Annotated in this window: 35 protein-coding genes; 12 read left to right on the top strand and 23 right to left on the bottom strand. The window is 40.1% G+C overall.

Translation table 11 applies throughout. From position 1 onward, the window contains the following. On the bottom strand, window positions 1–649 hold a 649-nt coding region (locus HY841_03320; protein MBI4929767.1), incomplete at its 3' end, for a phage integrase SAM-like domain-containing protein. Window positions 650–1000: 351 nt separating this feature from the next. On the opposite strand from HY841_03320, the gene HY841_03315 reads away from it, so the two are divergent. After that, on the top strand, window positions 1001–1207 hold the full coding sequence (locus tag HY841_03315; GenBank protein ID MBI4929766.1) for a hypothetical protein: 207 nt from the start codon (window positions 1001–1003) through the stop codon (window positions 1205–1207). A gap of 20 nt (window positions 1208–1227) precedes the next feature. On the opposite strand, the gene HY841_03310 is transcribed toward HY841_03315, so the two are convergent. From HY841_03310 to HY841_03295, 4 genes are read right to left on the bottom strand one after another with little or no spacing between them, the layout of a single operon-like run. Beyond that, a complete protein-coding gene (locus HY841_03310) occupies window positions 1228–2052 on the bottom strand; it encodes a YhfC family intramembrane metalloprotease (protein MBI4929765.1) in 825 nt (274 codons plus the stop codon). 56 nt (window positions 2053–2108) lie between these two features. After that, window positions 2109–2774, bottom strand: a complete 666-nt coding sequence (locus HY841_03305) for a PorT family protein (protein MBI4929764.1) — start codon at window positions 2772–2774, stop codon at window positions 2109–2111. Between the two features lie 50 nt (window positions 2775–2824). Further along, complete coding sequence (locus tag HY841_03300) at window positions 2825–3517, bottom strand: aspartate/glutamate racemase family protein (GenBank protein ID MBI4929763.1); 693 nt, start codon at window positions 3515–3517, stop codon at window positions 2825–2827. Continuing rightward, window positions 3514–3885: a DHCW motif cupin fold protein gene (locus tag HY841_03295; protein MBI4929762.1), complete on the bottom strand. Its 372-nt coding sequence runs from the start codon at window positions 3883–3885 to the stop codon at window positions 3514–3516. The genes HY841_03300 and HY841_03295 overlap by 4 nt, the downstream gene beginning before the upstream one ends. Window positions 3886–4110: 225 nt before the next feature. Here HY841_03295 and HY841_03290 point away from each other — a divergent pair, with 225 nt between their 5' ends. Then, window positions 4111–5784 carry a peptide MFS transporter gene (locus tag HY841_03290; protein MBI4929761.1) on the top strand — a complete coding sequence of 558 codons (1674 nt, stop codon included), beginning with the start codon at window positions 4111–4113 and terminating at the stop codon, window positions 5782–5784. A gap of 51 nt (window positions 5785–5835) precedes the next feature. After that, window positions 5836–6207 carry a four helix bundle protein gene (locus HY841_03285; protein MBI4929760.1) on the top strand — a complete coding sequence of 124 codons (372 nt, stop codon included), beginning with the start codon at window positions 5836–5838 and terminating at the stop codon, window positions 6205–6207. Window positions 6208–6255: 48 nt separating this feature from the next. Here HY841_03285 and HY841_03280 read toward each other — a convergent pair whose 3' ends face one another. The 4 genes from HY841_03280 to bamD all read right to left on the bottom strand — a co-directional run bounded on the left by HY841_03280 (window position 6256) and on the right by bamD (window position 9691). Further along, window positions 6256–7200, bottom strand: coding sequence for a DUF4835 family protein (locus HY841_03280; GenBank protein ID MBI4929759.1), 945 nt, complete (start codon window positions 7198–7200; stop codon window positions 6256–6258). Further along, the gene (gene coaBC / locus HY841_03275; protein MBI4929758.1) at window positions 7200–8441 is read right to left on the bottom strand and encodes a bifunctional phosphopantothenoylcysteine decarboxylase/phosphopantothenate--cysteine ligase CoaBC; all 1242 of its coding nucleotides are present in this window, start codon (window positions 8439–8441) and stop codon (window positions 7200–7202) included. Before coaBC ends, HY841_03280 begins: the two co-directional genes overlap by 1 nt. 70 nt (window positions 8442–8511) lie before the next feature. Further along, a complete protein-coding gene (locus tag HY841_03270) occupies window positions 8512–8844 on the bottom strand; it encodes a DNA-directed RNA polymerase subunit omega (GenBank protein MBI4929757.1) in 333 nt (110 codons plus the stop codon). Between the two features lie 16 nt (window positions 8845–8860). After that, window positions 8861–9691 (bottom strand): outer membrane protein assembly factor BamD, encoded by an 831-nt coding sequence (bamD, locus tag HY841_03265; protein MBI4929756.1) that lies wholly within the window; start codon window positions 9689–9691, stop codon window positions 8861–8863. Window positions 9692–9796: 105 nt separating this feature from the next. On the opposite strand from bamD, the gene HY841_03260 reads away from it, so the two are divergent. The 3 genes from HY841_03260 (at window position 9797) to HY841_03250 (ending at window position 12654) form a co-directional block, all read left to right on the top strand. Further along, entirely contained in the window at window positions 9797–11044 is a 1248-nt protein-coding gene (locus HY841_03260) for an aminotransferase class I/II-fold pyridoxal phosphate-dependent enzyme (protein MBI4929755.1), read from the top strand. A 27-nt stretch (window positions 11045–11071) separates the two neighbouring features. Then, entirely contained in the window at window positions 11072–11254 is a 183-nt protein-coding gene (locus HY841_03255) for a histone H1 (GenBank protein MBI4929754.1), read from the top strand. Window positions 11255–11361: 107 nt separating this feature from the next. Then, window positions 11362–12654, top strand: coding sequence for an adenylosuccinate synthase (locus HY841_03250; GenBank protein ID MBI4929753.1), 1293 nt, complete (start codon window positions 11362–11364; stop codon window positions 12652–12654). 19 nt (window positions 12655–12673) lie between these two features. Here HY841_03250 and HY841_03245 read toward each other — a convergent pair whose 3' ends face one another. Together HY841_03245 and HY841_03240 are read right to left on the bottom strand one after the other, a co-directional pair. After that, window positions 12674–14785 carry a T9SS type A sorting domain-containing protein gene (locus tag HY841_03245; protein ID MBI4929752.1) on the bottom strand — a complete coding sequence of 704 codons (2112 nt, stop codon included), beginning with the start codon at window positions 14783–14785 and terminating at the stop codon, window positions 12674–12676. Window positions 14786–15229: 444 nt separating this feature from the next. Continuing rightward, window positions 15230–15388, bottom strand: coding sequence for a hypothetical protein (locus HY841_03240; protein ID MBI4929751.1), 159 nt, complete (start codon window positions 15386–15388; stop codon window positions 15230–15232). A 32-nt stretch (window positions 15389–15420) separates the two neighbouring features. Between HY841_03240 and HY841_03235 the strand changes: the two genes are divergently transcribed. Further along, window positions 15421–16914 carry a sodium:solute symporter gene (locus HY841_03235; GenBank protein MBI4929750.1) on the top strand — a complete coding sequence of 498 codons (1494 nt, stop codon included), beginning with the start codon at window positions 15421–15423 and terminating at the stop codon, window positions 16912–16914. Here the strand turns inward: HY841_03235 and HY841_03230 are convergent. Both HY841_03230 and HY841_03225 read right to left on the bottom strand, forming a co-directional pair. Then, on the bottom strand, window positions 16911–18284 hold the full coding sequence (locus tag HY841_03230) for a M20/M25/M40 family metallo-hydrolase (protein MBI4929749.1): 1374 nt from the start codon (window positions 18282–18284) through the stop codon (window positions 16911–16913). The genes HY841_03235 and HY841_03230 overlap by 4 nt on opposite strands. Before the next feature lie 42 nt (window positions 18285–18326). Next, window positions 18327–20879 carry an LPS-assembly protein LptD gene (locus HY841_03225; protein ID MBI4929748.1) on the bottom strand — a complete coding sequence of 851 codons (2553 nt, stop codon included), beginning with the start codon at window positions 20877–20879 and terminating at the stop codon, window positions 18327–18329. Window positions 20880–20998: 119 nt separating this feature from the next. Between HY841_03225 and HY841_03220 the strand changes: the two genes are divergently transcribed. Then, window positions 20999–22399, top strand: coding sequence for an N-acetylmuramoyl-L-alanine amidase (locus HY841_03220; protein MBI4929747.1), 1401 nt, complete (start codon window positions 20999–21001; stop codon window positions 22397–22399). 87 nt (window positions 22400–22486) lie between these two features. Here the strand turns inward: HY841_03220 and HY841_03215 are convergent, their stop codons facing one another. The 5 genes from HY841_03215 to HY841_03195 all read right to left on the bottom strand — a co-directional run bounded on the left by HY841_03215 (window position 22487) and on the right by HY841_03195 (window position 27623). Then, entirely contained in the window at window positions 22487–23542 is a 1056-nt protein-coding gene (locus HY841_03215; GenBank protein MBI4929746.1) for a tetratricopeptide repeat protein, read from the bottom strand. Between the two features lie 2 nt (window positions 23543–23544). After that, window positions 23545–24624: a recombinase RecA gene (gene recA, locus HY841_03210; GenBank protein MBI4929745.1), complete on the bottom strand. Its 1080-nt coding sequence runs from the start codon at window positions 24622–24624 to the stop codon at window positions 23545–23547. 24 nt (window positions 24625–24648) lie between these two features. Further along, window positions 24649–25137 (bottom strand): thioredoxin-dependent thiol peroxidase, encoded by a 489-nt coding sequence (gene bcp, locus HY841_03205; protein ID MBI4929744.1) that lies wholly within the window; start codon window positions 25135–25137, stop codon window positions 24649–24651. 93 nt (window positions 25138–25230) lie between these two features. Then, window positions 25231–25881: an endonuclease III gene (gene nth, locus HY841_03200; protein MBI4929743.1), complete on the bottom strand. Its 651-nt coding sequence runs from the start codon at window positions 25879–25881 to the stop codon at window positions 25231–25233. Then, complete coding sequence (locus tag HY841_03195; GenBank protein MBI4929742.1) at window positions 25878–27623, bottom strand: glycosyltransferase family 39 protein; 1746 nt, start codon at window positions 27621–27623, stop codon at window positions 25878–25880. The genes nth and HY841_03195 overlap by 4 nt, the downstream gene beginning before the upstream one ends. Window positions 27624–27668: 45 nt before the next feature. On the opposite strand from HY841_03195, the gene HY841_03190 reads away from it, so the two are divergent. Beyond that, complete coding sequence (locus HY841_03190; GenBank protein MBI4929741.1) at window positions 27669–28772, top strand: acyloxyacyl hydrolase; 1104 nt, start codon at window positions 27669–27671, stop codon at window positions 28770–28772. Window positions 28773–28780: 8 nt separating this feature from the next. Here the strand turns inward: HY841_03190 and HY841_03185 are convergent, their stop codons facing one another. Together HY841_03185 and HY841_03180 are read right to left on the bottom strand one after the other, a co-directional pair. Further along, on the bottom strand, window positions 28781–30514 hold the full coding sequence (locus HY841_03185) for a glycosyltransferase family 39 protein (protein MBI4929740.1): 1734 nt from the start codon (window positions 30512–30514) through the stop codon (window positions 28781–28783). Between the two features lie 6 nt (window positions 30515–30520). Beyond that, on the bottom strand, window positions 30521–32668 hold the full coding sequence (locus tag HY841_03180) for a tetratricopeptide repeat protein (protein ID MBI4929739.1): 2148 nt from the start codon (window positions 32666–32668) through the stop codon (window positions 30521–30523). A 157-nt stretch (window positions 32669–32825) separates the two neighbouring features. On the opposite strand from HY841_03180, the gene HY841_03175 reads away from it, so the two are divergent. Genes HY841_03175 through HY841_03165 form a run of 3 tightly spaced genes read left to right on the top strand, consistent with a single transcriptional unit; the run spans window position 32826 to window position 35528 of the window. After that, complete coding sequence (locus tag HY841_03175) at window positions 32826–33482, top strand: DUF2807 domain-containing protein (protein ID MBI4929738.1); 657 nt, start codon at window positions 32826–32828, stop codon at window positions 33480–33482. Next, window positions 33482–34192, top strand: coding sequence for a hypothetical protein (locus HY841_03170; GenBank protein ID MBI4929737.1), 711 nt, complete (start codon window positions 33482–33484; stop codon window positions 34190–34192). The genes HY841_03175 and HY841_03170 overlap by 1 nt, the downstream gene beginning before the upstream one ends. A gap of 13 nt (window positions 34193–34205) precedes the next feature. Continuing rightward, a complete protein-coding gene (locus HY841_03165) occupies window positions 34206–35528 on the top strand; it encodes a DUF5103 domain-containing protein (GenBank protein MBI4929736.1) in 1323 nt (440 codons plus the stop codon). Between the two features lie 35 nt (window positions 35529–35563). Here the strand turns inward: HY841_03165 and HY841_03160 are convergent, their stop codons facing one another. The 3 genes from HY841_03160 to HY841_03150 form a co-directional block, all read right to left on the bottom strand. Then, on the bottom strand, window positions 35564–36973 hold the full coding sequence (locus HY841_03160) for a T9SS type A sorting domain-containing protein (protein MBI4929735.1): 1410 nt from the start codon (window positions 36971–36973) through the stop codon (window positions 35564–35566). Next, window positions 36973–40020 (bottom strand): T9SS type A sorting domain-containing protein, encoded by a 3048-nt coding sequence (locus HY841_03155; protein MBI4929734.1) that lies wholly within the window; start codon window positions 40018–40020, stop codon window positions 36973–36975. The genes HY841_03160 and HY841_03155 overlap by 1 nt, the downstream gene beginning before the upstream one ends. Before the next feature lie 72 nt (window positions 40021–40092). Then, complete coding sequence (locus HY841_03150; GenBank protein ID MBI4929733.1) at window positions 40093–40755, bottom strand: hypothetical protein; 663 nt, start codon at window positions 40753–40755, stop codon at window positions 40093–40095. Window positions 40756–40923 lie beyond the last annotated feature (168 nt).

Here is a 40923-nt window from a genome sequence, read left to right as displayed (position 1 = left end):
ATCTTAATCCGGTAAAGCAACTGAATAAATAGGCTTGCTTGATTTGTGGATGAATCTTGCAGGGTGTATCGGAAAGAATTTGAAGTTGCTCCAATGTGAACGCTTGTCTGAAAACATTCTGCTGACGGATTCTTTCATGCTTTTCAATTTTGCGGAAAGGATTGAATGGAATAATATCTTGCCGAACTGCATCTTCCAATGCTGTAAACATATCCATCAAATAGCAACGTGCAGTATTATTGCTCATTTTTTTCAAAAGATAATTTGTAAACTCTTTTATCCATTGCGGATTTAATGCGGTAAAAGGAAGCGGACGACTTCCCATATAATTTTTCAGATGCGCGAGCGATGATGACCTGTGCGTGTTCGTTCTCGGTTTCGCGTTTATATAGTTTTCATACCACGCTACAAAGTTTGCTTTCTTCTTGCTCTTATCAATAAGTCCGTTGTCCTGAACGATTAATTCATTCTCGCGCTTCGCTCGGATTTCCTGCGCGAGCCGTTTTTTTTCTTTGTCCTGCGCGGATGGATGATTTTTGTTGGTACGGATTTCTAAGAATTCATACCAACGGGATTTGTTGTAGTAAATATCCAAGTAGTAGGATACCTGACCGCCTCCCAATTTTTTTTCTCTTAAATAGACTCCCATTGTTTTTAGGTTTTAAAGGGTTTGACATTGCCCTTCAGTCCGCAATTATAGGCGAACCGAAAGGCTTTCACTTGGTTCTTGAACCTTCGTGAACCCTTGAAAAAAACCGAGTAACATGGGGGTAACAAAATCCCTCAAAACCGACCTGTTTGGAACTATACCCACCTAATCGGATTCCTATTTATCTATTTGAGAGTGCGGGTGTTATTCCCTTTGGTTATCTTTGCATCAATTTTGCGAATTCGTAATTCGTAAGTTCGTAGGTTTTCTTCGTACTTCGGTGGCGTACTTCGATGGAATAATGAAAGAAGAAGAAAGGCGCTGAGTAGTTACGAATGAAAAAAATAAATAATGAGCTGGAATAATTTCATCAATGGGCTTTTCGACTGGTGCGTGCACATTCTCTTAAAAGGCGCGCACCTTTTCGGAATCAGTTATAATGAAATCAACATATGGGTATTCTGCATCATTGAGCCGCTGGTGTTTATCGGAATGCTTTACATTATTATAAGGCAGATGCAAAAGATAAGGAAGCTGAAAAAGGCGATTGCAAAATAACGTGCTTCCCGGCAGAGTCCCTAAGCGGAGGGACTGTCCTGACTAAATTGATTCTTTTCCGCTTCTCTCATTTTTTTCACAAATCCGCGCGCCAGAAGCAAAGCAATAATTACAAACACAATCAGAATTATTTCCACCATCCAGGCAGGACTGATTATTCCCTTCTGCGCGAGTGCCGCAAAAAAATCCATGGATGCATGAAGGGCAAGCGCAAGAAAATAAAATTTAATTTTCCCGCTGAACACAGAATAAAAAACGATCACGCTCATTCCTATCTGCAGCAGCATGGCTAAAATACGCTCGCCAATTCCCATCAGTACATTGGATGCGCCAACACTCGTAATGCCCTCTTTAATTGTACTGGCTTGTTCCGCAGAAACTCCTTTCAGGTGAATCATTGCGTCAAAGGTTCCGTTCCTGATCATGTAAGCGATGACGAGCGAACTCACTGCGCCCAGCCCGCCAATAATCATGAATTCAATTCCTCCGTGCCCGAAACCAAAAGCAATTCCGTCAGCAGGCTTTCTGAAACGCTTAAGAACCGATTTGAATGCGATCAGCCTTCCTGTTTCTTCATAGAGCGCAGCCGACAAGCATCCGTAAACTGCATAGCGCCAGGGGTTGGAAAAAAACTGCATCGTAGTTGCATTGTATTTCAAAATAAAAAAATGCTGAAGTTGCTCCAGCACCATAGCGAATAAAAAGAAAACAACTGCCCCCGTCAGCACGGGCATAAAGCGCAGGCGCTGGATTTTAAAATGATAGAAAAGAAAAAATAATACAGGCAGAAGAAACCCGCATAAAACGAATACCCATATTACGATAAGTTGGTTTTGTGTTATCATGCGATTGGATATTTATTATGAAATGCGATGTTAATGGCATTTATTTCTTTTCTATTTCACTTGTCTTTCAATGTGTACCGCAACCCAATTGCCATTTGTCTAACTGTCCAGTTATAGTTACTGTTTTTATAAATGTTGTTTAGACCGTAGTAGTATGTTGTCTCAATTGCCCAGTTGTCATTTAAATTGAAAAGTAGTCCACCATTTATACCAAAGTCGTAATTATCTATGTTCAATTTGTCAAATGTCACGGAGTGTGGTGGTGAATAATTGTGTATAGACACGGTATACCTTTCGTTTCGTTCCTTATTAGCAAAAGCAGATGAAACTTGTCCTCCGATGCGTAAAGTGAATTTTTTAAGTTTTAGTCCGTACTGTATTGGTAGTCCTATATAAGAAATGTGTCTGTAAAATTCATCGTAAGATGTCATAACTAAGGTTCCTGTGGGGTCGTAGGTATCCTTGATATGATTTTCTTTTCCTGCAATTTGCATGAATAAAAATCCTGTCTCAATGGAAGACTTATTATTGAAATGATAATCATAAAATAGTCCGGCATTCCCCGAGAATCTCAAGTCATTAGTTACTCTTTGATCTTTTGAGGAAAAATCTGTATGTATTTTACTCAGTCCTCCATTTTCAGAAATTCCGATATCATACTGTCCGAAAGCAGTCAGGGCAATTGTCAGCGTTGTCAGTGTCGCAAGAAGTTGTCGCGTCATTTTGTAATTGCCATTAATGTTTTGTGGCTTGGTTACCATTCGATTGGAGATTATGAAAATATAAAATCTACCGCTGCTTTTGCGTGAATTAATGTAGTGTCAAAAGTTTTTATTGCGCAATCTTCCGGTTTGATAAGCATGGGAATTTCAGTGCATCCGAGAATGACTCCCTCTGCCCCACCCGACTGAAGTTTAGAAATTATCTCCATGTATTTTTTCTTCGTTTCTTCTTTAAAGATTCCTTTTCCCAATTCAGAAAAAATAGTGGTGTGAATAAATTCCCTGTCAGTTTCAGCAGCGGGAATTAACGTTTTAATTCCGTATCTCAAAAGGCGTGTCTTGAAAAATACATGCTCCATGGTAATCTTTGTTCCGAGAAGCCCGACTGTTTTTATTCTGTGCCTTACAATTTCTTTCGCGGTTTCATCCGCAATGTGAAGGAGGGGTATTTTAATGTTCTGCTGAACAATATCCGCAGCTATGTGAGGCGTGTTGGCGCAGATAACTATTGCTTCGGCTCCAGCGGTTTCTAATTTCTTTGCCACATCAGAAAGAAAACCTGCCAGCCCTTTCCAGTCGTTGGCGCTGCCGAATTTCAGAAGCACTTCCATATCCAGCGAATAAAGAAAAAGTTTTGCGGAACTCACTCCGCCTAATTTTTCATTCACCATCTGATTGATGTATCGGTAATAATCAATGGTGGATACCCAGCTGGTTCCTCCTATGAGTCCTAACGTTTTCACAAGTTATCTTTTAGTTTCTCCGAAGGAGTCCTCTCGGACAAAAAATCCCCATCCACAATAAAAAGTTTAACGCCATTAACAGAACGGGTGCGGTGAGAACTTAATTCATCCGACACCTGATAGGTCATTCCTTTGGATAATTTAATTATTCTTCCATCAGAAAGTTCCGTATCCATTTCTCCTTCTATGCAATAAATGATATGCCCTTTCTCGCACCAGTGGTCTGCTTTGTAGTTCTTTGAATACTCCACCATTCGTATTCTCAATCCTCCGAACTGAAGCGTCTTCCAGTACGCAACTCCGGTTTCTCCTTTGTATTCTGCAGCAGGAATGTTTTCCCAGTCTGTAAGCTGAAAAGGAATGTGCATAGTATAATTTTTAACTCTGATTCAATTGCAAATGTATAATGTTATATATGCAACTGCTTCAACTATCCGCAATGATGGTCTAAAAGGTATTTTCCTATATTCGCCCGTGATTAGTTAATTGGGTAAATGGTTGATTGAGTTAATTAAGTTCAAAATCTAAATCAGTCTATTCACCTCAGTTAACTTAATCAACTCAATTACCTAATCAACTTAATTGACTAAATTATGACTGAAGTAAAACAAGGACACCCCAAAGGACTTTTTGTTCTGTTCGCCACAGAGATGTGGGAGCGTTTCAATTTTTACGGAATGCGTGCAGTGCTCACGCTTTTCATCGTAAGCGCGCTCATGATGAGCAAGGAACAATCTTCAATTATATATGGAGGATTTTTAGGTTTGTGTTATCTCACTCCCATGCTGGGCGGATTTATTTCCGACAGGTTTCTCGGAAACCGCTATTGCATAATGCTTGGCGGTTCTTTAATGGCAATTGGTCAGTTACTGCTGTTTACCAGTGCCTCTATTTTTGGCGGTAATCTGGAACTTGCCAGAACCTTGCTCTATATTGCCTTGGGTATAATTATTTTGGGTAACGGAATGTTTAAACCTAACATCTCGAGCATGGTGGGCAGTCTTTATCCGAAACAGGAAAAGAGTAAACTGGATTCAGCTTTCACCATTTTCTATATGGGCATCAATTTGGGTGCTTTGTTAGGACAATTTATTTGTCCTATGGTAGGCGATCATGTGGATGCTGCCGGAGTGAGAGATGTTTATGTATTCAAATGGGGATTTCTTGCCGCAGGATGCGCCATGATTTTAGGAACGATTACTTTTTTCTTTCTTAAAGATAAATATGTTGTCTCCCCTGAAGGAAGACCGCTTGGTGACCTGCCATCAAAGAGTATTTCTTCTGATTTTGAAGAAGGTGAATCACAGAAGGCAAAATTCTCTGTTACAGCTCAGGTGATTGCAGCACTCGCATTTATCGGATTGGGATGTACAATTCATTTTGTATTCGGTCAGAATTATATTTACTCCCTTATCTATGCCAGTGGTCTTACACTTGCCGGATTAATTATTTCTGATAGTTCACTGACCAAAATTGAGCGCGACCGGATTCTGGTCATTTATACAATATCCTTTTTCATTATTTTCTTCTGGGCGGCATTCGAACAAGCAGGTTCTTCATTAACCTTTATTGCAGATAATCAAACAGACAGAACATTTTTATTTGGCTGGCAAATGCCCGCATCAATGATTCAAATATTCAACGGGATATTTGTGGTTATGCTCGCAGTGCCTTTCAGCATTCTGTGGGACAAACTCAGAGCAAAGGGAAGAGAACCACTCTCTCCGGTCAAGCAGTCCATCGGATTGTTTATGATCGCATTGAGTTATCTCATTATAGCGTTCAATGTAAAAGACCTTGGCACAAGCGGCATGCTTGCTATCAAGTGGCTCATACTTCTTTATTTGATCCAAACATTAGGCGAATTGTGCTTATCTCCTATAGGATTGTCATTAGTAGGCAAACTTGCGCCTAAACGGTTTGCTTCTTTGTTGTACGGGGTATTCTTTTTGTCAAACGCATCGGGTTATGCATTAGCCGGAACACTCGGTTCAATATTACCAGCGACTGGCGAACAGTTTGTAAAAGCAAAAGACTTGGGTATTGATTTGCAGGCGGTGTTGGACAAAACGGTCACGCTCAGCGCTGACCAATTAGCAAAAATGTCTGAAAGCAAGATCAGTATCAACTATCCAGTATTTGCCGGATTCACCATTCACAATCTTTTCGAATTCTTTTTGGTATTCGTAATCTTATGCGGTGTTGCAGGGTCACTGCTTTTTGCACTGACACCTATGCTGAAGAAGATGATGCATGGAGTGAGGTAATGTGATGTAAAATGTAAGAGGGCAAAGGGCAGAGGGGAAAGGCGATTTAACATGAATCCAAAAACACAGGAACTCTTAGATAGAACTTTTCGCTTCGGAGTAAGAATTTTGAAATTTCTAAAAACGCTTCCCGATGATTACATCTATCGGATTCCAAAAGGTCAATTAGCAAGAGCCGGGCTATCCATTGGCTCGAATTACGAAGAAGCACAGGGAGCTATTTCAAAAAGAGATTTCGCAAACAAAATTTCCATCTGCTATCGTGAATCCAGAGAAAGTGTTTATTGGCTAAGAGTATTGAAAGAATTATATCCTGAAGAAAAATATATAAAAGATTTTGTAGAATTCATTAATGAAGGTATAGAGTTAAAGAAAATATTTGGCTCGATTAAAAAATCCTCAACAGAAAATCCAAATCGTTAATATAAATTCTGCCATTTGCCATCTGCCCTCTTACATCTTACATGAAAATCACTCCTTGCTCTGATTAATCTTGTTGTACTTGGTGTTGTTGGCGGGATCAATTTCATTTACCAGTGCAAGTAGTTTTGTTTTCTCGGCTGGCTCCGCAAGCGTGAAAAGGTTTACAATTTCATCGGCTTTGGCAAGAAAGAACAGCGTTAAACTGTAGGAGTTGGGTTTTGAATCGTAAACCTTTTTCAGAAGTTCAAGCGAAGAAAGCACAGTGGCTCTCCCTGTTATCAAATCCTCCGCCATCGCATCAAAGCCCGTACGGTGATATTTATACATGCACTCGCGAAGCGGCTTGAAAGTAGAGTTCAGAATATTTTCTACAATCCAATAGCGGTTATGGTCGTCTTCATTAAACTTCCATCCTTTTTCAGAGGCGCTCTGCGCATTCGAAACAATGGCCTGGGCTTTCTGATAGTAGGGCGTTCCGCCTTCCAAAGAAAAACTGTCGTAATCAGCTCCGATTATTACGTTGGCATAATAGGCGAGAACGGAGGTGAGATTGGCTGTAAAAGTATTTTCTACAAATTCCAGCGGCTGGTACTCCACATACCTGAAAGAAAGATTTTTATCCAGCACGTTTAACAAAAGAGAATTGTACGAGGATTTGTAAACAGGCCTGCGCGCCTGCACTTGTATGCTTCCATCAAACACATCAGATGATTTTGCTGTAATGGTAATCACCACGCTGCACTCAATCCGCTCATCCTGCTGAAAAACATCGTTCGTCCATTTGCGGTTATTCATGAATTCAAAAATGGACTGCTGAAGCGTTTGGAGTATTTTTTTGTCAGCAGAGTTATTCAACTGCGGAGAAATTACCTGCACGGAACAATTGAGTTCCTGGGCGAAACAAAAGCCCATCCCCTTCCCTTCCCAAAGGGAAGGGAGAAAAAACAATGCGATACTATTGCAAAATAAAAATATCTTCTTTCTGGTTGACATTATTTTAGATGATTAATAATTTCATTTACAATAATATTTGCACATTCTACTTTAGTCATTAATTCAAATCTTTTAACAATTATTTCTTTTTTGCCTTTTGCTCTCTTCCCTTGGGGAAGAGTTGGAGATGGGCTTCCGATGATAGTTATTTTGTTTGTATCGTGCGTAAACCCTGTTGTGTCTGATGGCGAGTTGAGAACGATGAAGTCGAGGTTTTTATTGTGTAGTTTCTTTTTAGCGTTTTGAATTTCATTTTCGGTTTCCAGCGCAAATCCAACCAGCAGACTTCCGTTCTTTCTTTTCCCGAGATCAGCAAGAATATCTTTAGTAGGAAATAATTCAATTGAGTTAAATTTCCCCTCTTCTTTCTTAACCTTAACCGTAACCGTAACCTTTGGTTTAAAATCTGCCACGGCTGCTGACATCACAATAATATCTGAATGTTTTGAACTCTTCATGCACTGTTGATGCATTTCATCTGCTGAAGTAATATCAATTCTTTTAATGGAATTATTTTTTGATGAGAGAGCATTTGGTCCGCACACTAACGTTACCTCTGCCCCACTCTTCGCCAGTTGCTCGGCAATTTCAAAGCCCATTTTCCCGGATGAATGATTTCCGATGAAACGTACAGGGTCAATGGCTTCGTAAGTAGGTCCGGCTGTAACGAGCGCTTTTTTACCGCTTAGCGGGGACTTTTTTTTTATATGTTCAGAAAGAAACTGAACGATCGCTTCGGGTTCTGCCATTCTGCCTTCGCCTTCCAGTCCGCTGGCAAGTTCGCCTGTGTCGGCAGGAATAATAATATTTCCGAATGTTTTTAGTTTCTTAAGATTCTCTTTCGTTGTCGGATGCTGATACATATCCAAATCCATAGCAGGTGCAATTACAACAGGAGATTTAGCTGAAAGATAAACAGCCAGCAAAAGATTATCGCAAATGCCGTTTGCCATTTTCGCCATTGTATTTGCAGTAGCAGGAGCAATCAGAATATAATCTGCCCACATCGCAAGATCAACATGATTGTTCCACTCTCCCTGTTGGTTGGAAATAAATTCTGAGTAAACAGGATTTTTTGAAAGCGTGGAAAGAGTGAGTGGCGTTATAAAATCTTTAGAAGCGGGAGTCACCACCACTTTCACCTTGGCGCCTGCTTTGACTAACAGCCTTATGAGAAATGCACTCTTGTAGGCGGCAATGCTGCCTGTAACTCCGAGAAGAATATTTTTTCCTGCAAGCATGAAATTGTTAATCGTTAATAGTTAACCGTAACATTCCCGAATAACAACTAACGATTAACCATTAACTTCTTTAGAAACTCTTAGAGCCCTTCGAAGGATTCCTGTAATAGATTTTATCATCCATGAATTCCTGAATAGCAATGGCGTGTGGCTTAGGCAAACGCTCGTAGTATTTGGATACTTCAATTTGCTCGCGGTTCTCAAAAATTTCTTCAAGGTTATCAGTATGCGAAGCAAACTCAGCAAGTTTGTTGGTGAGTTCTTCTTTCACTTCCTGGTTAATTTGGTTAGCGCGTTTTGCAACCACCACAGTTGATTCATACAAATTGCCTGTTTTTGCTTCGAAAGCGCGAAGATCACGAGTAACGGTGTTTGTTTCAGCGAGTGATTTTTTGTAATCCATGATAGAGTTTATTTATTTATTGTTTAGGAAAATTTTCAAGTTGTTTTTTGGCATTGAGAAAGTATCCTTCTGTCTCCTTTTCGTATTTGCTGTTATCAGGATAATAGCTTGTAAATTTATTATACGCGGTCACAGTTGATTTCAATCTCTCCGCTTTTTTGCTTTCTATGCTTTTAGAGGCATACGCATAATTTGCTTTCACAATCAGGTACATAATTTCTTCTCTGTATTTAGTGTCCGGATAATCTTTCAGAACATTTTCAAAAGAAACAATTGATGCTTTGTAATCATCAATAAAAAAATACTTTTTTGAAATTTCGTAATATTTTTGTTCGAGCTTTGCCCTGAGTTTTGTAATCAGTTCATTGCATTCGTCTTTTCTTTTGCTATCGGGATATTTATTGATAAAGAATTGCAATTCCTTTATGGCATTTTTTGTATCGGTCTGATCTAAACTATACTTTGGAGATTCCAGATAATAACAGTAAGCATACATAAAGGCGCACTCTTCTGCTTTATCGCTCGTAGAAAATGTTTTTACAAAATTATTAAAATGATATCCTGCTAAAAGATAGTCGCCAGTTGAATAGGTTGCGTAGGCATAGTCGTACATGATTTTTTCCGCTTTGTTTGTTCCGCGGTAAACACTCACTAATTCTTCAAGCAAAGCAAGGGCTTTTGTGTATTCTTTATTTTCATAATATTTTATTGCAGCATCATATTTTTTGTTGTAGTCAGTGCTCTTGAGCAAGCGGTTATAATCACTGCACGATGAAAGCAAAAGAAAGCAACTTGCGAAAAACAAGCTGTAAAAAGAAAATCGGTATTTTAATCCTGTTAATCTCATTTCAAAGTTTTCAACAAAATGGACGCAAAGATAGATTTTTAGTTGATATATTGGAATATGCTATTATTGTAAAAATTTGTAGTTTTACAGCATCATAACTGAAATATGAAAGATTTATTTGATAAAATAAAAGAAAATCGAGGTTCAATCGGACAATACGCAAAAGAAGCGCATGGTTATTTTGCTTTCCCAAAACTTGAAGGAGAAATAGGCAGCCATATGATTTTTCGTGGAAAAGAAAAACTTGTATGGAGTTTGAATAATTATCTTGGACTAGCCAATCATCCTGAAGTTAGAAAAACAGATAAGGAAGCATCTGAAAAATACGGACTTGCCCTTCCCATGGGCGCCCGAATGATGTCAGGAAACTCAAATTTTCATGAACAATTAGAAAACGAACTTTCTGATTTTGTAAAAAAGCAGGATTCTATTCTTGTAAATTATGGCTATCAGGCAATGGTTTCTGCCATTGATGCATTGGTTGACAGGCGCGATGTAATTGTTTATGATGCAGAGTCACATGCCTGCATTGTAGACGGAGCCCGCCTTCATCTCGGAAAAAGATTTGCATTCACGCACAACGATATTCCAAATCTTGAAAAGCAATTGGAGCGCGCAACAAAAATAGCGGAAGAAACAGGCGGTGCCATTCTCGTTATTACTGAAGGCGTTTTCGGAATGCGCGGTGATCAGGGAAAACTAAAAGAGATTGTTGATTTGAAAAAGAAATACAAATTTCGTTTGTTTGTTGATGATGCTCACGGCATTGGAGTAATGGGGAAAAATGGTGGCGGAACAGGAGAAGATCAAGGATGTCAGGATGGAATTGATATTTACTTCGGAACTTTTGCAAAAGCATTTGCTTTGATAGGCGGTTTCATTGCAACGGATGAAAATATTGTAGAATATTTACGCTATAACATGCGCTCGCAGATTTACGCGAAATCCTTACCCATGCCCATGGTAGTTGGAGCATTGAAACGGCTTGAACTGATGCGAAACCACCCTGAATACAGAGAAAAACTCTGGACGATTACAAGCGCATTGCAAAACGGATTAAGGAAAGCAGGATTTGATATTGGCGATACAAACTCCTGCGTAACTCCTGTTTATATGAAAGGTTCGGTCCCTGAAGCAACTAATCTTGTAGTTGAACTCAGGGAAAAATATAACATCTTCTGTTCTATTGTTGTGTATCCGGTAATTCCGAAAGGAATGATGATATTACGAATTATTCCAACGGCTGCTCATTCTCTTGAAGACGTACGTTACACAATAGAATGTTTTTCGAAAATGAAGCTTAAGCTTGAAAAGGGAGAATTCCAATCAGAAAAAATCGCTGCAATAATCTAATAACAACAACCAATAACAATTAACACTATGCAAAAGTACGAAACACTCAAAGCGCTGGTCGCTGGAATGGAGACCGACACTCTGAAATTTTACAACGGCAACAACGCAGCCGGAACACGCGTTCGCAAACACCTTCAGGATGTGAAAAAAGCCTGTCAGGATATGCGCAACGAAGTGCAGGAAATCCGCGCTACCCGCAAGGACGCGTAAGAGAAATAAGTAGGCAGTAAACAGTAGGCAGTAAACAAACAACAGCCAATATTGTCTGTTGTTTATTGTCTATTGTTTATTGTTTACTGATTACTGTTTACTGAAAAATGAAAGCAGATGTTTTATTGGGTCTTCAATGGGGAGACGAAGGCAAAGGAAAAATTGTTGATGTCATTGCTCCCAAGTATGATATTGTAGCTCGTTTTCAGGGCGGACCCAATGCAGGCCACACGCTTGAGTTTAACGGAATGAAGCACGTGCTTCATCTGATTCCATCAGGAATTTTTCATGAACGCATTGTAAACATTATCGGTAACGGGGTAGTGATTGACCCCATGGTTTTCAAAAAAGAAATTCTTGCGCTGGAAAATCTTAACGTACAGCCACGAAAAAATCTTTTCATTTCAAAGCGCGCTCATCTCATTCTTCCCACCCATCGTTTGCTTGATGCTGCCAGTGAAGCGGCAAAGGGTAAAGAAAAAATCGGTTCAACTCTTCGCGGAATTGGTCCGGCTTACATGGACAAAACAGGGAGAAACGGTTTGCGCATCGGAGATATTTTTTCTCCCGGCTTCAAAAAGAAATATGATTTTCTTGTAGAGAAACACAAGCAGCTTCTTGGATTGTATGATTTTAAATACGATTTGAAAGAACATGAACCCGCCTGGTTTGACGGAATAGAAACCATCAAGCAATTCAAATGCATTGAAAGCGAAAAATATCTGCACGATGCCTTCGAAGAAAAAAAATCTGTTCTCGCAGAAGGCGCGCAAGGTTCATTGCTCGATATTGATTTCGGTTCTTATCCTTTTGTTACTTCATCCAACACCGTTTGTGCCGGTGCCTGCACGGGCTTAGGAATCGCTCCGAATAGAATCGGAAAAGTGCTTGGCATCTTCAAAGCGTATTCCACACGGGTGGGAAGCGGCCCCTTTCCTACTGAACTGGATGATGCAATAGGTGAAGCGCTCCGCAAAGCAGGAAATGAATTTGGTTCCACAACAGGCAGGCCAAGAAGATGCGGATGGCTTGATCTGCCCGCGTTGAGATATGCTGTAGCCATCAGCGGAGTTACAGAATTAATTATGATGAAAGCAGATGTGCTTGCCGATTTAGATATAATAAAAGTGTGCACGCATTATTCCCTCCCCCCTTCGGGGGGAGATGGAGGGGGGCTAATAGATTTTCTTCCTTACGATTTAACCTCTCACCCTCTCTCTCCTATCTATAAAGATTTTAAAGGATGGAAATCTGATTGCCGTGATGTGGGAAATAATATTCCAACGCAGTTAGAAGATTACATCAACTTTATAGAGAAAGAAATTAAAGTGCCCATCACCATGATTTCTGTTGGACCTGACCGAAAGCAGATTATTCAGAGGAAGGGAGTGCCGGCTTAAGACATCACTAAGACATAACTCAGTTATCCGTAATTATTAATTTGTCTGCTACAATTACTTTGCTGTCTTCTGTCAGCCGAACGAAATACAGTCCGCTTGCGAGATTGTCACGGGAGAGAGTGACCATCTGCCCATTAATGTTTTTCAGTTGCTTTACCATCTGCCCGAAACAATTGTAAACTGTGAGGGTTGCGTTGTGTAAAGAATTGTCTGTTTGCAAAGTTGTCGAGGAATAAAAGGGATTTGGATAAATAAGAAAAATGTTATTAATGGAATTTGTCTGAATTCCCAAAAGATTAGTTATGTCCCCTTTCCAAACCCCAGAATTGGTTGATGAGATAAATAAAGTATTGCCAATTTTTAAAAATCTGCTTGAAATACCTTGAAAGTTACCTGTTATATTAGTCCATGTTACGCCTGTATCATTTGAGAAATAAATTTTACCACTGTCGGTGCCTAAAAAAATAAACTTCGAATCAGCAATATAGATATCGGTTATTGCTGATTGCACAAAAGTTGAATCAATATTCCATGTAATCCCATTATCAAAAGATTTCACTAAGTATGCATATTGATTAGCTGCAATAATCATAGAATCTAATTTTTCAATATCAACGAACTCGTACGATGAATTAACCGTAGAAAAGGATGCTCCGTAATTGACCGACCTTTTAATTTCAGTTGTAAAGTATGGTGGAATAATTGGATAACAAGCATTTTCACATATTATTAAACTATCGTCAACAAGCAGAACTGGCACCATGCAACTTGGGCCGCTCGTGATTTTATTCCAGGTAGTTGCCGAATCAATGGAATAATAAATTCCACTTACAGTGCCAGCATATAATTTTCCTTGGCTATAAGTAAAATGCAATATTTCATTAGTTAGGCCACTGGAATTTTGAATCCATGAATTTCCATTATTGTTTGAATAGTAAACCCCATTGTCAGTACCAGCAATTAACCTGCTTCCTAAATAAATCATATCTTGAATTAATCTAAAATGATTATAATTTTCAAGACCGTTACTTTTTCTAAGCCAAGTATTGCCACCATCTATCGATGAGAAAATACCTTGCATCATCGTGCCAGCAAAGAGTTGATTATTACCCGTACATATGTTGTAGGTATTACAGGCAATAAGTCCATTATTAAAATCGTTCCAAGTAGTACCCGAATTGTTTGTATTAAAAACTCCAAGAGCAGTTGAAAGGACTATGCTATGAAGATTGCTTTTTAAGAAACGTCTAGATTCTATTTTTTGCAATGGTAAACCAATAAAAGATTGCTGATATGAGTTTCCTGAATCAACTGAAAAATATGTTCCCGAAAAAACAGTTGCTAAAAGAACGGTATCTGAAGAAACATAAATATCATTAAAACTTCCGGTAATCCCTGATGGAGTTATATTCGTCCAATTTACCCCATTATCCTGAGAAAGATAAATATAGTTTTGTCCGAACGCATATATATTATTCCCGAATATTCTGAAGCCTGTCCACATCCCATAAAGCGCGCTTGATGGAATACTTGTGGCGGGTGTTTGCCAAGTTTGCCCCATGTCATCGGTGAAATAAATTGTGTTTCCATTGGCTATAGAGGAACTTAAAGTAAACAGTCTTGTTCCTTGCATGATAATATCAATAATGTAATTTGCAGTATCTGGAATGCTTGGTGGTATTTGAGTAAAAGTTGCACCAAAGTTATTTGACTTATAAGCTTTTGCATATTTTGTAACTAATATTAAACTGTCGTTAGAAAAGAGATTATCAGTATGAGACGAATAAAAAAAAGTTGAAGTATCTACCGTAATCTTGTTCCATGTATTACCATCGTTATTGGACTTGAAAAGTCCATCGTAAAGTGAAGAAACAAAAACTACTGAATCCAGTACGGCTACTTCACTTATTCTTGCGTGGGGTAATACATTTAGTAGATTCTCCCAGTGTCCAACAGAGTTTTTATACCTAAATAAGCCACTTGCATTTGAACCTGCGAAAATTGTATTTGTTACATTGTTTTGCGACAAGCACGTTATATCCCCTCCCAAAGGACCGTTACATTGTATCCACTGAGCAAAAACTTCGCAGTGAATAATCAAAATCAATAAAAATGATAAAATATTTTTCATCTTGATTTTGAAGCGTTATGAGAAATGTTCCACATATACGTAATTGTCCAAAGATACGAAATGTATTTTATCTTTTGTTGTTTGTCCTGCTTGGGCGCACAAGACTCAATCATCAAGCGAAAAACTGTCCCAAAAAGATGTCTTTTGCTCCTTGTGGTTAACTTTCAGATTGTACCAGTTAATTTGTGAAAGGTAATTCATAACATGAATTTGCAACTGTTTTTAACAAACTTTTAGACGAGTTATTGAATTCCATCGTCCAAACTCAAAAATGCTTGGGTGAACATTTGCTTTTGCTTATCCAACATTAAATGTTGTTCATTCATCATTTACTTTTGCTTACACAACATTAACTATTGCTTCTATGACATTAACAATCGTTTATAGAATAATAACTGTTGTTTACACAACATTAACTTTCGTTCATGCGATTTTAACTTTCGCTTATCCATCAGTTGCTTTTGCTTGAACAATACGAACTGTTGCATATATGTTTTTTCCTATTGAAACTACTATGTAAAAAGGTGTCTTTGGTTCAATTCCCATCCCGAGCACTTCTCCTCTGTCAACAACTCTGTTCAAAGAAGGCGAGTCATTAGTCATTAGTCATTAGTCATTAGTTTTTCCTTTGCAGCATGAGCCCTGTATTGATTCTCACTTGTGTTGGAATTTACACTGTGGTATTATTCGCTATAACATATTTCACTGCGAAAAATGCCGATAACAAAAGTTTTTTCATAGGCAACCGTTCCAGCAAGTGGTTTATCGTTGCTTACGGAATGATAGGCGCTTCGCTGAGCGGAGTCACCTTTATGAGCGTGCCCGGTGATGTGAGCAAAGGAGCATTCTCTTATTTTCAGATGGTGCTTGGATATCTGCTTGGGTATTTTGTGATTGCTTTTGTCCTGCTTCCGCTTTATTACAGGTTAAATCTCACTTCTATTTATTCTTATCTCAAAAATCGTTTGGGAACTTATTCGTATAAAACAGGTGCATTCTTTTTTATTTTATCAAGAACCATCGGTGCTTCCTTCCGGTTGTTCATTGTGGTAAACGTATTGCAGATTTTTGTTTTTGATGCGTGGGGTGTTCCGTTCGCTGTCACCACCGGCATTTTCATTATGCTGATTCTTGCTTACACATTCAAAGGCGGAGTAAAAACAATTGTGTGGACAGATTCTCTGCAAACCACTTTCATGCTTCTCTCTCTCGTGCTTTCTGTTATTTTGATTTGCCGGCAATTAGATTTTGGTTTTGGAGATATGGTAACTGCCATCAAAGATTCAGTTTACTCGAAAATCGTAGTGAGCGACTGGCAGGCGAAAACATTTTTCCCGAAACATTTCTTTGGAGGAATGTTCATCGCCATTGCCATGACGGGCTTGGACCAGGAAATGATGCAGAAAAATATTTCCTGCAAAAACATTGGCGAAGCAAAAAAAAATATGCTCACGTTCAGTTTCATTCTTGTATTGGTGAATTTTATTTTTCTCTGCCTTGGCGCGCTCCTTTATCTCTTCATTACCACAAAAGGCATTTCCGTTCCCGAGCGAACCACCGATGATTTGTTCCCCATCATCGCGCTTCAGCATCTCGGAACACTGTCTGCACTGTTTTTCATTATCGGATTAATTTCTGCCGCCTACCCCAGCGCTGATGGCGCCCTCACCGCACTCACCGCATCCTTCTGCATTGATTTTTTGAACTTCGAACGCCCTCACCCCAACCCTCTCCCCGTGGGAGAGGGAGAAAGGGAGAGGGCAGAAGCTCGCAAAGTTTTTATCCGAAAGATCGTCCACATCTGCTTTGCCATTCTTCTTCTGCTTGTGATTGTAATTTTCAGAATGATAAATGATGAAGCGGTAATCCGCCAGCTTTTCAAAGTAGCCAACTACACCTACGGACCCTTGCTCGGATTATTTTTCTTCGGAATACTTACCAAAAGAAATGTGCAGGATAAATTGGTTCCGGTAATCTGTTTGCTCTCCCCTGTTCTCTGCTATCTGCTTGATGCAAATTCAAAAACGCTTTTCAACGGCTACCTCTTCGGCAATGAACTGCTGATTGTGAACGGAGTGCTTACGTTTGCAGGATTATACGCAATAGGAAAAAAAGAAATTAAATCCTAAAGCCCGTACTCGCTCACCAGATATACCATCATCGTCATCACAATAGCGCCCAGTTCAAGTTCGCGTTTGTTCACCTGTTCAAACGTATCGCGTGCCGTGTGGTGAATAATAAAGTAGCGCTGGTTATCGGGGCTTAATCCCATCAGCGGGCAGTTTTGTTTTCCAAGCGGACCAATATCTGAACCTCCGCCTTTGTGCGAAAAATCATAAGCGCCATAGGGCAGAAAATAATCTTTCCACTTCTGCACCGCTGCTTTTTTTTCATCGGTCATGCTGAGCGTAATTCCCCGCGGAGTAAATCCGCCTGCATCTGATTCAAGCGCGCAAATATGTTTTTCCTTTTTTAACAGCGCCTGCTTTGCATATTCTTCTCCTCCCTTGCCTCCATTCTCTTCATTCATGAACATCACCGCGCGAATGGTGTGCTTGGGCTTTATACCGATTTGTTTTAACACGCGTACTGCTTCCAAACTCTGCATCACACCCGTTCCGTCATCGCTGGCTCCTTCTGCCAAATCCCATGAATCGAGATGCCCTCCCACAGTGATTATTTCTTCAGGATGTTCGCTGCCCCGCATTTCTCCAATCACATTATACGATTTCACATCAGGCAGCGTTTGGCAATTCATCTTCATGAAAAATTTTGCCTTGCCATCTTTCTTTAACTCTTGCGAAAGCCATTCTGCATCCAGTGTGCTGATGGCGCATGCCGGAATTTTCAAAAGTGAATCGTTGTAACCCATTGCGCCTGTATGCGGATAATCGTCAATATAATTTGTCATGGAGCGAACCACACTGCCAACCGCTCCGTACCTTGCCGCTTCTGAAGCTCCAATAAAACGATATTTCCCCGCTTCGCCATACATCTGGAAAGGAATAATCATCTTCACATCAAACGGATGATTATAGAAAACAATTTTCCCTTTCACTCCTTTCTCACCCAACTTTTTGAGTTCGTCAAAATCTTTTACTTCAACAATTTCTGCTGTTAATCCCTCTTTGGGCGTTGCAATGCTTCCACCTAAAGCAACTATGTCTACCTCTGTCTCCGCTTTTGAATTTTGACTTACCACTTTTGCCTTTTCTTTCTCTCCTCTCACCCAATGCGGAACCATCACTTCCTGAAGATAGACTGTATCAAAACCATAACTCTTCATTTTTTCAAAAGTCCATTGAACTGCTTTTTCTGCGCCAGATGAACCCGAAAGACGAGAGCCGATTTTTTTGGATAAATATTCCACATTCCTGTAGCACTCTCCGCTCACAAAAATTTCATCGGATATTTTTTTAATCACAACGCTGTCGGGCGTTTGTGAGAAAGTGAGAAAGTAAGAGAGTGAGAAAGTGACAAAGAGAGTAATTTGTTTCATAGGTGTATTTAACTTTTGACTTGTGACTTAAAAACTTTTGATTTAATTATAATCATACCACTCCCGTTTTCTGCTGAGTTTCAAATCCTGCAGCACGCTTGCTTTCACCGCCACGCTCAGCATGTAACTCTTTCTCAATCCGAAAGGAACCCAGTCAAAATGCATTTCCCAGCAGTGCATATCTCGGTAAATGTTCAGCGATGTAAAAGTAAAATCTTTTTTCACTATGTCGAATCCTGACTGAAAGCCGATCTTCCACTTTTCTGTTACACTTAAATCTCCATTAAAAGTAAATGACTGCGTGATGGTTTTAAGTGTATCGGGTTTTGTGTAAATGACATTGTAGTTAAAAGAAAGATTCCATGGCACAGAGAAGTCAACATAATAATCAGGATGAGACATAATATAATTGAGTTCGTCTTCATTTTGTTTAATTCCCTTTGTATTTGTCTTCTTATTTTTATCTTCTGTATTTTTCTTCATTAAACTTCTCAAACTAGTGCTGAGTGAAAATGCAGCTGATGTGAGGCGTGCCATGTTTCCCGTTTCACGAAATTCAAATCGCTCTACTCTTCTATTGAGCGTTGAATCATACGCATAAGGGTCAAGAATTCCACTTAGTGTGATGTTAACTATTTTAAAAAGCCTTGTACTGCCTGTCACATTGATATCTGACCAGTTGTAATGTTCGGCAGCAAGGTTGTAAGATGAAGCAATACTTAAGTTCTCAATAAGCATAATTTTTTTGTCTTGCGTGGAAGTATCTTTTTTTGACGGGCGAACTTTCATTTCTAAATTATTATTCAGAGAGAAATTAACAAATCCGGATTTTCCCTGATCAGGCGATTCATAAATTCCATTCTGAAAGATGGAATACAAAACCGAATCTCCTGCAATACTGGTCTGCACATAGTGATAATAATTATACTGCTCCTGGCTGAAATCAGGTCTGTAACTCAAAGACGCGTTGGGTGTGATTACATGCCGAATCGCTTTCACTCTTCCTCTTTTAAATAAATACATTCCGTAAAGTTTTGTGCTCATGGCAAGCGCTGCATTCCAATCATACACACCGGCAAATCTGTGCAGCGTATCTGTCACTAAACTGCTGTCACTGACATCAAAATGCTTTCTGATTGTCTGAAAATATCCCCGCCCGGATAGATTAACTGAAGGAGTAAAAATCAGCGGACCAAGATTTTGCGAAGTACTGATGGGAACAGTTGCTCTCAATCCATTGCGAAATTTTTGAAGAGAAGATTCCTTGAATAAATCTTTTTCAGGAGAACTGATTTGATTTCTCGCATTCAATGAGAAACTGGTTCCTATCTTCTCAAGCACATTGGGTTTTCCAATCTGCTCTTTCCGCTTAAACGGATATTGGCGCGCCACTGAAAAAGCCGCTTCGGGCAAAGTTACATCCACTGTTTTTTGAAGAGTATTCTGGCTGTGCGACATGTTCATGGAAAGAGCATAGGGTTTTCCCTGCCATGATTTATTCCACGCAATATTTGACTGAAACGTGTTGGTAAGATATTCATTTGCAGTATTGGAATTAAAAGTTTGATACGTGCTGCTTCCCGCGTTCACATTTGCCGAAAATCTTGAAGTAGGATTTTTTTTAGCGTCCTGCGCATGCTGCCACTTCACAAAAAAATCCTGCGTGTTCCTGTAATCCGGAAATTCTTTTTCACTGATTTGAATATCCGAAAAACTTATTCCCAGATTTCCACTATACTTATATCGTCTTTCATAATTCGTGTGCGCCTTTACTCCATAACTTCCTTTCGAATAAAAATCACCTCTCAAAGCCAAATCAAAATAATCGCTGATCCCAAAATAGTAACCTCCCTCTTTTAAAAAATATCCAAGGTTGGATTCTCCATAAAACGGAATCAGAATTCCTGACTTCCTTCCAGTTTTATTTGGAAACACTCCAAACGGAAGAGCAAGAGGAGTTGGCATATCAGCAATCACCAGATAAGCGGGACCAGAAATTATTTTATCGTCAGGAATGATTTTAAGTTTTGTTGATTTGATATAAAAGTGCGGGTCCACTAAATCACAGGTAGTGTATCTTCCATTTTTGATGTAGTAAACATCCCCTGTATCTTTTTTCGCATCTTTCGCGTGAATGAACGCTTCTCCTTCCTGCGTGGTCACTTCCCTGATTTTTCCTTTTTTAGTTTCAAAGTTGTACGTGATTTCTTTTGCGTCAAAACTTTTTTCTCCGTCAGAAAATACCGGGTCGCCAACAGGCATTCCAGCGCTGTCAGCAATCGCTTTTCCTGCACTGTCTCTTCCACCTCTGGCAAATGCAATATTATCAGCCATGTCAAACTCAATGTAATCAGCATGCAATTCCATATCTTCATACTTTACATCTGCATCACCAAACAGGAACACTTTTTGATTCTTTACATCAAAACGCACTGAATCACGCGAATTATAAACTACTTTTGATTTTATGCCTGAATTAGGAGAAGGTTTAGAAATTGAATCCTGAGCAAACGATGCTTCAGAAAGAAATAAAACAAATACAATGGAAATTAACATTGCTATGGTGAAAAAAACAGATGTGCCGGTTTTAAGCATCCTTCTTCTAACGTAAATTTGTTCTTTAGGTAAAACTAAATAAAAAAGTCAGTTGATAGTTACTCGTTGCCCGTTGCATTTTAACAACCGGCTACTGACAACTGACCACTAACAATTACATGAACAAACGCTTCTCCATATTTCTTATTGTATTTACTTCATTGATAGGCGTGTCTTCTACACCAAAAGTTACGCCAGAAAGCAACTCTTTAACAAATTTTAACAAAACAATTTCTTTTGCAGCAGGCGCCTATCTCTTCGGAATAAAAACAGTGGTGATTGATGCCGGTCACGGAGGAAAAGATCCGGGATGCCTTGGCATCACCACGTCACAGGAAAAAGACATCGCGCTTGGCATTGCGCTTAAACTTGGAAAATATATTCAGGAAAAAATTCCTGATGTAAAAGTTGTGTATACACGAAGCACAGATGTATTTATAGAACTGGATGAGCGAGCCGCCATCGCTAATAAAAACAAAGCTGACTTATTCATCTGCATTCATTGTAATACTGCCTGTTCGTATATCAAAAAAACAAAACAAAAAATCTGCAACGAGGAAATATTCGGAACCGAAACGTATGTGATGGGCTTGCATAAAACAAATGCCAACCTGAATGTGGCAAAGCGTGAGAACGAATCAATACTCTTGGAAAAAAATTATCAGAAACGCTATGACGGATTTGATCCGAACAGCGAAACAGGCTACATACTTTTAACTATGCAGCAGAATGCCTATCTGAAACAGAGTTTAAACTTTGCGTCAAAGATTCAGAAGAATGTGAAAGAAAAAGCAGGGCGAATTGACAAAGGAGTTCAGCAAGCCGGTTTTCTTGTGCTTTGGAGAACAACTATGCCAAGCGTGCTCATTGAAACAGAATTTCTTTCAAACACACAGTCAGAAAATTTTGCAAGTTCAGAAAAAGGACAGGATAACATGGCACGCGCCATCTTCAGTGCATTCCGCCAATACAAGGATGAAGTGGAAGGAAAACTTGTGAAGTATGAAGATGACATTGAAACCGCTCCGCCTTTTATTCCGCAGAAAGACAGTTCAAAAATAAAAGAACCAGAAGGCAAAGGGCAAGGAATAACAGAACCAAAGAAAGATTCTGTTCAGATTAGAAAAGAACCGATAATTGAGAATGAAATTGAAATTGCTCCTAAAGATACTTTTCCAAAAAACAAAATGCTACCACCTGTTAAAATAGATTCAGCTAAGAAGTCAGAAGTGATTATTAAAAAAGATTCGGCAAACAACGGGCAACTAACAACTGGCAACGAACAAATCATTTACAAAGTTCAGTTCATGTCAGCCGGCACCCGCGTTCCCCTGCTATCTGATAAATTCAAAGGACTGAAAGATGTAGGCGAGTATCAGGATGGCGCTTTTTACAAATACACCGCGGGCGAATTCAAAACAATTGAGCAGGCAATGAAGTATCGCAGCGAAATGCAATCAAAGGGTTTTAAGGATTGTTTTGTGGTGAAGTTTAAGGATGGGAAAAGAATGAAAAACTAACTTACTCCAAAAGACTTTATTAAACTTTAAAGAAAAACAGGTTTGAAAAATCACAAAAGACCGGACAGGTTTTGCAGAGAAATATTTTTACATTTTCTTCCCTGCTTTTCTACCAATAACATCTAATTGAATGGCGGCTAAATCATAATCAGGTTTGAGCGCGAGGCAATATTTATAATCATCCATCGCTTTTTGTTTTTCTCCTTTTGCTTCATAACACCTGCCTCTCCCGTAATATCCGCGATAAAAATTTGCATCCCGCTTGATTATTAAATCAAACTTTTGCATAGCCTCGTCATATTTTTTCTGTTCATACAAAATAGCTCCAATATTAAAAGTAGCGTCCTGATGTTCAGGAGAAATCACAAGCAGTGAATCATATTCCTGAATGGCTTTGTCGTATTCTTTTATATCCTGCATAAATTTTGCTTTGCCATATAACGCTTCTGTGCTTTTTGGCTTAATCAGCAACGCGTTATTAAAATATCCAAGCGCCAATGAATTCTGTTTCAGAGAGAATAAAATCCCCAACTGCATATATGCATCATAGTATTTCTGATCAAACACAATGGCATTCTGAAAGTTTAAAATCGCATTTGCCGTATCTCCCCATTCTTTCAGAATCATTCCTTTTTGAAAATAAGCAACCGGATTTGAGTTGTTGAAATGAATGCTCCTGTTAATGAAAATGGTGGCTGTGTCATATTTTCGAAGCAGATAAAATAACTGACTGTACTTCATCAGCGCTCCGGCATTTGTTGAATCTACAGCTACTGCTTTTCTCAGCGCATCGCGCGTATCACGTGTTTTGTTTTGCGTGAAATATAAATCTGAAATAAAAATATAGTAATCGGGTTTTGTGCTGTCAATTTTCAAAACAATGTTCATGTCGCTGATAGCGTGTTCCATATCCTTGTGAGAAAAGTACGCTTTCGCCCGCTGAAAATACAAATCAGCATTGTTTCGGTCGCTGTTTATTTTCTGATTGATGGCGGCTACATCAGCAGGAAGTGAGTCGTTTGCTACTGTGGGAAGTTGTCCTTCATTGCCATTTCCGCAGGAAGAAAAAAAAACAGTAAACAGCAAACAGTAAACAGTAAACAGTAAAAAAAGATTGCTTCGCTTCGCTCGCAATGACGACATACTTATGCTTCTTTAATAAGCACTTCTTTAATTTTCTTTTCTATCTCGTCTGCAAGTTCCGGATTATCATCAAACACCTGCTTCACAGCATCGCGTCCTTGTCCGAGTTTTGTTCCTTCATAAGAAAACCATGAACCGCTTTTCTGAATGATGTTATGCAGAACACCGATGTCAATGATCTCGCCCACTTTGGAAATTCCTTTTCCGAAAAGAATATCAAATTCAGCAAGCCGGAACGGAGGAGCAACTTTGTTTTTTGCCACTTTAACTTTCGCGCGGTTGCCAATCACTTCATCGCCTTCTTTTATCTGTCCGATTCTGCGAATGTCTAAACGTACTGAAGCGTAGAACTTCAACGCGTTTCCGCCTGTAGTTGTTTCAGGATTGCCGAACATCACTCCTATTTTTTCACGAAGCTGGTTAATAAAAATCACGCAGCATTTTGTTTTGCTGATAGTGCCGGTAAGTTTTCTCATCGCCTGCGACATCAACCTTGCGTGCAATCCCATTTTTGAATCTCCCATCTCTCCTTCAATTTCCGCTTTTGGTGTGAGTGCCGCAACCGAATCAATTACGATAATATCAATCGCACCCGAACGAATCAGGTTTTCAGTAATCTCCAGCGCCTGTTCTCCGTTATCGGGTTGTGAAATAAGAAGGTCTTCCAGATTCACTCCGAGTTTTTTCGCATACGTTCTGTCAAATGCATGTTCAGCATCCACAAACGCTGCAATGCCTCCTAACTTCTGCGCTTCTGCAATCGCGTGGAGCGAGAGCGTAGTTTTTCCTGATGATTCAGGACCATAGATTTCAATGACTCTTCCGCGGGGCAAACCACCCACACCAAGCGCTACATCCAATCCGAGCGAACCGGTTGGTATCGCATCTACTTTTTGTATCACTTCATCTACTCCCATTTTCATAATGGTGCCTTTGCCATAAGCTTTCTCCAGTTTGTCAATGGTGAGCTGGAGCGCTTTCAATTTTTCTTTGTTCACTTCCGGTTTGATCTCTTTATGAGATTCTTTTTCTTTTATCCCGTTGGACGTTCGTCCTACGGGATTTACTGCTTCTTTTGCCATGATAAAATTTATTGAATTGTTGAGTTATTGAGTTACTGAATTAGTTTCTGAGATTTGCTCCGTATGATTTTTAGTATCTACTTTCCGAATTATTTTTTCGATCTTTCCTTTTTCATCAATCACAAATGTAGTGCGGATGATTCCGTCAAAAGTTTTTCCCATGAAAGTTTTCTTTCCCCATACATCGTAGTCCTTAATGATTTCCTTGCCGGTATCAGGGATCAAAGCAAAGGGAAGTTTAAATTTCTTAATGAACTTGCCGTGAGACTTTTCATCGTCTTTGCTTACTCCAATCACTTCGTATCCTTTTCTTTTCAGCGAAGAATAATTATCGCGAAGGTTGCATGATTCAGCCGTACAGCCGGGAGTATCGTCTTTCGGATAGAAATAAAGAATTACTTTTTTCCCTTTCAGATCTTTCAGCGAAACGGTTGCGCCATCAGAATTCACAAATGAAAAATCAGGGGCTTTGTCTCCTTCTTTTAATCGTGTGGAATGCGTGTTCTTAACCATGTTCTTAAATAGCTTTAGCATTTAGGGAGGCTCCGAAGGAGTCCCTTCGGGGCAAACCTAATTAAAAAAGGTATAAGGCATAAGGTATAAGGGTCAGTTGTTGAAAGATTTTTTGTTCCCATAAAATTTGCAAAACTCTTTTATTCCGCACTCAGCGCACTTAGGATTTCTTGCCACACACACATACCTTCCGTGCAGAATCAGCCAGTGATGCGCTATGGCAACTTTATTCTCTGGAATGTATTTCACCAATTGCATTTCGGTTTGAAAAGGATTTTTTGCGTTCACCGTTAATCCTATTCTTGCAGAAACCCTGAACACATGCGTATCAACTGCCATGGTGGGTTTGTGGTAAACAACAGAAGCGACAACATTAGCGGTTTTTCTTCCCACACCGGGAAGTCTCACTAATTCATTTACATCAGAAGGAACCACACCGCCAAAATCTTTCACCAGCAGTTTAGCCATGCCTACCAGATGCCTTGATTTGTTGTTGGGATAAGAAATACTTTTGATAAAAGGAAAAACCTTTTCAGGAGATGATTTAGAAAGAGATTGAACAGTAGGGAATTTTTTAAACAGCGCGGGCGTGGTCATGTTCACGCGCTTATCGGTGCACTGGGCAGAAAGAATGGTAGAAACAATAAGCTCATAAGGATTGGTGTATTCCAACTCAGTTGCAGCAGCAGGCATGTGTGTGCTGAAGTAATCAATTATATTTTCAAAGCGTTGTTTGCGAATCATTGTGTGATTTTCTCCTTCCTCTTAAACACCCAAACAGAGTTCTTGTTCTTTGGCTGGCGCTGCGCATCTGCGTTCCAGTAATAACTGCTGGGTCCCTGGTCGGGAATATCCACTAACCCGACAATGTTATAATTCTCTGTTGCGTATTTATTATACCATTCAAATATTTTCATGGGTGAATTTGGTTTGCTCAACCATGAGAACGGAACATTGCAAAACACAAGGAACAGGGGTTTTGCTTTTTCAATTTCAGCGATCATTTCTTCCTGCATCTTTAAATTGTACTCGTGAATCTCCATCAAGCCATAGGTATAAATATGTCCGGTGGCTGATTTCCGGTTCGCGTAAAAAGGAATCTGCGGCTCAGAACCCAGCACGGCAATCTTATCTGTATCGGAAGAATTGGCTTTTATATAGTTTGCAATCTCTACCGATTCAACAAACGGGTTTGTTCCATAAATGGCTTTGCAAAGCGCCACAGGGTCTTCATCTGCGTAAAAGAATTTTGATTTTGTAACGATGTTGTTGTACAGGAATGCAAAAACAATCAGCGGAAATAAAATACCAATCAGTTTGATCTTTATTTTTTCAGCAGTCCATCTTCCTGCATAATCAAGAGCGATGGAAGCCAGCAGCGCAGCGGCAGGAAGCGCAACAATAAAATAATGCTGGCGGAAATAAAATCCGGGAGTGGTTGCCAATGCCGCAAACACGGCAAATGCGATTGCCAGTATTTTTTGTTTCATGGAGAAAGCAGGAAGCAAAACGACAACACATCCTGCAATTGCCAGTATCCATATCCATTTGAACTCAGTCCAGATAGGCGCAAAGGTCATGTCGAGCAGATCTTTTCCCTGCGACCAGGGAAGACCGGAAGCATACTTGCTTGCATATTGAACTGTCCAGAACCAGAACTTATCAAAAGTACCCGATGCAAGCATGATAAGCACCACCAGCAGATAAGGAACAAACACTCCAAGAGAAAAAAGGACAGCCCCCCTAACCCCCCGAAGGGTGGATTTAAAAAAAGATTTTAGTCCTCCTGCATTAATAACTTCAAAAGAAACAAAAACAATTCCACCGAACAGTATAAAATATACTGCCTGCTGTTTCATAAGAAACGCAAAGCCAAGTGAAATACCAAAAAGAAAAATCCGAATGTTCCTGCTGGACTGCTGTTTTCCCCCTTCGGGGGAATTAAAGGGGGCTAAGAACAAACTCAGCGCAACATAAAACACAGCAAAGTGTGTGGCGTGCGCTGCAAAACCCAAAACGTTAAATGTTATAGCCATCAATCCATAGAATCCAGCTGTGATGAGTCCGGTCATAGGATTAAAAAACCGTTTGAATGCGCTGAACAAAAGAAGCATGGTTCCTGCATTCATGATTAAAAGCCCGATGTGAATGCCTTTAAATGATTCTCCGAAAACTGCCATGATGAGGGCATACATGTAATAAATGCCCGGAAGTTTCATGTTGTATGCTTCGCTATAGGGAGGAATGCCTTTCAAAATCAAATGCCCGAAATAAGCGTACTCGCCTTCATCCCGTTCCAGAGGCATTCCGGCTAATCTCCAGCGGATACTTGAAACAAGCAATACAAGAACGGCAAGAAGCAGAAAATAAAAATTGTTACTCGCAATGAATTGTGAAAATGCCGAAGTAGTTTCTGTTCTTTTCTTTGCGGAAGAAGGCGATGGAAGAACGGACGAATGTTTCTTTTTCTTTATATCCTTTTTCATTCGTGCAAACATAGAGATATTTTTAGTTTTGCATAAATCCCTCAAGTGAAAAGAATCATTACCATATTCTTTATTTTAATTTCTTATGCTTTATTCTGCCAGGATACACTTCCCGGGAAAAAACTTTATGTCAATCTGAACGCGCACTATGGCTTCATCATTCCGCATCACCGCAATATGGAATATCTCATCAAGAGCCACGTTCCGGCAGGAGAATTGAACTTTATTCTGCAAACAAACGGAGCAAAGCGATGGGAACAGGTTTATAAAAATCCGGAAAAGGGTTTAGGTCTTTATTTTGCCGATCTGGGAAATGCCGAACAACTCGGACAGGCAATTGGAATTTTTCCATTTGTAAATTTTCCGCTCAATCCCGATAGAAAGTTCAAGCTTTATATTCGGGCAAGCGATGGAATCGGCCTCATTACAAAGCCCTATAACCGCATTGACAATCACAAAAATAATATCAACGGTTCGCTTCTCAATGCTTTTATCAATCTTAAGTTGAATTCTGTTTTTTATCCTGCAAAAAACATGAGAATGGAAACGGGTATCGGGCTTTCTCACCTGTCGAATGGAGCGTGGACGATGCCGAATCTGGGAATAAACATTGCCACGGTGAATGTGGGAATCAGTTTTAAGAAATCAGAAAACAAAAATCAGCAATCAGCGATAATACAAGCTGTGAAACCTGATACCCTGAAGCAGAAATATTTTTTTACAATCATTGCCGCGGCAGGACAGAATGAAGCAAGTGCGCCCGATGGAAAAAAATATGCGGCTTATTCTGTCTATGCAACTGAATGGAAAACTGTTTCAGAAAAATCGCGCTTCTGCATGGGAGCAGATGCCTTTTACGAAATGAAAAACCTTGCCACAGCGGAACGCGATACTCTTTTTGATACAAGCAATAAACTTAATAACCTGCAGTTGGGTTTACGCTTTGGCTACGAACTTGTGGTTGGAAAGTTTTCTCTCCCGCTTGAAATGGGAGCGTATGTTTTTTCAAAGACAACTGTAAAGGGACCTCTTTACCACCGGATCGGAATCCGCTATCAGGCAACCCAACACTTCATCATCAATTACACGCTGAAAACTCACTGGGCAACTGCTGAAAATGTTGAGTTCGGAATTGGATATAAGTTTTGAGGATTTTATTACCGGCTCGTTAAACGGGTTACTTTCATCTTTTTTATTTCTCCCTCCAGTTCGCATGGGGAATAAATGGATAATCTGAATATGCTTTGCCTGAAATATTCAGGCACCTTCACATAAAATCCGTATTCGTTATCCTTACCCGGACTACTTATTGCATTTTGCAGTCTTACCTTATCGTGCTTGATTGAATCGCCCGTCTGAAGTTCTGAATTTATAAAACATCCCCACGTGCCTTTGCGGATAGTAATAGTCGCTTCAATTTTAATCCAGTCTTCGTGATTATTATTTTTCGTTTCGGCAGTTGAGATTTTTGTTTCGAATAAAGAGGAAGACGCATAGGGTTCGAGAGCAATGTTGCTTATACTGTCTGCATTCGCTAAAATGATTTTCTGGTAATTGCTTTCATCAGTAAGCATTTCATCCGTATCAAGCAAACTCATATCAAAAGGCGAAGGATGCATATTCAAATAAATGCCTGAATAATATTTCCGGTTCATGTCATTGTAATGAAGAAGGGTGCTGTTATATTGCACAATCTGAAACAGGTTGACAAAAATCAAATAACATCCAACTGCATAAAAGGCATATTTCCACCTTGAAAAATTAATTTTCTGAATAAACGTACCCAGCGCGAGTGCAAATACCGGATAGCTTTCAACTAAAGCGCGGCAGGAATAGCTGGCTCCATACCGCCAATCGTGCCATGCAGTTATTACCCATATATTCAATAAACAAAAAGTGATTACAGATTTACGGAAAGGAAATTTTTTCATAAAAAATAATCCCGCTACAAATAAAACCGTTACAGGCGTGTAAATAAACCAACCTTTTTCCCAGCCGAATAAAACCCTGAAATGCGGAGACAGAAAATCCCACTTGCTTCCCACATCATAAATGAATGAGCCGGATGTGATCTTCCAGTATATCATTTGAGGAAGCACACCTATAAACCCGCATAATGCTGCATAAACGATATGGCTCTTATTTGCCTTCACTGAATCCCATTTTTGCTTTGATGATTCTTTAGTCTGCAAACCCCACAATAGCGGAATGAACAGGATAATTAATTCAGTAGGACGGGAGATGGTGGCTAACCCGATTATGAATCCGGTTATACAAGCCCAGCGAACTGCAGGTTTTTCATGCCACTTCATGGCAGCATAAAGTACCAGCACATACATGGAAAAAATATAACTGTGGCTCATGGCTCCATCTATTGAAACGTATTGAACAAAATTGCTTGCAAGCAACAAGAGCAATAATGTTACAGCGGTGGTTGCGTCATCAAAATAATTCAGCAGTATTTTTCTGAGAAGGAAAATTCCTAACACGCAATAAATAATTGCACTGAAAGCAATGGCGTATTGATAGGGAGGAGAAAATCCGTCACGGGCATATCCTGCAATGCCTGCAACTGCATGAGCCGTTAAAAAAAACGGAGCTTGAAGAATGGCAACGCCACTCAGATAATTAAAAACATAATTTCCGTTCTTTGATTTTCCTGCCTGATACAACTGTCCGCCCGATACAGAATAGGCGCTGTCAATTTTCGAAAACCATTTTAATTCAGAAGCATCGTGGTAAATAAATGCCGATGGCAGATAAAAATAATATCCTAAGGCATCCCATGTTGTTACAACGAATGGTTCCTTAGAATCAAGTTTCATGTATGAAATTCTGTAGGTCAGCAATACAAGAACCGCCAGCCAGCAAGCAATCAGGGAACGTTTCATTGGATTTTATTTATCAAATATTTTTTCAAGCTCAGCACTCAGCTTAATTCCTCTCTGTGCAAACTGCTCTTTTGTGATTCCTCTTTTCTTCAGCACATTCACATACACAAGCGCATTATCATCTCTGCCGTTGCGGGCATAAAAGTTAGCTAGGTTGAAATACCCGTCAGCATAATCAGGGTTGGAAGAAACTAATTTCTTCAAAACAATTTCAGCTTCAGAATTCTTTCCCTGCTGGGCAAGGCAGATAGCAAGGTTATTATATGCATCGGTGTAGGTAGAATCTATATGAACAGCTTTTCTCCAAACATTTTCCGCATCGGGCAATCGCTTGGAAGAATAATAAATGAGTCCGAGATTGAACAGAACGACTTTGTTCAACGAGTCAGTAGAAAGTTCTTTCAGGAAAACTTTTTCAGCTTCCTGAAGCTTGCCTTGTTGCATTAATTGCCTTCCGAGCGAAGCAGCATCTGTTGGAATCGCTTGATTGGGAACTGTAAGATTATTTTGAGAATTTTGTGTTCCCTGTTGCGCGTTCTGAAGCATGGAAACAATTTTTTCAAACTCCTGCTTCCTTCCCGTTTTTTTATAAAGAAGCGCTAACTGCTGATACGTGCTGGCGGCAGGATGCAATTCAATCGCCTTCTTAAAATATATTTCTGCTTTTTCATTTTCATTTCTTTCAGCGCAAATCACTCCCATATTGTGCCACGCCTGACTGTTGGCAGGGTTCGATTTTGTTTCTGCCAGATATTCCTTCTCTGCCAAATCCTTTTTGCCCCATGTGTCATAAATCACGCCAAGGTTGTTATGCAAATCATTTTCATTAGGATTTAATCCCAATGACTTTTTGTACTCCTCAGCGGCATTTTCTAAAAAAGATTTTTCTTTATGCCCGGTTTTGTCATCCATATCCTGAAAATAAATTCCCATGTTTCGGTGAGCAAGAGAGGAATTGGGTGCAGTGGCAATTGCATTATCAAGAAATAATTTGGTATCGCTGAAGGTTTTCTCGTGCCTGAACGTGAGCATGAAAAAGAAAAGCAAAATAGCCGGAGCAGAGATTCTACAGATTGTCTTTTCAGAAGAGAAGTTTTTAATCCAGTCAACCTGTGTGGCAAGAAGTAAAAACCCAACCATCGGCAAATACATACGGTGCTCATAAAACTGATGAACGCGGAATTCACTGGTTCGGATAAATGTAGGCAAAAGAAAAATCACGAACCAGATAACAGAAAACAAAATCCAGTTTGATTTTCTTTCTTTTGAAATAAAGACTACTCCGATGATAATTGCCAATGCAATGATTCCGAAAATAAAAGTATTGTCTTTCATCACAGGCATTACAGAAAGATTGAAGGGCAAAAGAATCTTTCCGATATACAGAATAAAGCCCGTGAGGTTTTCTGCAACGGACGAAATCATTGAACTTACTCCTTTGCCTTGCTGGCTCTGCAAAGCAGCATCGCGCATCATAAACCATACGGCAGATACAACCAGCCAGCCGGCAAGAAAAACTTTCTTATTGTATGAAACTAATTTTTCTTTTTCAATGAAATGAAGATAAAAGAGACAGACCACAATTATTCCTATGGAAATCTCCTTTGTATAAAGAGCCAAAGCAAAAAACAAAATGTGCAATACAAAATGTTTTCTCTTCCGGGATTTAATGAAATTTAAAAAGAAAAGAAAAGCGCTGACAGAAAAAACCGTTGTCAGAATATCCACCACTCCCGGCACCCAAACAACCGCCTGCGTAAGCACGGGGTGAACCAAAAATATCAGAGAAAGAAAAAGAGAAACTTCTTCTGAATTATTAAATCGCCTGAGTAAAAGAAAAACAAAATACACTGCAAGAAAATGAAGAAGCAAAGCCGAAAGATGATAGACGAAAAGATTGGTTCCGCCAAATTGGGCGTTGAGCATGAACCAGACCGTTTCCACAGGGCGGTAAAAAACATCTGAGCCGGTAATGAAAACTGTTTTTCTGAACGCATCGGCAAGATTTGAAATGTCTGAAATATAATTCTGGTTATCCTGAATGAGAGAATTGTCGTCAAAGTTGGTGTAATCAAATGAAAGCGAACGGGCGTAGAGGAGAAAACCAATTCCCACAATAAGGATAAGCGGATGCGGGAGTTTTATTTTTTTCATCTTTACCTGTCAAATGTAGTGAGAAATAAGAATTGTGGATTTATGTGAATGTTTTTACCTTCGCCTCCTTCTTATGATGAAAGCATATTTCAGAATCATTTTCTGTTTTATTTTCTTATTATTGTTCTTTTCCTGCAAGAAAGAAAACAGGTGGGATATGCTTAAGCGCACCGGTGAAAAAACTTCTGTGATACGCGAACTGCCTCCTTTTACAAAAATTTATCTTAAAGACAATGTGAACGTATTTATAACGCAGGGAAATTTACAGGAAGTAAAAGTGGAAGGCGGGGAAAATTTAATTCCGCTGGTAAAAACGGAAGTTATAAACGGTGAACTTCATATTGATAATGACAACAAATGCAATTGGTCCCGCAGCTATAAAAAAGGAACTCTTACTGTCTATGTAACCATTCCTTCGCTGCGATATATTTCACATCACGGCAGCGGAAAGATAAGCAGCAATGGAATTATTTCATGCGACACGCTTGATATTCTTACCAACGAATCCGGTGATGTTGAACTTTGGCTGAACGCCCATGTTGTTTTCAATCATCTGGGCACTACTTCAGATGTAACTCTTCACGGAACATCTTCTTTGATGGGGATTTATCATACCGGAGAAGGATATTTGCACTGCGAAGATCTGGAAACCGACTTCACCTGGTCTTATTCAAAAGCATCGGGCAATGAATACCTCAACGCGAAACAATCTCTTGCCCTAACGATTGACTGGGAAGGTGATGTTTATTATTCAGGAAACCCTGCTGCCAGCGTGAAAGGAACAGGAAACGGAAAATTAATCCGGCTGAACTGATGCTCAGAAGTCTGATATATTTTGCTAAGCTCGCACTGTACTGGCTTGTTTTTTTTACGCTGTACAGAATTATTTTCCTTATCAGTTATCCGAGCAAAATCCCTGACGGAAAATTTTCTGAGGCATTAATGGTTTTTGTTTATTCTTTTCGGATGGATGCAGCCACCATTGCCTACTTGATTGCCATCCCGCTAATCCTGTGGGCAATTCAGCAGTTTGTGAAAAAAAATTTTATAAACCGCACCAATCATTTTTACAACATCGCTCTTATTTCAGCCATTACGATAGTATGCATTTCAAACATCGCCATGTACGGAGAATGGAACGCGCTGATCAACTATAACACCTTCCATTATCTTCTCTCTCCTGCAAAAATATTTCCTTACCTCAATACATTTGAACTTATTGCAACAGGACTTGGCGTAATGGCGGGTATTGCTGCTTTTGTTCTGCTTTTCCGCGTAATGATACTGATGGTGATACCCTACTCCACCGGTAAAATGATGTATAAGCTGATCATCCCTCCCATTATTTTCCCCATCGTGTTTTTCACCATGAGAGGAGGAACTCAACAAATGCCCATCAACGAAACGTCCGCCTGCTTTTCTGAAACAAAATTCTTAGACCATGTGAGCGTTAACCCCGTATGGCATCTTGGACACATGGCGTTTCTGGGAGTGGAAGAAATAGAAAAAGAACCCCTGCCCTAAAGGGAGAAAAAAAATGAAAGCAAAAAATATTTGGTTAATAGTTTTGTATTTACATCTGCCATTTGCCATTTTACATTTTACATGTTTTGCACAGGATACTTCTCAATATTACAATTCGGATTTCATTCGCTACGATAATTTCGTTTACAAGAAAAACATACGCACCGTTCAGTTGCAGAAAGATGACTGGGAGTTCACAGCGCCTGTCATCAAACTCGGCTCCACCGATAAACTCAGACTTTCGTTTGACGATTTGGATGCAGAATCAAAAAACTACCACTTCACCATCATTCATTGTGATGCGAGCTGGAATCCGAGCGACCGCCTTTTGCAGACAGAATACATCAGCGGTTTTTTTGACGACAACATCAACGATTACCAGTATTCCAGAAACACTATTCAGAAATACGTGCATTACGAATTACTTTTCCCTACAGAAAATCTCAAGCCATCCAAATCAGGAAATTACCTTCTGAAAGTTTTTAAGGATTACGACCAGAACGATCTTATTATCACAAGAAGATTCATGGTGCTGGATGAGCGCGTGAACATCATTCCTGACATTCATCACGCCACTATTGTGAATGATTACAACTATAAACAGGAAATTGATTTCTCCATTCAGACTCCCGGCTATCAAATCGCCAGTCCGTATCAGGATTTAAAAGTGGTGCTGATGCAGAACGACCGATGGGACAATGCCATCACCAAACTAAAGCCGCTCTTTGTAAAAGACAATGAACTTACGTATGATTATGATAACGACAATGTTTTTCCGGGAGGAAACGAGTTCAGGAACTTTGACATCAAAAGCTTACGGTGGAATTCTGAGTATGTAAAATATATTGCCAGCGATTCGCTGAACTATCATGTGTATCTTTTTCCGGGCAAGCGCAGAAACTTTTTTCAATACCTATCGGATAAGGACATTGACGGAAAATATAAAATCACGCGGCAGGAAAGTTCTCCCTCCGCCAGCGAAACCGAAGCCGAGTATGTGTATGTGCATTTTACGCTGCCGATGGATAAACCTGTTGAAGAGGGAAGCATTTATGTTTTTGGCGGGCTCACTGACTGGAAATATTCCAACGAATACAAAATGCATTACAATAAAATTTTATCTCAGTACGAAGCAACGCTTTACGTGAAGCAGGGTTATTACAACTACGAATACGTTTATCTGAAAGACAACGAAAAATCAGGCGATGAAGCTTTTATTGAAGGCACGCATTACGAAACCGAAAATGATTATGTGATTTATGTTTACCATAAACCCATCAGCAGCAATTACGACCAGTTGATTGGCATGAAAAGGTTTAACTCGTGGAGGTATTGATTTACCCCGTTGGATAACTTTGTATCCTACGGGGTTTACCTCGCCACCACCACCTTCTTGCTCACTATGCCTTGCGCTGTTTCAATCTTTACAAAATAAATTCCTTCGGGCGCTTCGCTTAAGTCAATGTGCGGATGTGCGGATGTGCTGATATGCTGATGAATACATTCTCCAAATACATTATAAACTTCTATGCTGTTCATCTGCACACCCGCCTGCGGAACGGGCAGGTTGGCTAATTTACTCATCTGCACATTAAACAGCCCGCTCGTGGGATTTGGATAAACCTGTATTTCTCCTGCCTCCTCCTGCCACTGCTGCTCCTCCACCCCCACCACCGAGCATAAACTTGTTATCTGAACAGGCGTGTGCTGCTCGGTCATATTTCCTATACCTAATTGCCCATAACTGTTTTGCCCGCATGCCCAAACCGTGCCATCGTTTTTAACAAAAAGAGAAAAAGCATTTCCTCCTGTGGCAGCAATGATATTTGCAAGCCCGCTTGCCTGCACAGGAGTGGTTACATCAGTTGTATTTCCATTTCCAAGCTGCCCATAGCTGTTCGCACCGCTTCCCCAAACGGTGCCATCATTTTTTACAAAAAGAGAATAACCACCAGTTCCTGCGCCTATTGCGATAACACCTGTAATCAGCGATTGCACCGGCACGGGACTGCTATTAATATTTCCATCTCCATATGTGCCATTGTTAGATCCGGAAGCCCACACCGTGCCGTCACTTTTTAGAAAAAGGGAATGATAATATCCCGTTGTAATTGCGATAATACCAGTAAGCCCACTTACCTGCACTGGTGTGGTTCTGGTTATACCTGTTCCATCCCCAATCTGCCATTGGGTATTATTTCCACAAGCCCATACAGTACCATCACTTTTCAGGAAAATAGAATGGTCACCTCCCGCTGCAATAGCGATAATACCAGTAAGCCCGCTCACCTGCACAGGGGTTGATTTATCTACGGTTGTTCCATCACCTAATACCCCCGAAGCATTAAACCCGCAAGCCCAAACCGTGCTGTCACTTTTTAAAAAAAGAGAATGATTCTCTTTGTTAGCTATGGCAGTTATACCTGTAAGCCCACTTACCTGTACGGGAGAATTTCGTTGAGTATTTGTGCCATCTCCTAACTGGCCATAATTATTATATCCGCAAGCCCAGACAGTGCCATCATTCTTTAAAAATAAAGAGTGATTTTTACCCCCACTAACAGCCATAATATTAGCAGTAAATCCGCTAACCTGCACAGGAGATAATTTGTTTGCGGTAGTTCCATCCCCTAACTGCCCAGTGAGATTAAGCCCAGCACTTTTTGCACTACCTATGTTGCAAGTAAAAAGTGAATGAAATCTCCCTGAAGAAACCACCTGTGAAAAAACAGATGAACAAAGAAAAATACCACAAACTATGCTATATAGATTTTTTTTCATCAACGAGCAATTACGAGTTTACCTGTTTTATAATTTTCACCGTTTATTTTTATTTTATAGAAATAAATCCCTTTATTAATTTCAGTAAAAGAAATTGTTTTTGAGTCACTATCATGAAATAGTTGAACGGGGAGGATTTTATTCCCAATCATATCATAGAACTCCACTGATGCGCTTTCCTTTTCGCCAATCTGCACTATAATATTTATAAAATCAGCAGCAGGGTTAGGGAATATTTCTATTTTATTTTCAATCGCATTTGAAACGGATGTTGTTGTATCCCAATGCCCCATTCTGCAGGCGGCAAAAGTCACTGCCAGGTCATCCCAATTTAAACAACCGGTGCTTGGGTCTGTTACTGTAACAGTCATTGTTACATTATATGTACCATAGGGTCCCGGATTATAATAACTCAAAAAAGGGTCAGGATCTGTAGCCCCCGGGTTCAGATAATTCAGTGCAGTCGGGTCAGAGGCAGTCCATAAATAAGTATTGCTGCCCACCTGTGCCGAACCAATTTGAACGGGCTGAGCGCCCTGACAAGTTGCAGGGTCTTCCACCTGAACATCTGATCCTGCGTTTGCTGTGGGTGGAGAAGCAGAATTATAGGTAACTGTTACGGTTAATGTAGTTGAAAACAAACATCCGTCTGAAACGGTAACGCTGTAGGTTGTTGTCGTTGTAGGCGAAACGGTAATGCAGGAAGTAGTTGCGCCTGTATTCCATGAATAAGAAGAACCACCGCTTGCGCAAAGTGTGGAACTCTGACCTGAGCAGATGGTGGAAGGCGATGCGCTCACCGCAGGGCTTGCGCTCGTGCAATTAGCATTGCATTGAGCCAATGTGAAAGGGCTGAATGTGCTTACTGCTGTGCAGGTAGTAACCGTTCCATTGGTGGTATTTCCTGTAGTATTGCTGCTGCCGTGATTATCCCACTGCGAAGTTCCGCTGTTCCATCTTGCCACCTGCATATTCTGTATAGGGGAAGAAATCAGGCATGAGTTAGCGTTCCATTCAAGCGTTACATATACATTACATGAACCCACTTCTCTATCTACAATCCAGTATTCACAGTTGCTTAAATTTGTAATGGAGGCATCTAAAGTGCTTCCGTATCCCTGATTGGAATTAAAATACTGCGCAGAAAATTCTGCATTTGTACTGCATGGCGCGCTGATAGAAACAGGATGATAGTTGCTTGTGCCTTTTCCCATTGGAAATGTAAATATATCATTTCCTACTTTGCGCACATAGCCATCAACAAATGAAGATGCTGAACCACTGCCAACGGTTATTATTGCATTGTCAATCAATTTTACATAATTGGTAGTGCTGGAAGAAATGTTGCCGCTGGTAAGTGTCAAATAATTATTGATAACTATGGGCGCACTCAGATTGACTTGATTGGAAGATTTATTTATAACCACCTTCTCAAAAGTTTCCGCACCGGAAGGGAGTTTTGTTAAAGTTTGCGCTCCACTGCCATTAAAAGTAACTTCCGCACCTCTTGTATTATATGCTCCGTTATCATCCCAATTACGCCCAATATAAATGGCTCTTGGAGTGGTTGAGTTTTGCTCAAGCGTTGCGCCTGAGTAAACTGTTAAATCATGGTCAACATCAAACGCGCCTGTGAGGGTGCGGGTGCCTGAAAAAACATACACATCGTAAAAACTCATGATGGTGGGAGTTGCATTTTCTCCATCGGTATTGTATGAGCCGGTAAATGCAACAACTGAAGTGCCCGGGTTAACCGTGCCTGCGGTATATGTCCAACCCCTGTCAACAGAAATAATGCTTAAAAGAATGAGCGTGTTGCCGTTTTTGTCAATCACAACATTGGGCAAACGCCCTGTGCCTGCAATCCCTGAGCCGGTAAACGCTTGATTGGCGTTGCCTTTTATGGTAAGCACGTTGGAGCCGCCTCCCCCGCTTCCTCCTGTATTGGTTACGGTAACATCTCCATAGGCATCTATATTGCCGCCTGATAACACAATGGCGTGGTCTCCGCTCAAAGTGAATGTTCCGTTCACCGTTAAAGTAGTTCCGGCACTCAGTGTGAGTGTTCTGGTAATGGTGGAAGTGTTAGAAACAATGACGTGGTTGAGCGTCATGCTTCCGGTTACGGTATGAGAAGCGCGCTGAAGATTAAAATACAAAGTAGCTCCGTAGGTTGCAGCATCCACAGTTCCGGCAGTATTGGTCCACACTCCGCAGGTAGTGACGGTATTATTTAAATAAAGCGTCCCCGATGCTTTATTGACATTGACCGGTGGCAGGGCGCATTTTGGTCCCGTGCTTTGCCCGGTCATAATCTGATTGCCGGTTCCAATGATATTAATAATCGTTGAACTTCCGCTTCCGGCTGAGAGGGTGTTCAGTAAATCAATATCTCCTTTCACATCAATGGTTCCTCCAAAAAGCTGCCAGATGTTTGATCCGGATATTGTCAGCTTGCTGTCAACCGTAAGCGTTGTGCCCGCAGCAAGGGTGAAATTGCCGGAACAAGAGCATTGGTTGTTAAAAGTTAAATTATTAAATGTGGTGGAACCGGTGATAGTAAGCTGATATTTAAAAAGCGCCAATCCGCTATTATGCGTAAAAGTGCCGCTTGAAAAAGTATAGTTGTTTCCGAATGTTATTGTTCCGCTTGTGCTTATAAAATTTGTGCCCGAAAGTGTGAACGTTCCGTTAAAAGTAATGGCGCTGTTGCCTCCTGAAAAAGTTCCGCCTGAAAATACAGCGTTGCCGGTTCCAACCGTAATTGTATAGCCGGCTCCCTGCGTAATAGTTCCCGAGTAGCCCGACTGCACATTAATGCCTGCCACATTTACGTTTGCATCAGTGCTGCAATTAGCCGTTCCTCCACCATCGAAAATGGCTGCATCCGTTGAACCTGGGACTCCTGAACTGCCTCCTCCACCAGAAATAGTTGACCAGTTTGATGCAGTGTTCCAACTGCTGGTAGCTCCCACCCAATACCTGTTAGTGGAAAAAAGATTTGCTGTGATGCAAACTGCTGCGAGAAGTGAAAATATTTTTTTCATGATAAGTATTTTTTATTTGTTGATGGTTTTTTTCTTTTCCTCCCCCAATGGGGGAGGTCAGGAGGGGGCTTATTACTGAGGTGTGAGTGTATAAACTGTATTTGCATCAGGAACCCTGATGATGTATTTTAAATCTCCTGCACCTGCTGTTTCCGCATTGGCTTGAGATGGATTTCCGGTGAGCAAATAGCCGTTGTTGGTTTTGTCCATTGAGGGATTTATTAATCCGACAATCGGCATGATGAGTGAATCCTGCAGAGTTGATAACGTGGTGCTGCCTGTATGAAACTCCACTTTGTTTCCGCTTTGGCTGAGCCATACCTGAAAGTTGAACAGGTCGGGGCTGTTCATTCCGAAACCGCAGTTTTTATATTCTATTTTCAAGATGCCGCTTTCTGTCTTATATAATAAGGAAGACCACGCGCCTGTGCTATCCTTCACAGGCATTATTCCCTTGAAGGTGGCAATGGCTCTTTTGTTGTCATTGCCAAAAAGCAAAAGCCCGTTGGAAGTGAGGGTGAGCGTATCAAAACTTTTGCCTGCAAAATTAAATGCAAAGCCGATAGGAATTTTATACCCGCTGCCGCTCCATGTATTACTGTTTGCAGCAGTGGTTGCTCCCGTGAGGGATTGGTAACTGCCCGCGCTTTGCGTAAAACTGTAATTAAAAGTTTGGGCGCATAGGCATACTGCAATACACAGCATGCTCACACATAAAAAAAGTTTTCGTTTCATTGTTGTTATTGTTTTGGTTATTATTTTTTATCCGGTGCAAATACAATTGATTCAAAGCACTTTAAAAAATAGATGAACATTCTCGAACATTTAAGTCCCAAGAACCAAGAACCAAGTCCAAAGCCCCAAAAGTTTTTTCTTGGTTCTTGGTACTTGGAATTTGAGATT

The sequence above is a fragment of the Bacteroidota bacterium genome, from assembly GCA_016213405.1.
Taxonomy (GTDB): domain Bacteria; phylum Bacteroidota; class Bacteroidia; order Palsa-948; family Palsa-948; genus Palsa-948.
Note: the sequence above shows the minus strand (reverse complement) of the source record. Positions and strands in the feature narration are given on the sequence as shown.

What these genes read in the sequence shown, in the direction of transcription:
- HY841_03245 (MBI4929752.1), bottom strand. Translation starts at nt 14,785, where the DNA reads ATGAAAAATATTTTATCATTTTTATTGATTTTGATTATTCACTGCGAA.
- HY841_03305 (MBI4929764.1), bottom strand. Translation starts at nt 2,774, where the DNA reads ATGACGCGACAACTTCTTGCGACACTGACAACGCTGACAATTGCCCTG.
- HY841_03315 (MBI4929766.1), top strand. Translation starts at nt 1,001, where the DNA reads ATGAGCTGGAATAATTTCATCAATGGGCTTTTCGACTGGTGCGTGCAC.
- HY841_03195 (MBI4929742.1), bottom strand. Translation starts at nt 27,623, where the DNA reads ATGAAAAAGGATATAAAGAAAAAGAAACATTCGTCCGTTCTTCCATCG.
- HY841_03230 (MBI4929749.1), bottom strand. Translation starts at nt 18,284, where the DNA reads ATGAAACAAATTACTCTCTTTGTCACTTTCTCACTCTCTTACTTTCTC.
- bamD (MBI4929756.1), bottom strand. Translation starts at nt 9,691, where the DNA reads ATGAGATTAACAGGATTAAAATACCGATTTTCTTTTTACAGCTTGTTT.
- HY841_03295 (MBI4929762.1), bottom strand. Translation starts at nt 3,885, where the DNA reads ATGCACATTCCTTTTCAGCTTACAGACTGGGAAAACATTCCTGCTGCA.
- HY841_03240 (MBI4929751.1), bottom strand. Translation starts at nt 15,388, where the DNA reads ATGACTAATGACTCGCCTTCTTTGAACAGAGTTGTTGACAGAGGAGAA.
- HY841_03155 (MBI4929734.1), bottom strand. Translation starts at nt 40,020, where the DNA reads ATGAAAAAAATATTTTCACTTCTCGCAGCAGTTTGCATCACAGCAAAT.
- HY841_03180 (MBI4929739.1), bottom strand. Translation starts at nt 32,668, where the DNA reads ATGAAAAAAATAAAACTCCCGCATCCGCTTATCCTTATTGTGGGAATT.
- HY841_03255 (MBI4929754.1), top strand. Translation starts at nt 11,072, where the DNA reads ATGCAAAAGTACGAAACACTCAAAGCGCTGGTCGCTGGAATGGAGACC.
- HY841_03225 (MBI4929748.1), bottom strand. Translation starts at nt 20,879, where the DNA reads ATGCTTAAAACCGGCACATCTGTTTTTTTCACCATAGCAATGTTAATT.
- HY841_03170 (MBI4929737.1), top strand. Translation starts at nt 33,482, where the DNA reads ATGCTCAGAAGTCTGATATATTTTGCTAAGCTCGCACTGTACTGGCTT.
- HY841_03215 (MBI4929746.1), bottom strand. Translation starts at nt 23,542, where the DNA reads ATGTCGTCATTGCGAGCGAAGCGAAGCAATCTTTTTTTACTGTTTACT.
- HY841_03270 (MBI4929757.1), bottom strand. Translation starts at nt 8,844, where the DNA reads ATGGATTACAAAAAATCACTCGCTGAAACAAACACCGTTACTCGTGAT.
- HY841_03185 (MBI4929740.1), bottom strand. Translation starts at nt 30,514, where the DNA reads ATGAAACGTTCCCTGATTGCTTGCTGGCTGGCGGTTCTTGTATTGCTG.
- recA (MBI4929745.1), bottom strand. Translation starts at nt 24,624, where the DNA reads ATGGCAAAAGAAGCAGTAAATCCCGTAGGACGAACGTCCAACGGGATA.
- HY841_03250 (MBI4929753.1), top strand. Translation starts at nt 11,362, where the DNA reads ATGAAAGCAGATGTTTTATTGGGTCTTCAATGGGGAGACGAAGGCAAA.
- HY841_03150 (MBI4929733.1), bottom strand. Translation starts at nt 40,755, where the DNA reads ATGAAACGAAAACTTTTTTTATGTGTGAGCATGCTGTGTATTGCAGTA.
- coaBC (MBI4929758.1), bottom strand. Translation starts at nt 8,441, where the DNA reads ATGCTTGCAGGAAAAAATATTCTTCTCGGAGTTACAGGCAGCATTGCC.
- HY841_03235 (MBI4929750.1), top strand. Translation starts at nt 15,421, where the DNA reads ATGAGCCCTGTATTGATTCTCACTTGTGTTGGAATTTACACTGTGGTA.
- bcp (MBI4929744.1), bottom strand. Translation starts at nt 25,137, where the DNA reads ATGGTTAAGAACACGCATTCCACACGATTAAAAGAAGGAGACAAAGCC.
- HY841_03280 (MBI4929759.1), bottom strand. Translation starts at nt 7,200, where the DNA reads ATGTCAACCAGAAAGAAGATATTTTTATTTTGCAATAGTATCGCATTG.
- HY841_03290 (MBI4929761.1), top strand. Translation starts at nt 4,111, where the DNA reads ATGACTGAAGTAAAACAAGGACACCCCAAAGGACTTTTTGTTCTGTTC.
- HY841_03260 (MBI4929755.1), top strand. Translation starts at nt 9,797, where the DNA reads ATGAAAGATTTATTTGATAAAATAAAAGAAAATCGAGGTTCAATCGGA.
- HY841_03160 (MBI4929735.1), bottom strand. Translation starts at nt 36,973, where the DNA reads ATGAAAAAAAATCTATATAGCATAGTTTGTGGTATTTTTCTTTGTTCA.
- HY841_03165 (MBI4929736.1), top strand. Translation starts at nt 34,206, where the DNA reads ATGAAAGCAAAAAATATTTGGTTAATAGTTTTGTATTTACATCTGCCA.
- HY841_03220 (MBI4929747.1), top strand. Translation starts at nt 20,999, where the DNA reads ATGAACAAACGCTTCTCCATATTTCTTATTGTATTTACTTCATTGATA.
- HY841_03175 (MBI4929738.1), top strand. Translation starts at nt 32,826, where the DNA reads ATGCTTAAGCGCACCGGTGAAAAAACTTCTGTGATACGCGAACTGCCT.
- HY841_03310 (MBI4929765.1), bottom strand. Translation starts at nt 2,052, where the DNA reads ATGATAACACAAAACCAACTTATCGTAATATGGGTATTCGTTTTATGC.
- HY841_03285 (MBI4929760.1), top strand. Translation starts at nt 5,836, where the DNA reads ATGAATCCAAAAACACAGGAACTCTTAGATAGAACTTTTCGCTTCGGA.
- nth (MBI4929743.1), bottom strand. Translation starts at nt 25,881, where the DNA reads ATGATTCGCAAACAACGCTTTGAAAATATAATTGATTACTTCAGCACA.